The organism is Actinoplanes sp. NPDC051346 (genome assembly GCF_040682215.1).
GTDB lineage: Bacteria > Actinomycetota > Actinomycetes > Mycobacteriales > Micromonosporaceae > Actinoplanes.
In genome coordinates, this window is the sequence record NZ_JBFBAJ010000015.1 from 1 (window position 1) to 56069 (window position 56069).

58 protein-coding genes and 1 riboswitch (1 of these 59 running past the window's edge) are annotated in these 56069 nt (G+C 71.0%); of the genes, 15 read left to right on the top strand and 43 right to left on the bottom strand.

All coding sequences use genetic code 11. The annotated features are described in order from the left end of the window. The 5 genes from AB0M36_RS30710 to AB0M36_RS30730 all read left to right on the top strand — a co-directional run. Positions 1–594: substrate-binding domain-containing protein (locus tag AB0M36_RS30710; protein WP_364164546.1), on the top strand; the 594-nt coding region annotated here is incomplete at its 5' end. 86 nt (positions 595–680) lie between these two features. Further along, positions 681–1490 carry an ATP-binding cassette domain-containing protein gene (locus tag AB0M36_RS30715; protein WP_364164549.1) on the top strand — a complete coding sequence of 270 codons (810 nt, stop codon included), beginning with the start codon at positions 681–683 and terminating at the stop codon, positions 1488–1490. Beyond that, a complete protein-coding gene (locus tag AB0M36_RS30720) occupies positions 1487–2740 on the top strand; it encodes an ABC transporter permease (RefSeq protein WP_364164551.1) in 1254 nt (417 codons plus the stop codon). The genes AB0M36_RS30715 and AB0M36_RS30720 overlap by 4 nt, the downstream gene beginning before the upstream one ends. After that, positions 2737–3924 (top strand): ROK family transcriptional regulator, encoded by a 1188-nt coding sequence (locus AB0M36_RS30725; protein ID WP_364164554.1) that lies wholly within the window; start codon positions 2737–2739, stop codon positions 3922–3924. Before AB0M36_RS30720 ends, AB0M36_RS30725 begins: the two co-directional genes overlap by 4 nt. A 15-nt stretch (positions 3925–3939) precedes the next feature. Beyond that, entirely contained in the window at positions 3940–4200 is a 261-nt protein-coding gene (locus tag AB0M36_RS30730) for a DUF1707 domain-containing protein (protein WP_364164934.1), read from the top strand. Here the strand turns inward: AB0M36_RS30730 and AB0M36_RS30735 are convergent. The 12 genes from AB0M36_RS30735 to AB0M36_RS30790 form a co-directional block, all read right to left on the bottom strand. Then, positions 4160–5944, bottom strand: a complete 1785-nt coding sequence (locus AB0M36_RS30735) for an ABC transporter ATP-binding protein (protein ID WP_364164557.1) — start codon at positions 5942–5944, stop codon at positions 4160–4162. The two genes, AB0M36_RS30730 and AB0M36_RS30735, sit on opposite strands and share 41 nt — an antisense overlap. After that, positions 5941–7632 (bottom strand): ABC transporter ATP-binding protein, encoded by a 1692-nt coding sequence (locus AB0M36_RS30740; RefSeq protein ID WP_364164560.1) that lies wholly within the window; start codon positions 7630–7632, stop codon positions 5941–5943. Before AB0M36_RS30740 ends, AB0M36_RS30735 begins: the two co-directional genes overlap by 4 nt. 43 nt (positions 7633–7675) lie before the next feature. After that, positions 7676–7930 carry a hypothetical protein gene (locus AB0M36_RS30745; RefSeq protein WP_364164563.1) on the bottom strand — a complete coding sequence of 85 codons (255 nt, stop codon included), beginning with the start codon at positions 7928–7930 and terminating at the stop codon, positions 7676–7678. A gap of 9 nt (positions 7931–7939) precedes the next feature. After that, entirely contained in the window at positions 7940–8992 is a 1053-nt protein-coding gene (tsaD, locus tag AB0M36_RS30750; RefSeq protein ID WP_364164566.1) for a tRNA (adenosine(37)-N6)-threonylcarbamoyltransferase complex transferase subunit TsaD, read from the bottom strand. After that, complete coding sequence (gene rimI / locus AB0M36_RS30755) at positions 8985–9413, bottom strand: ribosomal protein S18-alanine N-acetyltransferase (RefSeq protein WP_364164568.1); 429 nt, start codon at positions 9411–9413, stop codon at positions 8985–8987. The genes tsaD and rimI overlap by 8 nt, the downstream gene beginning before the upstream one ends. After that, a complete protein-coding gene (tsaB, locus tag AB0M36_RS30760; protein ID WP_364164571.1) occupies positions 9413–10111 on the bottom strand; it encodes a tRNA (adenosine(37)-N6)-threonylcarbamoyltransferase complex dimerization subunit type 1 TsaB in 699 nt (232 codons plus the stop codon). The genes rimI and tsaB overlap by 1 nt, the downstream gene beginning before the upstream one ends. A gap of 574 nt (positions 10112–10685) precedes the next feature. Further along, positions 10686–11366 carry a uracil-DNA glycosylase gene (gene ung, locus AB0M36_RS30765; RefSeq protein ID WP_364164574.1) on the bottom strand — a complete coding sequence of 227 codons (681 nt, stop codon included), beginning with the start codon at positions 11364–11366 and terminating at the stop codon, positions 10686–10688. Continuing rightward, positions 11363–11878, bottom strand: a complete 516-nt coding sequence (tsaE, locus tag AB0M36_RS30770) for a tRNA (adenosine(37)-N6)-threonylcarbamoyltransferase complex ATPase subunit type 1 TsaE (RefSeq protein ID WP_364164577.1) — start codon at positions 11876–11878, stop codon at positions 11363–11365. The genes ung and tsaE overlap by 4 nt, the downstream gene beginning before the upstream one ends. Further along, entirely contained in the window at positions 11875–12996 is a 1122-nt protein-coding gene (locus AB0M36_RS30775; protein WP_364164580.1) for an alpha/beta hydrolase, read from the bottom strand. The genes tsaE and AB0M36_RS30775 overlap by 4 nt, the downstream gene beginning before the upstream one ends. 83 nt (positions 12997–13079) lie before the next feature. Next, the gene (gene alr, locus AB0M36_RS30780; RefSeq protein ID WP_364164583.1) at positions 13080–14225 is read right to left on the bottom strand and encodes an alanine racemase; all 1146 of its coding nucleotides are present in this window, start codon (positions 14223–14225) and stop codon (positions 13080–13082) included. A gap of 37 nt (positions 14226–14262) precedes the next feature. Next, a complete protein-coding gene (locus AB0M36_RS30785) occupies positions 14263–15711 on the bottom strand; it encodes an NAD(P)H-hydrate dehydratase (RefSeq protein WP_364164586.1) in 1449 nt (482 codons plus the stop codon). Positions 15712–15729: 18 nt separating this feature from the next. Continuing rightward, positions 15730–16098 carry a holo-ACP synthase gene (locus AB0M36_RS30790; RefSeq protein ID WP_364164589.1) on the bottom strand — a complete coding sequence of 123 codons (369 nt, stop codon included), beginning with the start codon at positions 16096–16098 and terminating at the stop codon, positions 15730–15732. A gap of 148 nt (positions 16099–16246) precedes the next feature. On the opposite strand from AB0M36_RS30790, the gene AB0M36_RS30795 reads away from it, so the two are divergent. Next, positions 16247–16525: a hypothetical protein gene (locus AB0M36_RS30795; RefSeq protein ID WP_364164592.1), complete on the top strand. Its 279-nt coding sequence runs from the start codon at positions 16247–16249 to the stop codon at positions 16523–16525. Next, positions 16522–17877: an alpha/beta hydrolase gene (locus tag AB0M36_RS30800; protein ID WP_364164595.1), complete on the top strand. Its 1356-nt coding sequence runs from the start codon at positions 16522–16524 to the stop codon at positions 17875–17877. The genes AB0M36_RS30795 and AB0M36_RS30800 overlap by 4 nt, the downstream gene beginning before the upstream one ends. Here the strand turns inward: AB0M36_RS30800 and glmS are convergent. Further along, complete coding sequence (gene glmS / locus AB0M36_RS30805; RefSeq protein WP_364164598.1) at positions 17864–19747, bottom strand: glutamine--fructose-6-phosphate transaminase (isomerizing); 1884 nt, start codon at positions 19745–19747, stop codon at positions 17864–17866. The genes AB0M36_RS30800 and glmS overlap by 14 nt on opposite strands. A 202-nt stretch (positions 19748–19949) precedes the next feature. On the opposite strand from glmS, the gene AB0M36_RS30810 reads away from it, so the two are divergent. Together AB0M36_RS30810 and AB0M36_RS30815 are read left to right on the top strand one after the other, a co-directional pair. Next, the gene (locus AB0M36_RS30810; RefSeq protein WP_364164601.1) at positions 19950–20936 is read left to right on the top strand and encodes an MmpS family transport accessory protein; all 987 of its coding nucleotides are present in this window, start codon (positions 19950–19952) and stop codon (positions 20934–20936) included. A 23-nt stretch (positions 20937–20959) separates the two neighbouring features. Continuing rightward, on the top strand, positions 20960–22144 hold the full coding sequence (locus AB0M36_RS30815) for a pyridoxal phosphate-dependent aminotransferase (RefSeq protein ID WP_364164604.1): 1185 nt from the start codon (positions 20960–20962) through the stop codon (positions 22142–22144). A 137-nt stretch (positions 22145–22281) separates the two neighbouring features. Here AB0M36_RS30815 and glmM read toward each other — a convergent pair whose 3' ends face one another. The 3 genes from glmM to rplM form a co-directional block, all read right to left on the bottom strand. Beyond that, positions 22282–23634, bottom strand: a complete 1353-nt coding sequence (gene glmM / locus AB0M36_RS30820) for a phosphoglucosamine mutase (RefSeq protein ID WP_364164607.1) — start codon at positions 23632–23634, stop codon at positions 22282–22284. Positions 23635–23784: 150 nt separating this feature from the next. After that, positions 23785–24291, bottom strand: a complete 507-nt coding sequence (gene rpsI, locus AB0M36_RS30825; RefSeq protein ID WP_364164610.1) for a 30S ribosomal protein S9 — start codon at positions 24289–24291, stop codon at positions 23785–23787. A gap of 20 nt (positions 24292–24311) precedes the next feature. Then, on the bottom strand, positions 24312–24755 hold the full coding sequence (rplM, locus tag AB0M36_RS30830) for a 50S ribosomal protein L13 (RefSeq protein ID WP_364164613.1): 444 nt from the start codon (positions 24753–24755) through the stop codon (positions 24312–24314). A gap of 492 nt (positions 24756–25247) precedes the next feature. Between rplM and AB0M36_RS30835 the strand changes: the two genes are divergently transcribed. Beyond that, positions 25248–26360: a uroporphyrinogen-III synthase gene (locus AB0M36_RS30835; protein WP_364164616.1), complete on the top strand. Its 1113-nt coding sequence runs from the start codon at positions 25248–25250 to the stop codon at positions 26358–26360. Between the two features lie 48 nt (positions 26361–26408). On the opposite strand, the gene AB0M36_RS30840 is transcribed toward AB0M36_RS30835, so the two are convergent. The 4 genes from AB0M36_RS30840 to AB0M36_RS30855 all read right to left on the bottom strand — a co-directional run bounded on the left by AB0M36_RS30840 (position 26409) and on the right by AB0M36_RS30855 (position 31034). Further along, positions 26409–27029: an ATP/GTP-binding protein gene (locus tag AB0M36_RS30840; RefSeq protein WP_364164618.1), complete on the bottom strand. Its 621-nt coding sequence runs from the start codon at positions 27027–27029 to the stop codon at positions 26409–26411. Continuing rightward, entirely contained in the window at positions 27010–27372 is a 363-nt protein-coding gene (locus tag AB0M36_RS30845; protein WP_364164620.1) for a DUF742 domain-containing protein, read from the bottom strand. The genes AB0M36_RS30840 and AB0M36_RS30845 overlap by 20 nt, the downstream gene beginning before the upstream one ends. Before the next feature lie 90 nt (positions 27373–27462). Then, on the bottom strand, positions 27463–27876 hold the full coding sequence (locus AB0M36_RS30850) for a roadblock/LC7 domain-containing protein (protein WP_364164623.1): 414 nt from the start codon (positions 27874–27876) through the stop codon (positions 27463–27465). After that, positions 27873–31034, bottom strand: a complete 3162-nt coding sequence (locus AB0M36_RS30855; protein ID WP_364164937.1) for a nitrate- and nitrite sensing domain-containing protein — start codon at positions 31032–31034, stop codon at positions 27873–27875. The genes AB0M36_RS30850 and AB0M36_RS30855 overlap by 4 nt, the downstream gene beginning before the upstream one ends. Before the next feature lie 533 nt (positions 31035–31567). On the opposite strand from AB0M36_RS30855, the gene AB0M36_RS30860 reads away from it, so the two are divergent. After that, entirely contained in the window at positions 31568–32728 is a 1161-nt protein-coding gene (locus tag AB0M36_RS30860) for an ABC transporter substrate-binding protein (protein ID WP_364164626.1), read from the top strand. Positions 32729–32870: 142 nt separating this feature from the next. Here AB0M36_RS30860 and AB0M36_RS30865 read toward each other — a convergent pair whose 3' ends face one another. Next, positions 32871–33695, bottom strand: a complete 825-nt coding sequence (locus AB0M36_RS30865; RefSeq protein WP_364164629.1) for an ABC transporter permease — start codon at positions 33693–33695, stop codon at positions 32871–32873. Positions 33696–33757: 62 nt separating this feature from the next. Next, positions 33758–34801, bottom strand: coding sequence for an ABC transporter substrate-binding protein (locus AB0M36_RS30870; RefSeq protein WP_364164632.1), 1044 nt, complete (start codon positions 34799–34801; stop codon positions 33758–33760). 233 nt (positions 34802–35034) lie between these two features. On the opposite strand from AB0M36_RS30870, the gene AB0M36_RS30875 reads away from it, so the two are divergent. From AB0M36_RS30875 to AB0M36_RS30885, 3 genes are all read left to right on the top strand, one after another. Then, positions 35035–35784 (top strand): ABC transporter ATP-binding protein, encoded by a 750-nt coding sequence (locus tag AB0M36_RS30875; protein WP_364164940.1) that lies wholly within the window; start codon positions 35035–35037, stop codon positions 35782–35784. Positions 35785–35791: 7 nt separating this feature from the next. Continuing rightward, the gene (locus tag AB0M36_RS30880) at positions 35792–36745 is read left to right on the top strand and encodes an LLM class F420-dependent oxidoreductase (protein ID WP_364164635.1); all 954 of its coding nucleotides are present in this window, start codon (positions 35792–35794) and stop codon (positions 36743–36745) included. 129 nt (positions 36746–36874) lie between these two features. Beyond that, positions 36875–38713, top strand: a complete 1839-nt coding sequence (locus AB0M36_RS30885; RefSeq protein ID WP_364164638.1) for a hypothetical protein — start codon at positions 36875–36877, stop codon at positions 38711–38713. A gap of 161 nt (positions 38714–38874) precedes the next feature. On the opposite strand, the gene thiC is transcribed toward AB0M36_RS30885, so the two are convergent. The 9 genes from thiC to AB0M36_RS30930 form a co-directional block, all read right to left on the bottom strand. Then, positions 38875–40470, bottom strand: a complete 1596-nt coding sequence (gene thiC, locus AB0M36_RS30890; RefSeq protein ID WP_364164641.1) for a phosphomethylpyrimidine synthase ThiC — start codon at positions 40468–40470, stop codon at positions 38875–38877. Between the two features lie 92 nt (positions 40471–40562). Continuing rightward, a complete protein-coding gene (thiD, locus tag AB0M36_RS30895) occupies positions 40563–41321 on the bottom strand; it encodes a bifunctional hydroxymethylpyrimidine kinase/phosphomethylpyrimidine kinase (protein ID WP_364164644.1) in 759 nt (252 codons plus the stop codon). Beyond that, a complete protein-coding gene (locus AB0M36_RS30900; protein ID WP_364164647.1) occupies positions 41318–41884 on the bottom strand; it encodes a thiamine phosphate synthase in 567 nt (188 codons plus the stop codon). The genes thiD and AB0M36_RS30900 overlap by 4 nt, the downstream gene beginning before the upstream one ends. Then, positions 41878–42627 (bottom strand): thiazole synthase, encoded by a 750-nt coding sequence (locus AB0M36_RS30905; protein ID WP_364164650.1) that lies wholly within the window; start codon positions 42625–42627, stop codon positions 41878–41880. The genes AB0M36_RS30900 and AB0M36_RS30905 overlap by 7 nt, the downstream gene beginning before the upstream one ends. Position 42628: 1 nt before the next feature. Next, on the bottom strand, positions 42629–42829 hold the full coding sequence (gene thiS / locus AB0M36_RS30910; RefSeq protein ID WP_364164652.1) for a sulfur carrier protein ThiS: 201 nt from the start codon (positions 42827–42829) through the stop codon (positions 42629–42631). Further along, entirely contained in the window at positions 42826–43869 is a 1044-nt protein-coding gene (thiO, locus tag AB0M36_RS30915) for a glycine oxidase ThiO (RefSeq protein ID WP_364164655.1), read from the bottom strand. Before thiO ends, thiS begins: the two co-directional genes overlap by 4 nt. Further along, on the bottom strand, positions 43866–44510 hold the full coding sequence (gene thiE / locus AB0M36_RS30920) for a thiamine phosphate synthase (protein WP_364164658.1): 645 nt from the start codon (positions 44508–44510) through the stop codon (positions 43866–43868). Before thiE ends, thiO begins: the two co-directional genes overlap by 4 nt. Continuing rightward, a riboswitch (TPP riboswitch) is annotated at positions 44504–44615 on the bottom strand. Its footprint overlaps the gene before it by 7 nt. A gap of 44 nt (positions 44616–44659) precedes the next feature. Next, the gene (locus AB0M36_RS30925) at positions 44660–46315 is read right to left on the bottom strand and encodes an ATP-binding cassette domain-containing protein (protein ID WP_364164661.1); all 1656 of its coding nucleotides are present in this window, start codon (positions 46313–46315) and stop codon (positions 44660–44662) included. 31 nt (positions 46316–46346) lie between these two features. Then, positions 46347–46967 carry a methyltransferase gene (locus AB0M36_RS30930; protein WP_364164664.1) on the bottom strand — a complete coding sequence of 207 codons (621 nt, stop codon included), beginning with the start codon at positions 46965–46967 and terminating at the stop codon, positions 46347–46349. A 305-nt stretch (positions 46968–47272) separates the two neighbouring features. Here AB0M36_RS30930 and AB0M36_RS30935 point away from each other — a divergent pair, with 305 nt between their 5' ends. Next, positions 47273–48220 (top strand): hypothetical protein, encoded by a 948-nt coding sequence (locus AB0M36_RS30935; protein ID WP_364164667.1) that lies wholly within the window; start codon positions 47273–47275, stop codon positions 48218–48220. Positions 48221–48381: 161 nt separating this feature from the next. On the opposite strand, the gene truA is transcribed toward AB0M36_RS30935, so the two are convergent. From truA to secY, 12 genes are all read right to left on the bottom strand, one after another. Next, positions 48382–49197: a tRNA pseudouridine(38-40) synthase TruA gene (gene truA / locus AB0M36_RS30940; protein ID WP_364164670.1), complete on the bottom strand. Its 816-nt coding sequence runs from the start codon at positions 49195–49197 to the stop codon at positions 48382–48384. A gap of 101 nt (positions 49198–49298) precedes the next feature. Beyond that, positions 49299–49832 carry a 50S ribosomal protein L17 gene (rplQ, locus tag AB0M36_RS30945; RefSeq protein WP_364164673.1) on the bottom strand — a complete coding sequence of 178 codons (534 nt, stop codon included), beginning with the start codon at positions 49830–49832 and terminating at the stop codon, positions 49299–49301. Positions 49833–49864: 32 nt separating this feature from the next. Further along, entirely contained in the window at positions 49865–50887 is a 1023-nt protein-coding gene (locus tag AB0M36_RS30950; protein ID WP_364164676.1) for a DNA-directed RNA polymerase subunit alpha, read from the bottom strand. Positions 50888–50980: 93 nt separating this feature from the next. After that, positions 50981–51607 (bottom strand): 30S ribosomal protein S4, encoded by a 627-nt coding sequence (gene rpsD / locus AB0M36_RS30955; protein ID WP_364164679.1) that lies wholly within the window; start codon positions 51605–51607, stop codon positions 50981–50983. A gap of 15 nt (positions 51608–51622) precedes the next feature. Next, positions 51623–52030 carry a 30S ribosomal protein S11 gene (rpsK, locus tag AB0M36_RS30960; RefSeq protein ID WP_014440747.1) on the bottom strand — a complete coding sequence of 136 codons (408 nt, stop codon included), beginning with the start codon at positions 52028–52030 and terminating at the stop codon, positions 51623–51625. Positions 52031–52047: 17 nt separating this feature from the next. Continuing rightward, on the bottom strand, positions 52048–52428 hold the full coding sequence (gene rpsM / locus AB0M36_RS30965) for a 30S ribosomal protein S13 (RefSeq protein ID WP_071803339.1): 381 nt from the start codon (positions 52426–52428) through the stop codon (positions 52048–52050). A 174-nt stretch (positions 52429–52602) separates the two neighbouring features. Then, positions 52603–52719 (bottom strand): 50S ribosomal protein L36, encoded by a 117-nt coding sequence (gene rpmJ / locus AB0M36_RS30970; RefSeq protein ID WP_015619018.1) that lies wholly within the window; start codon positions 52717–52719, stop codon positions 52603–52605. Between the two features lie 47 nt (positions 52720–52766). Beyond that, a complete protein-coding gene (gene infA, locus AB0M36_RS30975) occupies positions 52767–52988 on the bottom strand; it encodes a translation initiation factor IF-1 (protein WP_007073013.1) in 222 nt (73 codons plus the stop codon). Between the two features lie 252 nt (positions 52989–53240). Then, on the bottom strand, positions 53241–53720 hold the full coding sequence (locus tag AB0M36_RS30980) for a DUF1707 domain-containing protein (protein WP_364164683.1): 480 nt from the start codon (positions 53718–53720) through the stop codon (positions 53241–53243). A gap of 76 nt (positions 53721–53796) precedes the next feature. Then, positions 53797–54651: a type I methionyl aminopeptidase gene (gene map / locus AB0M36_RS30985; RefSeq protein WP_364164686.1), complete on the bottom strand. Its 855-nt coding sequence runs from the start codon at positions 54649–54651 to the stop codon at positions 53797–53799. A gap of 83 nt (positions 54652–54734) precedes the next feature. Next, positions 54735–55388 carry an adenylate kinase gene (locus AB0M36_RS30990; RefSeq protein WP_071803336.1) on the bottom strand — a complete coding sequence of 218 codons (654 nt, stop codon included), beginning with the start codon at positions 55386–55388 and terminating at the stop codon, positions 54735–54737. Between the two features lie 74 nt (positions 55389–55462). Next, positions 55463–56069, bottom strand: partial view of a preprotein translocase subunit SecY gene (secY, locus tag AB0M36_RS30995; protein ID WP_364164689.1) — the end only. It continues 740 nt past the right edge of the window; only the last 607 of its 1347 coding nucleotides appear in the window; its start codon lies off the right edge, out of view; it ends in the stop codon at positions 55463–55465.

Consider the following 56069-nt stretch of genomic DNA (forward strand, 5'->3'; position numbering starts at 1 on the left):
GTGGTCGCCGAGCTCAACGGTTCGCCCACCGACAACAACTCCACGCTGTTCAAGCAGGGTTACGACTCGGTGTTGCAGCCGAAGTTCGACTCCGGAGACTTCGTGAAGGGCCCGGACCAGTCGGTGCCGGACTGGGACAACGCGCAGGCCGGCACGATGTTCGAGCAGATGCTGACACAGAGCAAGGACATCAAGGGGGTGCTGGCCGCCAACGACGGTCTGGGCAACGCAGTCATCTCCGTACTGAAGAAGAACAAGCTGAACGGCAAGGTGCCGGTCACCGGGCAGGACGCCACGGTGCAGGGTCTGCAGAACATCCTCGCCGGCGACCAGTGCATGACCGTCTACAAGGCGATCAAGCAGGTGGCCGACGCCGCCGCCGACCTCGCCATCTCGCTCGCCAAGGGCGAGAAGAAGACTGTCAGCCAGAGCATCAAGGATCCGGAGTCCGGCAAGGACGTCCCGGCCGTCCTGATCAGTCCGAGGGCGATCTTCAAGGAGAGCGTCAAGGACGTCGTGGCCGACGGGTTCGTGACCAAGGCTCAGCTCTGCACCGGCGACTTCGCGAAACTGTGCACCGAGAACGGCGTGTGAGCTGACCCGGGACGACGCCGCAGCACGCCACCGCCCACGCCCGGCCGGGGCGTGGGCGGCGCCGCACCGAAGAAGGAGAACCATCCGTGGCCGCGACACCCCTGCTGGAGGTACGCGGGATCGACAAGAGCTTCGGTCCCGTGCAGGTGCTCCACGACGTCGGAATGAACGTCTACCCCGGCGAGGTCACCGCGCTCGTCGGTGACAACGGCGCCGGCAAGTCGACCCTGGTCAAGTGTGTCAGCGGCATCTACACCATGGACGCGGGCACGGTGACCTTCGACGGAGACCAGGTGGCCATCCACAGTCCCCGCGACGCCGCGGCGCTCGGCATCGAGGTCGTCTACCAGGACCTCGCGCTCTGCGACAATCTGGACATCGTGCAGAACATGTTCCTCGGCCGCGAACGGGTACGCGGCCTGGTGCTCGACGAGCCCACGATGGAGCAGATGGCCAGTGACACGCTCGCCAGCCTCTCCGTGCGTACGGTGAAATCTTTGCGCCAGCTCGTGGCCAGTCTCTCCGGTGGGCAGCGGCAGACCGTGGCGATCGCCAAGGCCGTGCTGTGGAACAGCCGCATCGTCATCCTGGACGAGCCGACCGCGGCCCTGGGCGTCGCGCAGACCGCCCAGGTGCTGGAGCTCGTCCGCCGGATGGCCGACAACGGGCTCGGCGTGGTGCTCATCTCGCACAACATGAACGACGTGTTCGCCGTCTCGGATCGCATCACCGCGCTCTACCTCGGCCGGACCGCCGCCCAGGTGAAGACCACGGACGTCACCCACTCCCAGATCGTCGAGCTGATCACCTCGGGCCGCAGCGGCACCCTCGGCCTGCCGCCCGAGCGGCCGCTCAAGGGCTTCGCCGACTTCACCCCTCCGGGAGCGCACGCATGACCACCGTGATCTCATCGAGCGGGCCGGGGCGGGTGGCCGCGCCCACGGTCGCCAGCCACCTGCACGACTACTGGGGCCGCATCCGCGGCGGCGACATCGGCAGCCTGCCGGCGGTCCTCGGGCTCATCGTGCTCTGCCTGATCTTCGGTGTGGCCCGGCCGACGTTCTTCAGCGCGGTCAACTTCGCGAACCTGTTCTCGCAGGGTGCTGCGGTCATCTTCATCGCGATGGGCCTGGTCTTCGTCCTGCTGCTGGGCGAGATCGACCTGTCGGCCGGCTTCGCGAGCGGCGTCTGCGGCGCGATCATGGCCATCCTGCTCACCAACCAGGGTTGGCAGTGGTACTCGGCGATCCCGGTCGCCCTGGCCACCGGCCTGGCCATCGGGTTCACCCTCGGATTCCTGGTGTCGAAGCTGGGCATCCCGTCGTTCGTGGTCACGCTGGCGGGCTTCCTGGCGTTCCAGGGCATCCTGCTGGTGCTGCTCAGCGGCGGCAAGAACATCTCCGTCCGCGACACCTTCGTGCTGTCGCTGGCCAACGACAACATGCCGGTCTGGTTGAGCTGGGTGCTCGCCGGCGCCGCGATTCTCGGGTACGCCACGGCGCAGTTCCTGCACTACTGGGGCCGGGCCGTACGCGACCTGATCACCGAGCCGTTGGGGATCGTGGTGGCCCGCGTTGTGGGGTTGGCCGTCCTGCTGGTCGCCGCGGTCGCCGTCCTCACCCAGGAACGCAGCATCAACCCGTTGAACATCTCGGTGAAGGGCGTGCCGATCGTCGCTCCGATCATCGCGGTGGCGCTGATCGTGTGGACGTTCGTGCTGGGGCGCACGACGTACGGCCGGCACGTCTACGCCGTCGGCGGCAACAAGGAGGCGGCCCGCCGGGCGGGCATCCCGGTCGACCGGATCCGGATCTCCGTCTTCGTGATCGGCTCGTTCATGGCGTCGATCGGCGGCATCGTCGCGGCCAGCCGGGCCAACTCGGTCGACCCGAACTCCGGCGGCAGCAACGTGCTGCTGTACGCGGTCGGCGCGGCCGTCATCGGCGGCACCAGCCTCTTCGGCGGCAAGGGCCGGGTGCTCGACGCCGTGATCGGCGGCGCGGTGATCGCGGTCATCGACAACGGCATGGGCCTGATGGGTTTCAGCGCCGGTCAGAAGTACATCTTCACCGGCCTCATCCTGCTGCTCGCGGCGAGCGTCGACGCCCTGTCACGCCGCAGAGCCGCCGCTACCGGTAACCGATGAAGGCCGCGCCGAGCCAGGAGGAGGTACGCCGACACAACCTCGGCACCCTACTGCGTTATGTTCACATTCACGGCGCTACGTCCCGCGCCGAGCTCACCACCAAGCTGGGCCTGAACCGCAGCACCATCGGCGCCCTGACCGCGGACCTGATCACCGCGGGCCTCGTCTCCGAGAAGGGCCAGCGCGATACCGGCCGCGCGGGACGCCCCTCGCTGGTCGTCCGGCCCGAGTCGTCGATGGTGTACGCGTACGCCCTCAACATCGAGGTGGACCTGCTGCGCGCCGCCCGGGTCGGCCTCGGCGGGACGATCCTGGACCGGCGTGAGGCCCCCCGCCCCCGTGGCATGCAGGTGGTCGACGCGGTCAAGCCGCTCGCGGGGTTCATCAAGGAGATGAGCAAGGACGTGCCGCCCGGCGCCCGCTACCTCGGCGCCGGCCTGGCGGTCGCGGGCATGGTGCGCCGCGCGGACGGCATGGTGCGGCTCGCGCCCACGATCGGCTGGGTCGACCAGCCCGTCGGCGAGGCGCTGGTCGAGGAGATCGGCGACGTCGGCCCGTTGATCGTCGCCAACATCGCCGACGTCTCGGCCCTGGTCGAGCACAGCCGCGGCGCGGCCGCCGGCCGCGACAACGTCATCTACCTGTACGGCGACGTCGGCGTCGGCGCGGGCATCATCGCCGGCGGCCGGCGCATCACCGGCCACGGCGGGTACGGCGGCGAGGTCGGCCACATGGTCGTCAACCCGGGAGGCAGCCCCTGCGGCTGCGGCTCGCGCGGCTGCTGGGAGACGGAGATCGGCGAGTACGCGCTGCTCAGGCTGGCCGGGCGGGAGGACCGCACCGGCCGGGAGGCGGTGCTCGGCGTGGTCGAGGCGGCGATGCGCGGCGACTGGGCGGCCCAGCAGGCGGTCCGCCACGTGGGCGAATGGGTCGGGCTCGGGGTCGGCAACCTGGTCAACATCTTCAACCCGGAGGCGGTGATCTTCGGCGGCACGCTGCGCGACGTCTATCTGGTGGCGGCGGCCCAGATCCGGTCCCGGCTCAACGAGGTCGCCCTGCCCGCCTGCCGCGAGCACATCCGCCTGCGTACGCCGGAGCTGGGCACCGACGCGGCCCTGATCGGCGCCGCCGAGCTGGCCTTCGAGAAACTTCTGGCGGATCCGCTGCTGGATCCGGGCGGCTAAAGTACGCCCGTGAGCATGCGCGCCTCCGACGAGGACCGGCAGCGGATCATGGCCGCGTTGGAGCGGCACACCGGAGCCGGACGGCTGACCCTGGACGAGTTCACCCAGCGGGTGGGCGTCGCCGCCGACGCCCGGACCCTCGACGAACTCGCCGCCGTGGTGAGCGACCTGCCCGCCGAGGCGACCCAGGAACGACAGCGGCGCGAGTTCCTGCTGCTGCTCGCGATCGCGCTCGTCACGCTTGTTCTGCTGGGTGTGTTCCTGGGCCTGCGCTAGATCCGACCGGCGGCGTGCCGTGCCACGAGTCCCACAGCGCCGCGTAGGAACCGCGCGCCGCGACCAGTTCGTCGTGCGAGCCCAGCTCGGTGATCCGCCCGTCCTCCACCACCGCCACCCGGTCCGCGTCGTGGGCCGAGAAGAGCCGGTGCGCGATCGCGACGACCGTACGCCCCTTCAGCACCGCCGCCAGCGACCGCTCCAGGTCCCGGGCGGCCCGCGGGTCCAGCAGCGCGGTGGCCTCGTCGAGCACGAGCGTGTGCGGATCGGCCAGCACCAGTCGCGCCAGCGCGACCTGTTGCGCTCTCGCGGCCGACAGGCTCACCCCGCCCGCGCCCACCACCGTGTCCAGGCCGTCCGGGAGCTCCTCAGCCCAGCTCAGGGCGTGCACCGCGGCCAGCGCCTGCCGGACGTCGGCCGCCGAGGAACCGGGCCGGACCATGGCGATGTTGTCGCGCAGCGTACCCATGAAGACGTGGTGTTCCTGGCTGACGAGGGCGACCTCCGTACGCAACCGGTCCAGGGGCAGACCGGCCAGCGCCACGCCACCGACGGTGAGCGACCCACCGCCCGGCGTGTGCACCCCGGCGAGCAAACGGCCCAATGTGGACTTTCCGGCCCCGGACGGGCCGACGATCGCCAGCCGCTCCCCCGGCGCGATCCTCAGCGAGATGCCGTGCAGCACCTCACGGCCCTCGACGTAGGAGAACCGGACGTCCTCCGCGACGATCTCGGCGCCGCGCGGTGTCAGCGAGGTCGGCGCCGGGGTGCGGAACGACACCCCGAGCAGCCGGGCCAGCGAGGCCGCGCCGACCTGCAACTCGTCCAGCCAACCGAGGAAGCGGTCGATCGGGTCGACCAGCATCTGCGCGTAGAGCACCGCGGCCGTGACCTGACCGAGGCTGACCCAACCGCGCAGGTGGAACCAGCCGCCGAGCAGCAGCGTGCCGACCACCGGCAGGACGTAGCCGACCTCGATCGACGGCATCCACACCGTCCGCAGGAACAGCGTGTAACGCTCGGCTCGCCACGACCGGCGCAGGTCGCCATCCGTACGCAAGATGCGCTGCCGCTGACGCCGCAGCGCGTCGACCGTCCGGGCCCCCTCGACGGTCTCCGCGAGACCGTCGGTGACCTGCGAGTACGCGGCGTTCTGGCGCAGGTAGCCGCCCGCCGCCCGGCGCAGGTACCAGCGGGTGGACCAGGTCAGGATCGGCACGGCGATCAGCAACGGCAGCGCGAGCAGGGGGCTGACCAGGATCAGCGCACCGACCGCGAGCGACGCGGTGATCATGGCGATCAGGGTCTCCGGCACCGCGAAGCGCAGGCAGCGAGACAGCGCGTCGACGTCACGGGAAGTCCTGGTCAGCAGGTCACCCGTGCCCGCACGCTCCACGGTGGACAGCGGAATTCGCAGAACCCGGTCGACGAAGTCCTCCCGCAGCTCGGCGAGGATCTGCTCACCGAGCCGCGCCGAGGACAGGTAGGCGAACCGCACGAACACGGCCTGCAACACCACGAAAACGGCGATGACGGCGGCGATCCGGTCCACCGTCCGCACCCCGGCATGGTGCTGGATCGACTCGACCAGCTCGCCGAGCAGGCGCGGGCCGACCAGGCCCGTTACGGCGGCGAGCGCGTGCAAGACCACGGTCGTCGTGAGCGCGCGCGGATGCCGGCGGAACAGCTCGCGGGCGTACCGGCGCACCTGGCGGGAGTCCGCCACCGGGAGCGCGTTGCTCACTCGCGCAGCACCGTCCTCGCGTAAGCGAGGCTGCCGTCCAGCAGCTCGCGATGGGTTCCCTCGGCGATCACCGATCCGTCCTCGACATAGAGGACGTGATCGGCGCGGTCGAGCACCAACGGGCTGGTCGAGCAGACGACCGTCGTGCGCCCGCCGCGGGCGGCCGCGAGCCGCGCCGCGACGCGGGCCTCGGTGTGCGCGTCCACGGCGCTGGTCGGCTCGACCAGCACGAGGATCTCCGGGTCGGCGACCAGCGCCCGGGCCAGCCGCAACCGCTGCTGCTGTCCGCCGGAGAAGCTGCGCCCCCGCTCCGCGACCTCGCTGTCCAGGCCGTCGGGCAGCGCCTCGACGACGTCGGTCGCGGACGCCGCGGCCAGGGCGGCCGGCGCGCGCCCGGTGCCGTGCGGATCGAGATCGTCGCGCAACGGCCCGGAAAAAAGCCGAGCGTCGTTGTCCGCCACCACGATCCGCTCACGCACGCTCACCAGATCAAGATCCTTCAACGGTACGCCGGCAAGCATCGTCCCCGCGCCAGCCGCGGTGTAGTGGCCGAGCCGATCCGCGATCGCGACCGCGTCGGCCGGCACCGTGGCCGCGATCGCCGTGACCATCCCGGCCCGGACGACCACTCCGGACACGGGATCGACCAGGTCACCCCGCTCCGGAGCGGGTCTCGGCAGGGACGGCCCGCGCAGGTCGGAGCGGACCCGCAGCATCGACACGACGCGGCGGCCGGACACGTGACCGCGGGTCAGTTTGTCGATCGTCTCGGTGAGCTGGCGCAGCGGCGAGACCAGGAAGGCCGCGTACCCGTAAAAGGAGACCAGCTGGCCCACGGTGATCCGTCCGGAGATCGCGAAGCGCGCCCCCAACCAGGTGACCAGCACCAGGAAGACGCCGGGCAGCAGCACCTGGGCCGCGTCGAGCAGGCACTCCACGTGGGCGACCCGCACCCCGGCCGAGCGCAGCCGCTGCGACTCGACGCGATAGCGCCCCGACATCACCGGCTCACCGCCGACGCCGCGCAGCACCCGCAGACCACCGACCAGATCGGTGGCGCGGGCGGTGAGCCGGCCCTGCTGTTCCCGGTACGCCTGCTGCCGCCGGTGCAGAGGCCGGATCAGCAGGCTGACGACGGCCATCAGAACGGGGATGCCGAGCACCACCACCAGGCCCAACGGCACGGAGGTGAGGAGCAGGATCGTGGTAACCGTCACGACGGCGACGACCGAGCCGACGCCCCGGGCGGTGATATCGATGGCGTTGCCGATGTGGGTGATGTCCGCCGTACCGATGGCGACGACCTCGCCCGCCTCGAGCCGTCGCGGCAACGCGGCCCCGAGCCGGCCCGCCTGCCGGACCGTGACCTGCACCGTACGGTAGGCGGCGGAAAGCCAGTTGAAGACGGCCCGGCGGTGGCGCAGCAGGCCGGCACCGGCCTGCACGAGGCCGACGGCCAGCAGAACCATGCTCCAGATCAGCAGCTGACGGCCGTCGCGACCGGTCAGCCCGGCGTCGATCGCCCGGCCGATGACTGCGGGAACGAACGCCTGACAGACCATCCAGACGACCGCGAAGAGGATCGCGGCGCTGACGGATACCCATGTGCGCCGGGCAAGCCACCCCAGATAGCGGGAGGCGGACCGGTGATCGGGAGAGCCGGGATCGGCGGGGGGCAGATCTCGCATCGCCCTTCGACGTTACGTAACCCCGCCGTCACGATCCAGCGCGTTATCTGTCGACCGGCGAGAAATCCCACACGTGCGGAGAGCGCGCCACGAGGTTTGCCGGCGGCGCCGGAAGGGCAGCGGGACTGTTCCGCCACTTCGAGATGACCACAATGCGCAGATCCGTGGAGGTGAAGACCTCACTCGACACATGGGAGGGCAGCACCTCCAGCTTCGGCAGCGCCTCGTCACACACCCAGCTCAGCAGCTCGTCGAAGCCACTTCGCGAGGCGCGCACCTCCCACATTCGTGCGATCATGCTCGCTTCCTACCCCGCCACAGCGATCGAGGTCAATGACATCGCCGAATCTGCCGGAAGATCGAGCCGACTGGGTGCCACCCCGGCCGCCACGAGATGCGAACCGAGCGCCGCGACCATCGCGCCGTTGTCCGTGCACAACTGCGGACGAGGCACGCGTACCCGGACACCCAGCTTCGCGGCGCGCTCCTCGGCCAGCAGCCGCAACCGCGAGTTCGCCGCGACACCCCCACCGATGATCAACGTCTCCACGCCGTTCTCCCGGCAGGCGTCGAGCGCCTTCGCGGTAAGGACGTCGCAGACCGCCTCCTGGAAACTCGCGGCCACGTCGGCAACCGGCACCGGCTCGCCACTGCGCTCCCGCGCCTCCACCCAGCGCGCCACGGCCGTCTTCAGCCCCGAGAACGAGAAGTCGAACCGGTGCTCGGCAAGATCCTTCGGCGCGGTCAGACCCCGCGGAAAGGCGATCGCCTTCGGACTGCCGTCCCGAGCCGTACGGTCGATCACCGGCCCGCCCGGAAAACCCATCCCCAGCAGCCGGGCAACCTTGTCGAAGGCCTCCCCCGCGGCATCGTCGATGGTCGCACCGAGCGGCGTTACCCCGGCGGTGAGATCGTCGACGAGCAACAGCGACGAATGCCCGCCAGAGACGAGCATCGCCACAGCGGGCTCCGGCAACGGCCCATGCTCAAGGGTGTCGACGGCGACGTGCGCGGCAAGATGATTGACGCCGTAGATCGGCTTCTCCGCGGCGAGCGCATACCCCTTGGCGGCGGCGACCCCGACCAGCAGCGCACCCGCCAGGCCCGGCCCGGCCGTCACGGCGATCGCGTCGATGTCGGCGAGCGTGACACCCGCCTCGTCCAACGCCCGCCGCATCGTCGGCACGATGGCCTCCAGATGCGCCCGGCTGGCAACCTCGGGCACGACCCCACCGAACCGCGCATGTTGATCCACACTGGAGGCCAGCGCGTCGGCGAGCAGGGTGTGACCACGAACGATGCCGACACCGGTCTCGTCGCAGGAGGTCTCGATTCCGAGGACCAGGGGCTCGTCAGGCATCGCGCATCATCACCAGTGCGTCCGTATTGCTCGGTTGGTAGTAACCCCGCCGGATCCCGACGGGCTCGAATTCGTAGGAGGCGTAAAGCCGCTGCGCGGCCTGATTGTCGACGGCAACCTCGAGCAGCACCTTGCGCGCCCCCGCCCGCTCCAGCAACGTCTCGAGCAGCGCCCGGCCAAGCCCCCGCTTCTGAGCGGTCCGCTTGACGGCGATGTTCTGCACCCAGCTCTCCTGCTCATCGACGACAGCCAGCCCGGCATAGCCGACAAGCTCGTCATCCTCCCGGGCCACGACGTAGAAATGCCGCTGGGCCAGCTCATTCCAGAACATGGCCGCGGACCACTTCTCCGACCCGAAAAGATCCTCCTCCAGAGGCAGCACCTCGGCGATGTGCCACCACCGAAACCGCTCGATCGCCATCAGATCGCGCTACCCACGCCGTCGCCACTCCCAGACCGCCCACCCGGCAGCACCGGCTTACGAGCGGAAGGCTCCACCGCATCCGGCCGACGCAGATAGAGCGGCGTAAGCGGCTCACCGGGCGCCCCCGCCCGGATCTTGTCCAACGCCAGAGCGATCAGAGCCTCCCCCGGCGGGTGCAACAGCCGGTCATCGATCGGCACCCCGAACACCTCGCTGTACTTCAGCGCGCCCTCACCCACGGCCCGATCGGCGTCGACCCGCACCTCGGCCGGCTTCGCCACCTCAGGATCGATCACCCGCTTGCCGTCGACGTAGGTGGCGAAGTAGACCTCCCGCCGCCGCGCATCGGTCGCGACCAGGACCCGCCCGGGCCCGGCCGCCCGACCAAGAGCATCGAGCGAACAGATCCCGTACGTGGGAACGCCCAGCGCCTGCCCCATGCTCGCGGCGGTGGCAAGCCCCACCCGCAGCCCGGTGAACGGTCCAGGGCCGAGCCCGGCGACGATCGCGCCCAGCTGGGCCGGCCGCGCCCCGGCGTCGGCGAGGACGGCGCGGATCTGCGGGGCCAGCAGCTCACCATGCGCCCGCGGATCGACGATCCGCCGCTCGCCGAGACCGGTCAGGCCGGCGTCGGTGACCTCCGCCAGGGCGGCGGTGACCGCGGGTGTGGAGGTGTCCAGAGCGAGAACGAGCACTAGGAAACAGTAGCGGCCGTGGGTTGCCGGGCCGGCCGCAGGCAGCCGTGGGTTACACCGGGCCGCCGCAGGCAGCCGTGGGTTACACCGGGCCGCCGCAGGCAGCCGTGGGTTGCCCGGCCCGCCGCAAGCGGCCGTGGGTTGCCCGGCCCGCCGCAGGCAGCCGTGGGTTACACCGGGCCGCCGCAGGCAGCCGTGGGTTACACCGGGCCGCCGCAAGCGGCCGTGGGTTGCCCGGCCCGCCGCAAGCGGCCGTGGGTTGCCCGGCCCGCCGCAAGCGGCCCCGGGCTGCCGGCCAGCCGCAAGCGGCCCGAAATGGCCGCCCGAGTCGCGCGCCAACTCAAGACCGCCCTGCCGGGCCGCGACCCCCGGCTTGCCCGGGCCGCAGCCGGCACGATCCCGGGCCGCAGCCGGCACGATCCCGGGCCGCAGCCGGCACGATCCCGGGCCGCAGCCGGCACGATGCCACGCCGCGGTGTGGCGGCGCGGTGTGGCGGCGCGATGCGGCGGCGCGGTGTGGCGGCGCGGTGTGGCGGCGCGATGCGGCGGCGCGATGCGGCGGCGCGGATGCGGCTCAGGCGCGCGGGTCCCAGTTGATCGGTGGGCGGCCGGCGTCGGCGAGCGCCTTGTTGGCCGCGCTGAACATGCGGGCGCCGAAGAAGTCCCGGCCGCCGTTCAGGGGGCTGGGATGACCGGACTCGATCACCGTGTGCACCGGGTTGGTCACGAGGGCTGCCTTCTTGCGGGCGTACGAGCCCCAGAGCAGGAACACCACGCGCTCCTGCCGAGCGTCCAGGGCGCGGATCGTGGCGTCGGTGAACACCTCCCATCCCTTGTTCTTGTGCGACGCCGCGGCTCCCGCCCGTACGGTGAGGACCGCGTTGAGCAGTAGCACGCCCTGCCGCGCCCAACCGGTGAGGTCTCCGCTGGTCGCGGGCGGCACCCCGACGTCGTCGGCCAGCTCCTTGTAGACGTTGCGCAGGGACGGCGGCACCCGGACGCCGTCGCGGACGCTGAAGCTCAGGCCGTGTGCCTGGCTGGGCCCGTGGTACGGGTCCTGGCCGAGCAGCAGCACCCGGGTCCCCTCCGGCGGGCACAGCCGGTAGGCCGCGAAGAGATCCTCGATCGGCGGGTAGATGGTGTGCTCGGCATACTGCTCGCCCACGAAGCTGCCCAGCGCCTCGGTGGCGGCGGGGTCGAGGAACGGCGTCAGCTCCGTACGCCAGGCGGACGGGAGCAGATCGGGCAGGTTCACATGATCTCCGGTGGGGGGTCGCAAGGGTAGGGAAGCTTGTCGAGGCGAACCGCCCAGTCCCCGCCGTGTGGCACCAGGTCGATCACCCGGGTGTCGTCGTCGAGGCGGTTGAGGTGGACCGCGAGGTACTCGTCGTTGAGCTGCTCGACCAGGCCCGCGCCCCACTCCACGACGGTGACCGCGTGCTCGGCGGAGGCGTCCAGGTCGAGATCGTCGATCTCCGCCCGCGGGTCGGCCGCGTCACCCAGCCTGTAGGCGTCCGCGTGCACCAGCGGAACCTCGCCCCCACCGCCCCGGTCGGGCCGGTGCACCCGGGCGATCACGAACGTCGGCGAGGTGATGTCGCCGAGCACCTTCAGCCCGGCGCCGATGCCCTGCACCAACGCGGTCTTGCCGGCGCCGAGCGGACCGGTCAACAGGACCAGATCGCCGGCACGCAGCAGGCCCGCCAGCCGGCCGCCGAACGCGCGGGTGTGCTCCACAGTGGGCAGACGGATTCCGGTTGTGCTCAAGACACCCGCTCCAGGAAGGGAAACAGCGCCGCGTTGACCTCGTCCGCCTTTTCCAGCATGACCACGTGGCCGCTGTTGTCGATCTTCAAGAGCTCGGCACCCGGCAGTCTTCGGAGGATGTCCTCCGAGTGTGCCACCGGAGTCAGATAGTCCTTCGTGCCGACCAGCACCAGCACCGGCACCGACTCGAGCGCCGACAGGGCCGGGAATCGGTTGTGCGTGTAGAGCGTCCGCAGGTACTTGGTGATGGTTTCGATCGAGGTCTTGGAATTCATCTGTTCCACGAACGTGACGAGCGAGGGACTCGGCCGGGCGTCGCCGAAGCCATAGCGGCGGGTCAGCAGCCAGGCGAGATCGGACGAGGCGAGCCGGGCCCGCTCGATCGCCGGGCCGCCCAGCCGCGCCGCCCCGCCCCAGAGCGGGATGAACGGCGCGGTGGCCCGTGCCGCCAGCGTCGGCAGGCCCAGCTTGGCCTTGTCGATCAGACCGGCCGATGTGGACATCAGGACGACGCCGGTGACCCGCTTGCCGAACCATTCCGGATACTGCTCGGCGAACGCCATGATCGTCATGCCGCCCATCGAGTGCCCGACCAGGATGATGTGCCCGTCCGGCACGGTCGCGTCGAGCACCGCCGCCAGCGACTTGCCCAGCGCCGCGATGTCGTAGTCACCGGACTGCAGGCGACTGGACCGGCCGTGACCAGGCTGGTCGTAGAAGATGAGCCGGTGCTCCCCCAGCTCGGTGAGCGCCTGCCGCTGGAAATAGAAGGTGCCCATGTCCAGGGCGAAGCCGTGCACGAAGACGATCGTGGGCTTGGCCGCGGCCCCGGTCAGCCGGGGCTCGACGATCTCCACATGCAGGTCGGTGCCGTCGGCGGCGGTCACGGTGAGCTGCGTGTCGTGCGGCTGGTCACCGAATTCCTCGTCGGCGTGCGGGTCACCCGGCGCGTTGACCGACCTGCGGACGAGCGCCCGCTCGACCGCGAACGCGGTGGCGAGCCCGGCCGCGGCGACACCGATGACGGCACCGGCGATGCCGACCTGCTTCGCCCGGCGTCGCGGACCGGATCGACCGGACCGCGACGAGGAACGGGCGGGCGGTTTGGCGGGGCTCATCCGGCCTCCTCAGGACTCATTCGGCGTCCGCGTGAGCGGACTACTCGGCGCGACGAAAACCAGCGACCTGATGTGCGAGGGACTCATTCGGCTTCCGTGGGTTGGGGTATACCCGCCGAACCGTCGTAGATCCGCGGCACGCGCGATCCGCCGAAGCGCGTCACGATCTCGTAGTTGATCGTGCCGATCGCGTCGGCCCAGTCGGTGGCGGTCGGCTCCCCGTTGTCGCCCGCACCGAACAGGACAGCCACGTCACCCTCCGCGACCTGATCGTCGCCACAATCCAGCACGAACTGGTCCATACACACCCGGCCAGCGATGCGCCGCACGGCACCGCCGAGGTGGACCGGCCCCACATTGGAGGCGTGTCGAGGAACACCGTCGCCATAGCCGAGTGGCACCAGAGCCAGCGTCGTCTCGGAATCGGTGTGATACGCGTGACCGTACGAGACTCCTTGACCGGCCGGGACCCGCTTGGTGAGCGCGACCCGGGCCCGGACCGTCATCGCCGGGCGCAGGTCGGCCCGCGGCGGACCCGGCAGCGGAGACAGCCCGTAGATCGCCACGCCCGGCCGGACGAGGTCGTAGTGGGCGTCGGGCCGGGTCAGAGTCGCCGCCGAATTGGCGATGTGGCGGTAACGCGGCTCGATGCCGAAACGCTCCGCCGTCGCCAGCCCCTCGGCGAAGACCGCGAGCTGACGGTCGATCGTCTCGTGACCGGGCGCGTCGGCGCACGCGAAGTGGCTCCAGATCCCGACGACCTCCACGTCCCCGTCGGCCTGGGCCTTCGCCGCCGCCTCCACCAGGGCCGGCCACCCAGACGGCGGCGCGCCGTTGCGGGACAGGCCAGTATCGATCTTCAGATGCACGCGGGCCGGACGCCGGACCCGGCGCGCGGCCACCACGACCTCGTCGAGCTGCGCCAGGCTGCTCGCGTTGAGGTCGACGTCCGCCTCGACACCCTCGTGCAGCGGCAGGCCCGGCGCATAAAGCCAGGCCAGCATGGGGGTGGTGAGTCCGGCCCGGCGCAGCGTCAGGGCCTCGTCGAGGGTGGCAACACCGAGCCAGGAGGCACCGCCGGCAAGGGCCGCGCGGGCTGCCGGCAGCAGACCGTGCCCGTAACCGTCGGCCTTGACGACGGCCATGACCTCAGCGGTCGTGCCGGCGCACAGCGTCGCCACATTGTCCCGAATCGCGTCGAGGTCGATCCGAATCTCGGCCTGCCACATGTTCATCAGCCTACTGACCGGGTCCGACAGAACCGTGTCACAGCAGGTCCGCCAGGACGGGACGCAACGCGGCGGCCACGTCGGAGGCCGTCACCGGACCGCCGGTCCCGGCCCTGCGCCCGGCCAGGCCGTGCACGTACGCCGCGGCCACGGCCGCCCTCTCGGCGGGCAACCCCGCGGCGAGCAGTGACCCCAACAATCCGGCCAGCACGTCACCCGATCCGGCGGTTGCCAGGTCGGGGGTGCCGGTGGAATTGGCCCAGACCTCCCCGGAGGGCGTCGCCACGATGGTGCGGTCCCCCTTCAGCAGGACGACCGCGTTCATCCAGGCGGCGAGCCGGCAGGCGGCACCCACCCGGTCGGTGCCCGGCGCCTCCCCGGCCAGTCGGGCGAATTCGCGGTCATGGGGCGTGATCACCAGCGGTGCGTCCCGCCGCAGGTCGGCCGCGTGCTTCCCGTCGACCAGCAACGTCAGCGCGTCGGCGTCGAGCAGGACGGGCAAGGAGCCGGCGAGAACGCTGCGTAGCTCCGTACGCGCGTCGTCGCCGGTCCCGAGCCCGGAGCCGCACACCCAAGCCTGCACCCGACCGGCGTCGGCGACGCGCTCGGCGACGATCACCGAAGGGTGCTCGCGGAGGACCTCCCCGCCCGCGCTGCCCGCGTAACGCACCAGGCCGGTCGGACCGGCCAGCGCGCCGGCGACCGACAGCACCGCCGCGCCCGGGTACGTCGCCGAGCCGGTAGCCACGCCGACCACCCCGCGGCTGTACTTGTCCGAGGCGGCGCTCGGCCGGGGCCACCACGAGACGACGTCGGACGCGTCGGGGACGCGTACTGCTGCGGTGGCGTGCAGCGTCGCACCCAGGCCGATATCCACCAGGTCGACGTGGCCCGCGAGGGCCGCGGCGGGACCCACGACGTGCGCGGGCTTGAGACATCCGAAAGTCACCGTGACATCGGCATGCACCGCGGGACCCGGCACGTCGCCGGTGTCCACCACGACCCCGCTCGGCACGTCCACCGCCACGATGGGAGGCCGCGCGCCGTCCCTCGCGCGCAGGGTGCCGAGACGAGCGACCAGGGCCGCCGCGGGAGGTCGCAGACCGCCGCTCGCCCCGATGCCGACGATGCCGTCGACGACGAGGTCGGCCCGATCCGGCAGATCGCTGACCGTACGGCCGCCGGCTCGGCGCAGCGCGGCGAGGCCGGCGTGGTGGACGCGGTCGGGGCGGAGAAGAACGGCTCGCACCGCGGCGCCGCGCGTGGCTAGTCGGGCGCCCGCGAAAAGGGTGTCGCCGCCGTTGTCGCCGCTACCGACGAGGAGCACGACCGTCGCGCCGTAGACGCCGCCGCTCTCGTGCAGCAGCAGCGCGCACCGGCGCGCCAGACCCGCCGCGGCACGCTGCATGAGGGAACCGTCGGGCAGGGTCGCCATCAGGGCTTTCTCCGCCGAGCGTACGTCCGTGACCCGCCATGCCTGCCGCATCCGCGCTCCCGTGTCGTCTCAGGCCTCGGCGACCACCATGGCCGAGGCGATGCCGCCGTCGTGAGACAGCGACAGGTGCCACCGGTTGACGCCTCGCTCGACCGCCACCGCCGCGACCGTACCGGAGACCGTCAGCCACGGCCTGCCGTCCGGATCCGAGACGATCTCACAGTCGTGCCAGCGCAACCCCGCGGGGGCGCCGAGGGCCTTGGCCACCGCTTCCTTGGCCGCGAACCGCGCGGCCAGCGACTCCGGCGACCGCGGGTTGCCGGACGGCGTCGCCCGCTCCGCATCGGTGAAGAGGCGGTCCGCGAGCAGCGGCGTCCGTTCCAGCGCTCGGGCGAACCGTTCGACCAGCACCACGTCGATCCCGACAGACACGATCACACGGCCAACCCTATCCAAGCCGGTTGTCCACAAACGCGGTCTCGGGCGGACGGTTGTCCACAGGCCGCCCACGGCCGGCCGGCCGATTCCCTAGCGTCGTCGTCCCGAGCCCATCGGAGGGCCGGGACGTTGCCGATGGAGGTTGCCGATGACGCCGGATTTCGAGGTCGACACCGAGGGCGTGCGCGCCTGGGCCGCGGCGCTGACGACAGCGGGCGGCCAGCTGCGCTCCGATCCGCTGCCGCCGGTGCCGGGTCCGCACTGGTCGGCCACCGACGCGGGTGCGGTCGCCGCGGAGGCCGCGCGACGAACCCTGGCGGCGATAGCGGACGACCTCATCATCATGGGGCGCTCGGCCGAAGGTGTCGTCCGCGACTACGAGGCGGCCGACGATCGGGTCGCCGCACGCCTTCGGGGCGTCCGGTGACAGTGCTGCGGGCGACCGATCCGGGCCACTGGGCCGCGGCCGCGTGCGCGTGGCGGTCCTTGGCCTCGGCGGCCGGGCGCTGGGCCGCCGAGGTGCGGCACTGCGCGACGACGGTGCGGACGGTCTGGCGCGGTGCGGCGGCCGAGGCGGTCAGCGCCAGGCTGGCCCGGCTGCAACGCCTGCTGGATCTCTTCCGGCTCGGCTGCTGGGCCGCCGATCAGGCACTGAGCGAGTTCGCCGCCGCGCTGATCCGGGCCAGATCGGGCGACGACATGCGGGCCGCCGCGGCGGCGGACGCGACAGCGAGCGCGTTGCTGCGCGGATTGTTCCTGATCCCGGCCTCGCCGCCGGGCGCCGATCCACCGGCCTGCACGGCGACGCCCGCCGAGGTGGGCCGCTGGTGGGCTGGCCTCGGGCCGGAGCACCGCGAGTGGCTGCTGGCCACCGAGCCGGGATGGATCGGGTCGCTCGACGGGGTTCCGGCCGCCGCCCGCGACCGCGCCAACCGGCTGCTGCTCGACAGGATGCACGTCGACGGCACGCTCCCGGAGCGGCTGGCGGACGGCGACGGTCCCCGGGCCTACCTCTTGCGGATCGATCCCGCCGGTGAGGGACGCGCGATGGTCGCCCTGGGCGACCCTGACCGGGCGCGGAACGTGCTCACCCAGGTGCCCGGAATGACGGCCGACCTGGCGTCGTTCGGCGGCGAGCTGGCCCGCGCGGAACGGATCGCGGTCCGTGCGGGCGAGCTGGCACCCGGCGAGGCCACCAGCGCGATCATGTGGCTGGGCTATGACGCCCCCGACTTCCTCGGCGAGGCGGCGAGCCGGTCGCACTCCGATGCCGGAGCCCCCACCCTGCGACGTTTCCAAGACGGGCTGCGCGCCACCCACGAGGGTCCGCCCGCCCGGCACACCGTGTTGGGACACAGCTACGGGTCGCTGGTGGTCGGTGCCGCCGCGGACCGGCCCGGGCTCGCCGCCGACAGCGTGGTCCTCGTCGGCTCACCGGGAGTCGGCGTGGATTCCGCGGCGGACCTGCACATACCCACCGGCGAGGTCTGGGCCACGACGTCCCGCACGGATGTCATCCAATGGGCGGCGGTCTCGCCGCGCGGCCTGGCGGAGGATCTGCTCTCCGCCCAGGTCCGGCCGGCGGGGGCTCTGCTCGCGTTCGGCCGGCCGGAGGACGACCTGTATTTCGGCCGGAACCCCGCCGACCCGTCCTTCGGCGCCCGGACGTTTCCGAGCCCCGCCGACGCCGGGCACCTCGGCTATTTCACCGATGGCAGCCCGGCGCTCGACGCGCTCGCGAACATCGCCCTGGGACGGACCGATGTCATTCCACGGTGACGGACTTGGCCAGGTTGCGCGGCTGGTCGACGTCGTGACCGCGGGCGGCGGCGATCTCGCAGGCGAGGATCTGCAGCGGCACAGTGGTCATCAGCGGCGCGAGCAGGGTGGGCGTCGGCGGCACCAGGATCAGGTGATCGGCGAACGCCCGGACGTCCTCGTCGCCCTCCTCCGCGATCACGATGGTCCGGGCGCCACGGGCGCGGACCTCCTGGATGTTGGAGACCACCTTGTCGCGCATCACGCCCCGACCGGCAGGCGACGGCACCACGCAGACCACCGGGGTGCCCTCGTCGATCAGCGAGATCGGGCCGTGCTTGAGCTCGCCTGCCGCGAAGCCCTCGGCGTGCATGTAGGCGAGTTCCTTGAGCTTGAGCGCGCCCTCCAGAGCCACCGGGAAGCCGACGTGCCGGCCGATGAAGAGGACCGTCGAGGCGGTCCGCAGATCGCGGCCGAGGGCCCGGACGTCCTCCATCCGGTCCAGCAGCGTGCGCAGGCTGTCCGGGGTGGCCTGGAGCTTCTCGACCACGGCGGCGACCTCGTCGGCGTACATCACGCCGCGGATCTGGGCCAGGTGCAGGCCAATCAGGTAACAGGCGACCAGTTGGGTGAGGAACGCCTTGGTGGAGGCGACCGCGATCTCCGGCCCGCCGTGGGTGTAGAGGACCGCGTCGGACTCGCGCGGGATGGTGGAGCCGTTGGAGTTGCAGATGGCGAGCACCCGGGCCTTCTGCTCCTTGGCGTGCCGCAGCGCCATCAGGGTATCCATCGTCTCGCCGGACTGGCTGATCACGATGACCAGGGTGGAGCGGTCCAGGATCGGGTCGCGGTAACGGAACTCACTGGCCAGCTCCACCTCGCAGGGGATCCGCACCCAGTGCTCGATGGCGTACTTGGCGACCATCCCGGCGTGGTACGACGTGCCGCAGGCCACGATGAACACCTTGTCCACGTCGCGCAGGTCCTGGTCGGTGAGCCGGACCTCGTCGAGGATGATCTCGCCGCGCTCGCTCAGCCGGCCGAGCAGGGTGTCCGCGATGGCCTGCGGCTGCTCGGCGATCTCCTTGAGCATGAAGTACTCGTAGCCGCCCTTCTCGGCGGCGGACAGGTCCCAGTCGACGTGGAATTCCTGCCCGGTCGCCGGGACGCCGTCGAAGTCGGTGATCTCGATGCCCGCCGGGGTGATCAGCACGACCTGGTCCTGACCGAGCTCGACCGCTTCCCGAGTGTGCTCGATGAACGCCGAGACGTCGCTGGCCAGGAAGTTCTCCCCGTCGCCGCGGCCGACCACGAGCGGCGAGTTGCGCCGGGCGGCGACCACCGCGTCGGGCACCTCGACGTCGACCGCGAGCAGCGTGAAGGCTCCCTCCAGCCGTCGCACGACGCGCCGCATGCCCTCGGCGAGCAGCGCCGGGCCACCCTCCGCACCGGCCTCGCGCAGCGCACGCATCTCCGAGGCGAGCAGGTGCGCCGCGCACTCGGTGTCGGTGTCGCTGCGGAACTCGACGCCACCGGCCTCGAGTTCGGCGCGCAGCCGGGCGAAGTTCTCGATGATGCCGTTGTGGATGACGGCGACCCGGCCGTCGGCGGAAAGGTGCGGGTGTGCGTTACGGTCGGTCGGGCCGCCGTGTGTGGCCCACCGGGTGTGCCCGATGCCGGTCCGGCCGGCGGCGATGCCGTCGCCCGCGCGCTCGGCGAGCGCCTTCTCCAGGTTCGCCAGCTTGCCGGCACGCTTCTCGGTCTGAACCTCGCCATTGTCGATGACGGCGATGCCCGCGGAGTCGTACCCGCGGTATTCCAGCCGCCGAAGACCATCGAGAACGATACTCAGGGCCGGACGATTCCCTACGTAACCCACGATCCCACACATGCGGGGCAGCCTAGCGGACCTTCGCTCATGGGCGCTGCTCGAGCGGCATACTTTCGCGCATCGTACGTGATTGAAACAGCCGTTCGGTCAGGCGTGGTCCGCCTCGTGTCCAGGTCAGGGCCGACCCCGACACGACCGGGTGATCCTTTTCTGGCGCCGGAGGCGTACCGTCGTCGGCCAGACACCTGCTCTGGAGTGACGATTGAGCTACCCACCGCCGCCCTCGGATCCCACGCGCCCGCTCCCGCCGGAGGAGCCGCCGTCGGGTCAGCCCTGGTCATCTCCGACCGGCGACCCGCTCGCGGCGCAGCCCCTGGAACCGCCGACCGCGGGATCGCCCGACGAGGCCCCCACCGCGCTGCAATACCCGCCCGCGGGGCCGCACAGCGCGCCACCGGCCATGTCGCCCCCATCGCCCGCTGTGCCGCAATACCAGCCCGGCTACGCCTCGCTGCCCGAGACGCCGGCCAGCGCGCCACCGGACGGCTATCCGCCGACCTCGCTGTTTCCGGCGGTCAGCCAGCCGCAGTACTCCCCGCCGGAGTACTCCCAGCCGGAATACCCGCCGCCCGGGGGATACGGCTCCCCGCCCGGATACGGGCCGCCTCCCGGCTACGGCGCTCCTCCCCCGCCCCCGCCCAAGCGCAGCAACACACCGCTGGTCGTGGTCCTCGTCGCGGTCACGCTGTTGCTCTGTGCCGGCGGGATCACCTCGGGGGTCCTGCTGGTCATCCGGGCCACCGACAAGGCCAAGGACACGATCAACTCGCTCCCGACCGAGCTGCCGAAGGTGCCGAAGGTGCCGAAGGTGCCGACCGAGGTTCCGGCGCTGCCGACCGACCTGCCGGATCTGCCCACCGACCTGCCGGAGCTCCCGACCGACCTGCCGAAGCTGCCGGGCAACAACAAGAAGATCGAGGTGGAGTACGAGGTGACCGGCGACGGCCCGGTCGACATCTTCTACCTGGTCGAGCTGGGCAAGGAGCCCAAGCGGGTGCACAACGCCTCCCTGCCCTGGCGCAAGAAGGTGACCCTGCGCGGTACGTCGCTGGTCTCGGTGGTCGCCGTCCGCGGCAACACCTCCGACGGCTCGGTCACCTGCAGCGCGACGGTCGACGGCGAGGAGGTCGCCGAGAAGACGAGCAGCGGCACCTTCGTCACCGCCGCCTGCAACAAAGTGATCTTCTAGCGGTGGGTCGTAGGCTGACGGGCGTGACGACGACCTCGGCGGACCCGCTCGTTGGCCGCATGCGCCCCTTCGGCACGACCATCTTCTCCGAGATGTCCGCGCTCGCCCTGCGGACCGGCTCCGTCAACCTGGGGCAGGGATTCCCCGACACCGACGGCCCGCCGCAGATGCTGGCGGCGGCCGCGGAGGCTCTACGATCCGGCGCCAACCAGTACCCGCCGCTCGCGGGCATCCCGGCGCTGAGGCAGGCCGTGGCCGCCCACGAGGAACGGTTCTGGGGACTCGCCCGCGACCCGGACACCGAGGTCGCGGTCACCGCCGGGGCCACCGAGGCGATCGCCGCGACCATCCTGGCGCTGTGTGAGGCCGGCGACGAGGTGGTGTGCTTCGAGCCGTACTACGACTCGTACGCCGCGTCGATCACGCTGGCCGGTGCGGTCCGGCGGCCGGTGACGCTGCGCCCCGGCGCCGACGGCCGCTACGAGTTCGACGAGGGCGAACTGCGCGCCGCCTTCGGACCCCGGACCCGCCTCGTGCTGCTCAACACGCCACACAACCCGACGGGCAAGGTCTTTACGCCGCAAGAGTTGGCGCTGGTCGCGCAGCTTTGCCAGGAACACGACGTGTACGCCGTGACGGACGAGGTCTACGAGCACCTCGTCTTCACCGACGCCGGCTCGCCGCACGTGCCGCTGGCCTCGTTGCCCGGCATGCGCGAGCGCACGCTGCGGATCTCGTCGGCGGGCAAGACCTTCTCCTGCACCGGCTGGAAGGTCGGTTGGGCTACCGGCCCCGCGGCACTGGTCTCCGCCGTGCTCCGGGTCAAGCAGTTCCTGACGTTCGTCAACGCCGGTCCGCTGCAGCCGGCCGTGGCGGTGGCACTCGCACTCCCGGATGCCTACTTCACCGCGTTCCGCGACGGGCTCCAGGCCCGCCGGGACCGGCTGATCGCGGGGCTGACAGACGCCGGCTTCGGCGTGCTACCACCCGCGGGGACCTACTTCGTGACCGCCGATATCACACCGCTCGGCGGAAGCGACGGGGTCGACTTCTGCCGTGCCCTTCCGGAGCGTTGCGGCGTCGTGGCGGTGCCCACCCAGGTCTTCTACGACCACCAGGATCAGGGCCGCCACTTGATCCGCTTCGCCTTCTGCAAGCGCGAGGAAGTGATCGACGAGGCCGCTCGGCGCCTGCGCACCCTCGCCTGAGAGCCCGGAGCGACCGGAGCGACCGGAGCGACCGGAGCGACCCGGAGAGCCCGGAGCGACCCGGAGCGACCCGGAGCGACCCGGAGAGCCCGGAGAGCCCGGAGCGACAGAGTCGGCCGGGCCCTCGGGCCGGATCTTTAGGCCGGGCTCGCGGCCCGGACCTCGTCGGCGACCCGCTCGGCGACCGTACGGGCCTGCTCCTGCGTCTCCGCCTCGACCATCACCCGGACGAGCGGCTCCGTGCCCGACGGGCGCAGCAGCACCCGCCCGGTCTCGCCCAACTCGTTCTCCGCCAGCGCCACCGCCGCCTGCACGGCCGGCGCCTGGGCGCCCGCCTCGCGATCCTTGACCGGCACGTTGATCAGCACCTGCGGGAGCTTGTGCATCACCGCCGCCAGGTCCGCCAGGGACTTGCCCGTGGACGCCATCGTCGCCATCAGGTGCAGGCCGGTCAGAACGCCGTCGCCGGTCGTCGCGTACGCCGGCATGACGATGTGGCCGCTCTGCTCGCCGCCGAGGGCGAGGTTGCCCGCGGTCAGCTCCTCGAGCACGTAGCGGTCGCCGACCTTCGTCTCGAGCAGGCGGATCCCGGCCTGCTTCATCGCCAGCCGCAGGCCGAGGTTGCTCATCACCGTGGCGACGAGCGTGTTCTCGGTGAGCGTGCCCGCCTCGCGCATCGCCAGCGCCAGGATCGCCATGATCTCGTCGCCGTCGACGACCTCGCCGGTCGCCGTCACGGCCAGGCAGCGGTCGGCGTCGCCGTCGTGGGCCAGGCCGAGGTCGGCGCCCTCGCGGATCACCGTCTCGCGCAGCGACTCCAGGTGGGTGGAGCCGCAGTTGTCGTTGATGTTGAGGCCGTCGGGGTCGGCGTGGATGGCGATGACCTCGGCACCCGCCTGCTCGTACGCGGTGGGGCCGACGTCGCTGGCCGCGCCGTTCGCGCAGTCGACGACCACCTTGACGCCCGCCAGACTGTGCGGCGTCGCGGCGACGAGGTGCTTCACGTAGTGCTCCGCCCCGTCCAGCAGGTCGTGCACGCGTCCCACGCCGGCGCCGGTGGGGCGACCCACGAGCCCGTGCCCGTCCTCGATCGCCGCCTCGATCCGCCCCTCGAGCTCGTCCGGCAGCTTCTGGCCGCCGGGGGCGAACAGCTTGATCCCGTTGTCCGGCATCGGGTTGTGCGAGGCGGAGAGCATCACCCCAAGGTCCGCCTGAGCCTGTCCGACCAGATAGGCGACCGCCGGGGTGGGCAGCACACCGACCCGGACGACGTTGGCGCCCGCGCTGGTCAGGCCCGCCACCACCGCCGCCTCGAGCATCTCGCCGCTGGCCCGCGGGTCCCGACCGACGATCGCGAGCGGCTGGTGGCTCCGGTCACTCTCGATGAGCACCCGGGCGGCCGCGACCGCGACCGAGAGCGCCAACTCCGGAGTGAGGAGGTCACCGTTTGCCAGGCCGCGTACGCCGTCCGTGCCGAAGAGTCGCCCCATGGCGATCGTTCCTTTCGCCGGTCTGTCTCTATCAGTAAAGGCCGACCGGTGCGTTGTTCGGGCAGGGAAATGCGAAACGGCCGGGCGCGCCCCACGCGTGGGGGCGGACCCGGCCGTTCGGTCAGACGTCGTGCAAGGCGAGCGCTGCGATCAGCGCTTCGAGTACTGCGGGGCCTTACGGGCCTTCTTGAGACCGTACTTCTTGCTCTCCTTGACCCGCGCGTCACGGGTGAGGAAGCCGGCCTTCTTGAGCGCCGGGCGGTCGTCGGGCTCGTTGGTGATGAGCGCGCGAGCGATGCCGAGGCGCAGCGCACCGGCCTGGCCGGTGATGCCGCCGCCGCGGAGGTTGGCGATCACGTCGAACTGCTCGGCCTTCTCGGCGGTGTTCAGCGGCTCGCGGATGAGCTGCTGGTGCACCTTGCTCGGGAAGTAGTTCTCGAGCTCGCGGCCGTTACAGGTGATCTTGCCGGAGCCGGGAACGAGGCGCACCCGGACGATGGCCTCCTTGCGGCGGCCGACGGTCTGGATCGGACGGTCGCCCGGACGCGGGGCGCGCACGGTGACCGGCGCGGCCTCGACGACCACCACGGTCTCCGCGGGGGCTTCAGCGGGTGCCTCGACGGTCTCGACGACCTCGGGCTCGACGATGTCGGACATGCTGTTTCCTTCGCCCGCGCTCACTGCGCGATCTGCTTGATTTCGAACGGCACCGGCTGCTGCGCGGCGTGCGGGTGCTCGGCGCCGGGGTAGACCTTCAGCTTCTTGATGATCTGCCGGGCGAGCTTGTTGTGCGGGAGCATGCCCTTGACGGCCAGCTCGACCGCGTGCTCGGGCCGCTTGGTCAGCAGCTCTTCGTAGTTGACCTGCTTCAGACCACCGGGGTAGCCCGAGTGGCGGTAGGCGACCTTGGTCTGCCGCTTGTTGCCGGTCAGCGCGACCTTGCCCGCGTTGATGATCACCACGAAGTCGCCGGTGTCGACGTGCGGGGCGAACGTCGGCTTGTGCTTGCCGCGCAGAAGGGTGGCGGCGTGGGTGGCCAGGCGACCCAGAACGACGTCAGAAGCGTCGATAATGTGCCACTGACGCTCGATCTCACCCGGCTTCGGGCTGTACGTACGCACAGAATTACCTTGTCTCGTCGTCGGTCTGGGGGCGCGCGCCTTGTTCGTCATCGACGCACTGCGTCAAGCACGAACATCAAGCGTACCCCGAAGGGGACGCTCGGAGCCGTCGCACAACAGCAGGCAACAATACCCGCCTGCGCGGCGCGCGGTCAAAACGGGCTAGGAGGCCCGTCAAGCCGACGGACCGCATAACTTATCGGCCCCAGGATAGGCCGTCACCCCCGGCACGCCGACGGCGGGTGACGTGATTCCACCCACCGAGGCCCCAGGAGGGTACGAAAGCCTCTTAGCGGGCCCGAAACATATGGGACCCGAGACCGAAATGACCCACCGGCACGCTTCGGTCATGGCGAATGGCGCGCACAGCCCGAGAACCCGGACCGCCGCCGCCGGGTCCCCACCCCGCAGGGTCCGAGCGGGCGGCGGGTGCGCCCGGGGAGGGCCGGCCGCCGGATGACGCCGGGACGCGCCGGAGGGACGCGGCGGTCGGTGATCACGGCCTCGGCGCTGACGGAACCGACGGCGTCATTGTCCGGTTACACGGTCGGCGTCACGTCTGACCGCCGCCGTGACGAACTGGCCGCCCTGTTCGCGCGTCGCGGCGCCCGGGTCGTGCTGGCACCGGCGTTGCGCATCGTGCCGACAGCCGACGACGCCGAACTGCGCGCGGCCACCCGCGCCTGCCTCGACTCGTCACCCGACATCGTGCTGGTCGGCACCGACGTCGGCCTGCGTGGCTGGCTCGCGGCGGCCGAGGCTTGGGGAATGGCCGAGCCGCTGCGCGCCATGCTGCTGCGCTCCTGTCTTGTGGCACGCGGGCCGCAGGCGAGGGCCGCGACTCACTGCGCGGGGCCGCTCGCCCGCTGGTCTCCGCAGGACGAGAGCACCGAGGAGGTCATCGACCACCTCACCTCCCGGGGCGTCGCGGGCTTGACCGTGGCAATGCACCTCCATGGCGAGAGCCAGGCGGAGTCCGCGGAGGCCCTGCGCGCCGCCGGGGCGCGGGTAGTCGAGGTGCCGGCGTACCGGTGGGCGCCGCCGATCGACCCGGCACCGCTGCAGCGACTGGTGGACCTCGTCGCCGGCCGGCTTGTGGACGCGGTGACCTTCACCTCGGCACCCGCCGTGACCGCCGTGCTGAGTGCGGCCGGTCAGAGCACCGAGCGGCTGCTGGAGGCGTTACGCGAGGACGTGCTCGCCGCCTGCGTCGGGCCGGTGACCGCCGCGCCGCTGCGCGAGCACGACGTTCCGGTGATCGCGCCGGCGCGTGCTCGGCTGGGGGCCCTGGTCCGTACGGTCGTAGCGGAACTGCCGGACCGGGCGCTGACCATCGAGGTCGCCGGGCACCGCCTGACCCTGCGTGGGCACGCCGCGATCGTCGACGGTGAGCTGAGGTCGCTGGCGCCGGCCCCGATGGCGGTGCTGCGCGCGCTCGCCGCGGCACCGGGCCGAGTGTTGTCCCGCGCGGCGCTGCTTCGCACCCTTCCGCGCGGCGCCGACGAGCACGCCGTGGAGATGGCCGTGGCACGGCTGCGCGCCGGGCTGGGCCTGCCCGGCGTGATCCAGACCGTGGTCAGACGCGGCTACCGGCTGCCGGGCTGAGCAAGCGGTGATCCGTCCGCCAGGCACGGACCACCGCCGACAACCCGCCTATCCCACCGGAGTAGGAAAGCCTCGCTCCTGCTCGGCCACCAGCGTGCGCATCGCGTGCTCCACGACGCCCACCAGCACGTGCCGCACCGAGTCACGATGCCGCGCGTCACACATGATCAACGGCACGCGCGGCGAGATGGCCAGCGCCTCACGCACCTCGTCCGGCTCGTACTGGGGCGCGCCGTCGAAACGGTTCAGCGCGACCAGGTACGGCAGATGCCGATTCTCGAAATAGTCGAGCGGCGCGAAGGCGTCGGAGATGCGACGGGTGTCCACCAGCACGGCCGCGCCCACGGCACCCCGGATCAGCTCGTCCCACATGAACCAGAAACGGGTCTGTCCCGGCGTACCGAACAGGTACAGGATCAGGTCCTCGGCCATGGTGATGCGGCCGAAGTCCATCGCTACCGTGGTCGTCTCCTTGCCCGGCACCTTGGACGCGTCGTCGATGCCCTGCCCCGCCGAGGTCATCACAGCCTCGGTGGTCAGGGGCTCGATCTCGGAGACCGCGCCGACCAGCGTCGTCTTGCCCACGCCGAAGCCACCAGCGATGACGATCTTCGCGGAGGTGATCTCCTTGGGTTGCGCCCCCGCCCGCTCAGAGCTTGCGAAGTCCACTCAACACCCTTTCCAGCAGATCCATCCGCTCCGTGAAACCTTTCTTGGGAGCGGCGCTGTGCAGCGACAACATCCCGTCGGCGACCATGTCGGCGACGAGTACCCGGGCGACTCCCAGCGGGAGCCTGCTGTAGGCCGCGATCTCGGCCAAAGACTGTGCCCGGGGCTCACACAGCACGGCTATGCGGTACTTGTCGTGCCCGGCGAACCGGGCTTCGGAAACTGCGGCCTGGCTGGCCACCAGAACCGCCTCGATGGGTATCTCGCGGCGCGGCTCCGTCCGGCCCCGGGTGACCGCGTACGGTCGGACCAGATTGCCGCGGGGATCGTGCGGCTGTCCCATCGAGCGGTCACCTCCTTCCGGCTGTTGTCGGACGCGCCCTGACGGTCGTGGGGATCGGCCCGCGGATCTTGGCGGCCCGCGGGACGGTCCCTATACCTGCCCGGCGACGGCCTCCCGTGGCGCCGGCACCAGCGCGGCGCCGACCCGCTCGACGAGCAGCGCCATCTCATAACCGACCTGACCGACGTCACAGCTGCGGGCGGCCAGTACGGCCATCGACGATCCGTCGCTGATGGACATGAGGAAGAGGTAACCGCTGTCCATTTCGATGATCGTCTGCTGCACCTGACCGGCGTCGAACATGCGGGACGCACCGTCGGTGAGGCTGACCACCCCGGAGGTGATCGCCGCGAGCTGGTCGGCACGGTCCGTCGGCAGATCCCGCGACGAGGCCAGGAGCAGGCCGTCGGCGGAGACCGCGACCACGTGGGCGATGCCCGCCACGCTGTCGGCGAAGTTGCTGAGCAGCCAGCCCATGTCCTGCATGGTGGGGGGCCTGGTCACTGTCCGTTCTCCTTAGGAGCAGGGGCGCCCGCGACAGCTTCCTCGCTGCCCGCCGTACGCCCTCGTTGCACACCCCGGTGGTACGCGGAGAGGAGGCCGCGTACCTCGTCCGGGCTGCGCCGTGTCTGGTTGCGCGGGTTGCTCTCGACCCCACCCGGCACCAACTGCGCCTGGGGTACCCGCTTGGGTAGACCGGATCGGGTGGTGTCGGTGACGGTGGGTTCCGCCGCCGCCATCGCCCGTTCCCAGCCGTCGTCGGCGGCCGTACGCCAGGCGTCCTCCGCCGACCTGCGAGGGCGAGGCACGGACTGGCCGCCACCGTCCGTGTCGGTCTCCGCCGTCCGCGTGCCACCGCGCCGGGCGGCCTCGGCTCCCCTGGCCGCCGGAGCCGATGCCTGAGGCACCACGACGGCGGGAGACACCGGAACCGTGGGGGACATGGGAACCGGGGACAGCGGAGCCACGGACGTCGGGGCCGACGGAGCCGATGTGACGGTCGAGGAGTTCGGCGGCGGGGCGAAGCCGGCAGTCGGCATGCCCCACTCCTCGGTTATCGATCCTTCATGGCCCTTGAACCAGCTCTGTTGCATCTGCAGGAAGATAGGGGCGGCTTCGGGCCGCTCTTCCCGCGGTGTCGGCAGTGGAGGCGGCGGCGGAGGCGGCATCGCGGCGAGGGCGGCTCCCCAGCCGTTCGCCTCGGGGCCCGCGGGGCGCCGCGCCGCGCTGCCATCGGGAGTCACGAACCCCAGCGTGGGGGGCGGCGGCTGCGACGCCTCCGGTCGCATGGTCGGGTACGCCATCGTCGGGGATCCGGCGTCCCAGGCCGAGGTCCGCGCCGGTTCGGCGTCGACCGGCTGGGCGACCCGGGTGGGCAACGGCGGCCGGTCGTCGGCACCGCGCTTGGGCAGCGCCGGCCGGTTCGGCGTCGGGAAGCCGTCGCCCGTGGCGGGGCGCTGCGACGGCAGTAGCGGCAGGTGCGGATGGGCGGGGATCGCCGGCTGCTGCGGCCGCGCCGAGATCGTCGGAAGGTCGGCCTCGTCGGTTCGTGGATGGCCGTCCCCAAGGTCCGGCCGCCCCGAGTTCGGCACGATCGCCGGCAGGGTGGCCGTCACCGCGGCGCTGTGGCCCAGCGGCATCGGATCGTTCCAACCGGTCGGCGCGGTGTCGAGCTGACGGTTGCCGGGGGTGTGCGGGTCCGCCGGCCGGCTCCCGGGCAGCACCACGATGTTGTTCGGCAGCACGACCTGCGCCACCGTGCCGCCCTCCAGGTTGGCGCGCAGCTCGACGCGGATGCCGTACCGGCTGGCGAGGCGGCTGACGACGGCGAGACCCATGAGCCGGAAGGCAGCCACGTCGACGTCGGGCGTCTGGGCCAGGCGCCGGTTGAGGCCGTCCATCTGCTCCTCGGACATGCCGAGGCCCCGGTCCTCGACCTGGATGACCACGTAGTCGCGGATGCGCCGCCCGTCCGCGACCACCACCGAGTTCGGCGGCGAGAAGCGGGTGGCGTTGTCCAGGAGCTCCGCGACGAGCCGCACCACGTCGTTGACCGCGACGGCGGCGATGGAGATGTCGGTGTCCACCGTCCCGAACTCGATGCGGTTGTAGAGCTCGACCTCGGACTGCGCGGCACGCAGCGCGTCGACCACGAGCGCGTCCTCGCGCCGCGGCGCGCTGGAGTCGGCTCCCGCGAGGACGAGCAGATTCTCGTCGTTGCGGCGCATCCGGGTCGCGAGGTGGTCGAGTTCGAAGAGCTGAGCGAGCCGCTTCGGATCCTCTTCCCCGCGCTCGATCTGGTCGAGCTCGCCGATCATGCGGTCGACCAGGTTCTGCGAGCGGCGGGCCAGGTTGAGGAACATCGCCGAGACGCTCGTACGCAGTGCGGCCTGCTCGGCGGCGATCCGGACGGCCTCCCGGTGGACCACGTTGAAGGCCTGCGCCACCTGGCCGACCTCGTCGCGGTTCCTGAGCCGGATCGGGTCGCGCACCTGGCGGAGGATGTCCTCGGCGCCGCCCTCGCCCAGGTTGCGGGCGTCGCGCAGCCGGGCGACGGCTTCGGGCAGGTCGCGGTGGGCCACCGCGAGGGCTCCCTCGCGCAGCCTGCGCAGCGAGAGGTTGAGCGAACGGGCCAGCACGACCGCAAGCGCGATCGCGATGATCAGGGTGAGCAGCACCAGTGCCGCTTCGATGGCGGCCTGCCGGGTGACCGCGGCGCTCTCGCCGGTCGCCTGCCGCAGCGCCTGGTCCTCGAGCCGCTGCTCGGCCCAGCGCATGAGGTCGACGACGGATCCCATGGACTGGGTGATGTCGCCCGGGGTGACCGCCGCGCCCCGGACCAGCTGGGTCGCGATCTGGTCGGCGAGGTTGACCGCGTCGCCCGCGACCGTGTTGTCGACCAGGGCCTGCTGCTCGGGGGTGGCGACCAGGGCGAAGCCCTCGAGGGCCTCCTGCTGGCCGGTCTGCGTGGAGGTGAAGACGGACAACTGCTCGTCGCTCGTGTCGCCGGCGACTCGGGCGGCGTACGCAACCGCCTCCTGCTCGGCGGTCCCCGCCTTGGCCCGGGTGAACGCCGAGACGGCCCGCAGGCTGTCGGCGACCGCGCCCTCCCCGGCGTACTGACTGAGCAGCTCGCCGTAGCCGACAAGATCGGTGATGACGACCCCGTAGCGCAACACGGCCTCGGCGACGGCGATCTCGTCGCGATCCGTGATCTTCTTCCGGGTGGCGTCCATAGTGCGCAGATGATCATCGATCCGGGTCAATCGAGCTTGCAGGGCCGCCGGCGGCTCGCCCTGCGCCCGTCGCGCCACGGTGTATTCCGAGATCCGCCGATCACTCTCCGCAATGACAGCGTTGTAACTCTCCGGCTTGGCGACCCGGTCCGCCAGATATTCGGCGGCCGTCATCCGTTCCTGGTGAAGCTGATGGGTCAACTCGGAGACGTCCGTGGACAGCCGGGTCAGACCCTCCACCTGGCCCGCGTCGAGGGCGCGACCGCCGACGTCGACGAGCCGCACGGCGGCGAGCGCGAGCACCGCGAGCAGGGGCACGAAGAGAATAAGGGCGAGCTTGGAACGGATGCGCGTGTCACGCAGCCGCGGGAACCACCCACGACGCTCGCGACCGGCGCCGCCCCAATCGCCGTCCTGGCTGCTCAGGGCGGGATCGATGGGGGTGCGCGCGAGGTCGGTCGAGGCCTGGGCCGAAGATCCGGTGCTCACGACATCTCCTCGTTGATCATCCCCGCATCTCTTCGCCCGCCCGGTCGCTGCCGCCCGGGCCAAACCGACGACTGCGGCAAGGCTCGAGCCACACGCGGCACGGCCGCGATTTCATCAGAGTCGGCAACCGTTTGGGAAGCCCGAGACTCCCCGGAAACAGGGTTCACGGACGCCTGGCAATCACCGTTACGGGTCGACAAGCGACAGTGCGTAGGCGTTGACGTGCGCGAATGTAACCGAAACAACGGTACGTGTCGACACAGTGACGCTCATCCATCAAGATTCCAACCACTATGTGGGATCCCCGTCCCGCACACCACGTCGGGTGCGGCTTGACCAGCAACCTTCACGTTGGCAAGGTTTGGCGCGATTGGACGGACGGGCTGTCCGTGTTTTCGCGGTCCACTCCGGACAACATCGCGTTTCTCAGGACACATCTTGTCCGGCTCCGCCCTCGAGGAGGCACCCCAGTGAGGCTCCCCCGTCGCCTGACGGCGTCCGCCGCCGCATCGGCGCTCGTCATATCCGCGCTCACGGGCTGCGACTCCGGCAGCGAACCCGGCGAGAAGCCCACCATCGTCATCGGCGCCGACCTGGCATCGGGCTCGGCGATGGACGCCGCGTACGCCCGCGCGCTGCAACTCCGGGTCGAGCAGGTCAACGCATCCGGCCTACTCGGCAAGCACAACCTCGTGCTCCGCATCCAGGACAACAAATCCGATCCGACCGCGTCGCTGCGCAACATCAGCACGCTCGCCGACGACGCGTCGGTCGCCGCGATCATCACCGGCGGCTGCAACGAATGCGTGGTCGGCGCCGCCAAGGCGATCAACGACAAGCGGGTACCCACCATCGCCCTGGCCGCGGCCGACGAGGTCAGCTCCCCGGTCGAGAGCCGCAGGTACATCTTCAAGCTCGGCCCCAACGCGAACGACAGCGCGGCCGCACTCGTCGCCGAACTGGTCCGCACCCACACCAAGTCGGTCGCCCTGCTCTACTCCGACGATCTCTACGGCGAAGGCGGCCGCGTCCGCATGACGGCACAGCTGTCGCGCGCCGGCATCCGGGTCACCAACCACCTGCCGGTCAAGCCGACCGCCACGGACGTCACCCAGACCGTCGGCACGCTGACCGACTCCGAACCGGACGCCCTCGTCGTCTGGACCGGCCCGGACCAGGCGACACTCGCCGCGATGAGCGCCAAGGTCGCCGGCTACCAGGGCCGCCTCTACTTCGACGCGGCGGCCGCGGGCGATCTCTTCCTGCCCCAGGAAGCCGCGGCGGCCACGAGCAACACCACCATGGTGTTCACGCAGATCCTCGCGATCGACGACGTGATCGCGACGACACCGGCCAAAGCCGCCCGCAAGCAGTGGTTCCGCGACTACACCTCCCGCTACGGCAGCTACTCGGGAGTCGCCTCGTTCGGCGCCGACGCGGTGAGCTTGATCGCCGCCGCGGTCGCGAAGGCCGGCGGCGATCGCCAGCAGATCCGCGACATCCTGGAGACGTCACAGACCGACGGCCTGTCCGGGCCGATCCGACTCACCCCGGACAACCACTCGGGCCTCATGCCGCAGGCACTGACACTGCTGGTCGCCCGCAGCGGCCGCTGGCGCCTGCTGAGCTGAGGAATCCGAGACCCAGGAACACCGGCGCCCACTTTCCGGGTACGGACTCAGCACCGCGCACCTCAGCCGCGACTCAACGCCGCGGCGGCCACAAATTCGGCTCGCCGCGGCGTCCACGGGCCCAGGCTCACCGGGCACAGGCTCAGCGCGCTGAAGTTGTCGCCCGTACCCATGGCAGCGCGAGCCACTCGATGAGCACCAGCAGGTAATACAGCACGATGCTCACCAGGGCGAGCAGCGTGATCGCGGCGAACGCCGTGGGGGTGTCGCCCTGGCCGCTGGTCTGCACGATGATCATGCCCAGGCCGGTCTCGCCGTACTGCATCTCGCCGACCACCACGCCGATCACCGCGAGCGGCATGGCGACCTTGAGGCCGACGAAGATCTGGGGCAGGGCGGCGGGCAGCCGGACCCGCCAGAAGATCTGTGCCCATGAGGCGTCCATGGAGCGGGCCAACTCGGCCAGGTCCACCGGAGTGGTGGTCAGCCCGGTCGCCGTGGAAAGCACGATCGGAAAGAAACACACCATGAACGCCATGGCCAGGACCGGGGTCTGGCCGTACCCGAACCAGATCAGCATCAGCGGCGCGAGCGCGACCTTGGGGACCGCGTTGAACGCCACCAGCAGCGGGGAGAACATCCGCTCGACCGGACGCCAGGCGGCGATGGCCACGCCGATCAGCACACCGATGACCAGCGAGATGCCGAAGCCGAGCACGGTCGACACGGCGGTGTGCCAGGCCTCGACGAGCAGCAGCTCGCGGTAGCGGTCGAAACCGTCGGCCACGTCGGACGGACTCGGCAGCACCACCGTGTTGATCTCGAGGAACGCGGTGGCGGTCCACCACGCGACGACCGCGGCGGCCAGGCCGAGAAGCGGCCACAGCAGGGCACCGAGCGTACGGCGGGGAACGGGCGCCGCGGCCGGCGCCGTCGCGGACGCGGGCGTGCTCGCCAGGTCAGTCATGTCTCATCGCTTCCTCCGCCGGTCGCGGGGCGCCGAGCGGGGCACCCCGCGACCGGACCGGATCAGGCGTTCGGCACCAGGTCGAACGTGATGACCTGCTCGGGCGTGAGCCCGGCGGGGATCTGCCCGGAGCCCTGCAGGATCGCGATGCTGCGCGCCACGCGCTGGCTGTCCAGAGCGCCCACCGGCACGCCGGAGGCCTCCGAGCGCACGAACGGACCCATCAGCGTCAGCTCCGCGGAGGCCGACTCGGGGTTCGTGGTCGGCACGTACTTCTTCAGAATCGTGCCGGCCTCGCCGGGATTGGCGATCGAGTCCTGGAGGCCCTTGAGCAGCGCCGCGGTGAACTTCTTGACCTTGTCAGGATTGTCCTTGGCGTACTGGGAGGACGTGATCAGCACGTTGCCGTAGAGATCCTGGAGGTAGTCGCTGTAGGGCAGCAACACCGCGGGCTTCTTCGCGATGCCCTCGATGGTGGGCTTGCCGACCACGAACTGTCCGATGCCGTCCACCTTGTGCTGTGCCAGCGTGCCGAACAGCGTCTGCGCCGTACCGTTCTCGAACTTGACCTTGGTCGCGTCCACGTTGGCCAGCTTGGCGTACGTGGGGAAAAGGTTGCGCACGACCGAGCCGGGGGTGTCCGCGATGGTCTTGCCCTCGAGATCCTTGGGCGTGGTGATGCCGTAGCCGTCCAGCGACATGATCGCCGCCATGGTGCGCTGCTGGATCGCCGCCACGGCGGTGAATCCGGTGATCTTCGGCGCGCCACCGGATCCGCCCGCGGCGAGCAGGCCTCCGGTGAGGTCGATCGGCACGAACTGCGCCTGCCCACCGACGATCGACTTGACGTTGTCGCCGCTGCCGTTGCCCGGCTTGATCTCCACGTCGAAGCCGGCGTCGCGGAAGTAACCCTTTTCCTTTGCCACATACGCGAATGCGTCGCGGCCGAAGGTGCCGAACGACGTCAGGTAGGTGACCTTCTCCAGCGCCTGCGTGCCGCCGGCCGCGCCCTTGTCGTCCGCGTCGTCGCTGCAACCGGCAGCGGCGGCGAGGGTCGTGGCCAGCGCGGCGGCCACGAACGTGCGGGTGAATGTCCTTCTGTGCACCGTGTTCCTTCCCAACCGAGGGGGTGTTGAGGCGGTCGGCGTCGCCGGCGGAGGGGCCGTGGCGCCGGATGGTGGTGTGACGACCTCGCGGCGTTAGCGTATGGGAACAGACATCGATCATCGATGACAGATGTGCATCGAAGACCCTTTGTGGACAGGCTCGCCACAGCGGCGGAACATGATATGGCTACAGTGGCAGCGCATTGATCACCCTCCATCGGGAGCGCGCGCAGATGATCCGTCTCTCCGGTGTCTCCCGATCCTTTACGGGACGTTCCGGCACCGTGCACGCCTTGAGCGCCATCGACCTCGAGGTCGCGGAGGCCGAGTTCGTCGCCGTGCTGGGCCGCTCCGGTTGCGGCAAGTCCACTCTGCTACGTCTCATCGCCGGCCTGCTCCCGACCACATCGGGAGAGGTACACGTATCAGGCGACCGAGTGACGAAACCCCGCCGCGATATGGCGATGATGTTTCAGCGGCCGGCCCTGCTGCCGTGGCGCTCGGTGCTCGACAACGTCCTGCTGCCGGTGCAGATCTTCGGCTGGAGGAAGGCCGCCCACCGCGAGCGGGCCCACGAGTTGCTCGCTATGACCGGACTGTCCGGGTTCGAGCGGAGATTTCCCCACGAACTCTCGGGCGGCATGCAGCAACGGGTCGCGCTCTGCCGCTCGCTGATCGCGAACCCTCGCGTGATGCTCATGGACGAGCCGTTCTCCGCGCTCGACGCGCTCACCCGGGAGGAGCTGTCGGGTGAGTTGCAACGTGTGCACATGGAGCTGAACACGACCATCGTCCTGGTCACCCACTCGATCGACGAGGCGGTCCTGCTCGCCGACCGGGTCGTGGTGCTCAGCCCCCGGCCGGGCCGCATCCGCGAGATCCTCGACATCAAGATCCCCCGGCCGCGCACCCTGGGCCGCGGCGCCCACCTCACCGAAGTCGCCCGGTGCAGCGCCGAGCTGCACGAACTGCTGATGGCCTAGGAATTCGATGCGCGTCTGCCTGTTCGTCGAGCCGCACCGCGGCGCCACCTATGACGACCAACTCGCCCTTGCCCGGCACGCCGAGGAGGCCGGTTTCGACGGGTTCTTCCGGGCCGATCACTACCAGTCGATGGGCGCCGACCCGGGCCTGCCGGGGCCGACCGACGCCTGGATCACCCTGGCGGGACTGGCCCGCGAGACCTCCCGGCTGCGGCTGGGCACGCTGGTCAACGCCGCCACGTTCCGGCTGCCCGGACCACTGGCGATCATGGTCGCCCAGGTGGACGCGATGAGCGGCGGCCGGGTCGAGCTCGGCATGGGCGCGGGCTGGCTCGAGCGTGAGCACACCTCCTACGGCATCCCGTTCCCGCCGCTGGCCGAACGCTTCGACCGGATGGCCGAGCAGCTCGCCATCATCACCGGCCTGTGGGCCACCCCGGACGGCGCCACCTACTCCTACGACGGCAAGCACTACCGGCTGCTCGACGCCCCGGCGCTGCCCAAGCCGGTGCAGCGGCCCGGACCGCCGGTGATCGTCGGCGGCCGGGGCCCGCGGCGCACGCCGGAACTCGCCGCCCGCTTCGCGGACGAATTCAACATGCCGTTCAAGACGGTCGCGGAAACGGCGGCGGCCTTCGATCGGGTACGCCGGGCCTGCGACACGTACGCCCGACCGGCCGACCGTCCCCTGACATTGTCGGCGGGTGTCGTGGTCGCGCTGGGGCGCACGGACGCCGAAGCGCACCGCCGCGCGGCGCCGCTCCACGTGCCGAGCGCCCTGCCGCCGGAGGACCCAGTGGTCGGCTCGCCGGACGCGCTGGTGCAGCGCCTCGGCGAGCTGGCGGAGATCGGCGCGACCCGGGTGCACGTACGGATCATCGAAATGGCCGACCTTGACCACGTCGACCTGATCGCCGAGAGTGTCCTCCCCCAGCTCGACACCGCTAACCCGAAAGTGTGACCCTGGGTAACGGAAACAGTCACCGAAGTGGCGCTCGATGCCGATGCCGGCCGAACGCGCATGAGGTCAGCCTTAAGAACCGGTCTCGCGACTAGCGGGTCCCCCTGGATGTTCCGTAACCTGCCCGCCATGGCGTTTCGGACGTGGGCCAAGCTTTTGTCGGCCACCCTCGGCGTGGGCGTGCTCGCGGGCGCGAGCCAGCTGGGGCTGGCATACGGCTTGGGCATCGTGCGCCTGACCCGGGTCCTCGAGATCACCGCGCGTGATCAGTGGACCGCCCAACTCGCCTGGGTCGCCTGGTTCCCGATGACGGCCGCGGTGGTCGCCGCCCTGGCCGGCACGGCGTACGTGCGCCGATGGGCACCGGGCTTCCGCGGCGGCACCGGCACCGAAATGGCGTTCGCCGCCGCCGCGGCACTCGGCTCGGCCGTGGTCGTGCCACTCACCATGCAGCCCGCTCGAACGGCACAGGTCGCCGGGGTGAACCCGGTGCTTGTCATCGCGATCTGCGCGGGGCTGGGCGCACTGGTGGGCATCTTCGCCGCGTGGGCCGCACTCGCCCAGGCGGTGGCCCGCTGGAGCCTGATCACGATGGGCGCCGCGATCTGGCTCGTCGCCCTCGTCTCCGTCATGCCGTCGCTCGCCCCCGGCGACCCGCTGCCCGCCGTACGGTTGGGTGTCCTCGACGCGGCCTTCCTGGCACCGGCAGTGACCCAGCGAACGGCCCTGGCCACGATGCCCGCGCTGGCCCTGCTCGCCGGCGCCGCCCTCGGCTGGGCCGCCCGCCGGCGCGAACTGCCGACGCTGACCATCGCCCTGGCCGGCCTGCCCGGTCCGGCGCTGCTGACCGTCTCCTACCTGATCGCGGGTCCCGGCGCGGGCGCCGACCGCTACCAGGTGGTGCCCTACTGGGCGGCGATGACCGCCACCGGCGCCGGCGTCCTGGGCTCCGTGCTGGCCGCGGTGGTGCGGCGCGCACCCAGCCCGGAGGACGACGACTCCCAGGCTGAGGCAGACTCGCAGGCCACGGCTACCGCGAACCGGCCGCCTCTGCCACAACGCGCCGGCAAGCAGGAACCGGCCATCGCGGCGGCCGGCGCCCGGCCGCCGGAACCATCCTCGAGCCCATCGGCGGCCACGCCGTCCGCCCCCGCGGACACCTCTGCCGGTCGGTCGACAGGGCCCGCTCAGGACACGGCTCCCCCTCCGACGGCATCCCCCACGCTGCGTCAGCATGGAGAGACCCCGGCTTTCGACGCCTCCGGCGGACGGCGTTCGAGTGCCGCGGACGCCTTCACCGGCCGCACCGGCGAGTTCCCCTCCCGCGGCGCGACTCCCCCGGAGCCGACCTCTTTCGATGGCTTCGGCCGCCACGCCGCGCCGGAGCCGACCCCGTATGTGCCGGAGCCCGCGACCCGCCCGCTGCCACCCGAAGCCGTGCAGCAAGCTACGGCGGAGCAGCCGCGCCCGGCCGCCGACCGGCCCAGCAGGAGCCGGCGCTCATCCGCCCGAGGCCGCGCGGACGTCCCGCCCCGCTCGGATTCGACACCGACGCTGCCTCAGCAGACCCCACGGACGCCGCGGACGCGACAGACCGCACGCACGGCGCAGCCCGCGCGGACACCGGAGACCGCAGGCACGCCGCAGACCGGGCGCACGCCGCAGACCACGCGCACGCCGCAGACCGCGCGGACACCGCTGGTTCCGGAGCCGACCGCGATCAGCCAGCCGCTGCCGCAACCGACCGCGGCGAGCGCACCACTGCCGACGCCACAACCTGTGAGCCCGTCACAGCCGAGGACGCCGCCGCAGCCGGTGGCCCCGGCACAGCGCCCGGCCGGTGATCCGCCGATGGCCGACTCCCCGGAGGACCCGGCCACGGGCGGCGGCCGCGGCCGAAAGAAGTTCGGGCTGCGCCGCCGCAAGGACGAGGACTTCGTCGACTGGGTCAGCGGCCTCGGCAAGTAACCCCAGCCAGCGGACCACCCGGACCGCCTCGGACACGGGCACCAAAACAGCCCGGCCGGACACCGCCAGCCGAGACACGGCCGAGACACGGCCAGCCCGGACGCGGTAACAGACACGGCCAGCCCGGACGCGGTAACAGACGCGGCCGGGCCGGACCCGGTCTAGTCGGAGGCGGAAGCCGTCGTCACCGGGAGGTAGACACGTCCTCCCGAGTTCAGGAACTCGTCGCTCTTGTCCTTCATCCCCTTCGCGGCATACTCCTTCAGCTCCTGAGTGATCTTCATGGAGCAGAACTTCGGACCGCACATCGAGCAGAAATGCGCCGTCTTCGCGGGCGCCGCGGGCAGCGTCGCGTCGTGGTATGCCCGGGCGGTGTCCGGGTCGAGCGCCAGGTTGAACTGGTCCTCCCAGCGGAACTCGAAGCGGGCCTTGGACAGCGCGTCGTCCCAGGCCTGCGCGCCGACGTGGCCCTTGGCGAGGTCGGCGGCGTGCGCGGCGATCTTGTAGGCGATCACGCCCGCCTTCACGTCGTCACGGTCCGGGAGGCCGAGGTGCTCCTTCGGCGTCACGTAGCAGAGCATCGCCGTGCCGAACATGCCGATCATCGCGGCGCCGATGGCGGAGGTGATGTGGTCGTACGCGGGCGCGATGTCCGTGGTCAGCGGCCCGAGTGTGTAGAACGGTGCCCCGGAGCAGAGCTCCTGCTGCAGGTCGACGTTCTCCTTGATCTTGTGCATCGGCACGTGGCCGGGCCCCTCGATCATCACCTGGACGCCGTGCTCCCAGGCCACGTGGGTGAGTTCCCCGAGCGTGCGCAGCTCCGCGAACTGGGCTTCGTCGTTGGCGTCCGCGATGGATCCCGGCCGCAGCCCGTCGCCCAGCGAGAAGGTCACGTCGTAGCGGGCGAGGATCTCGCACAGCTCGGCGAAATTCTCGTAGAGGAAATTCTCCCGGTGGTGGGCCAGGCACCAGGCCGCCATGATCGAGCCGCCGCGCGACACGATGCCCGTGACCCGGTTGACCGCGAGCGGCACGTACGGCAGCAACACTCCCGCGTGGACGGTCATGTAGTCGACGCCCTGCTCGGCCTGCTCGATCACGGTCTGCCGGAAGATCTCCCAGGAGAGCTTGACCGGGTCGCCGTCGACCTTCTCCAGCGCCTGGTAGATGGGCACCGTGCCGATCGGCACCGGGGAGTTGCGGATGATCGACTCACGGGTCTCGTGGATCCGCTTGCCGGTCGACAGGTCCATCACCGTGTCGGCGCCCCACTTGGTCGCCCAGGTCAGCTTGTCGACCTCCTCGGCGATCGAGGAGGTGACCGCGGACGTGCCGATGTTGGCGTTGACCTTCACCAGGAACCGGGAACCGATGATCATCGGCTCGCTCTCCGGGTGGTTGACGTTCACGGGAAGCACGGCCCGACCGGCCGCGATCTCCTCGCGCACAACCGACGCGTCGACGCCCTCGCGGATCGCGACGAACTCCATCTCGTCCGTGACGATGCCCGCGCGGGCGTAGGCGAGCTGAGTGGGTCGCTCACCCGCCAGGGGCGTCCCGCCGCCCGCGACCGGCGCGACGTCCCCCCGGGCGGCGATCCACGGGCCGCGCAGCGGGGGCAGGCCGACCTCCGGATCACTGCCCGGACCGGACGTGTCGTAGAGCCGGACGGGCGGATTGTCCCCGGTCAGCTCGACCTCGGCGAACGGCACCCGCAGGTCCGGCCGGGATCCCTCGACATACACCTTGCGCCTCATGTTTCCTCCCCAATCGTGATGAACCGGGCGCGACAGGGCCGCAAGGGGCCGCGCCGGTGGTCTCTTCTCACCACCCGAGCGAACAAGCCCGCTCAGGCGAAGTGATGCAGCGGCCCCGGCCCCGCCCCAAGCTTCCAATCGCGACCGCCGACCAGCGCCCGAGCCACATAGGACTTGGCGAAGACCACGGCCTCCGGGATGTCGTCGCCGAGCGCCAGCCGCGCGGCGATAGCGGATGAGAACGTGCAGCCGGAACCGTGGTTGTTGACGGTCGGCACGGGCTCGCCGCGCAGCGTCTCGGTCCGACCCCCGGCGTGCAGGATGTCGACGGCCAGCTCACTGCCGGTGACCACGACCGCCTCGGGCCCGCGCCCGGCGAGCGCTTCCGCCGCCGCGGCCATCTCCTCGGCCGTCTCGACCCGGCCACCGAGGAGGGCGCCGGCTTCGTGCCGGTTCGGCGTCAGAACGCGAGGGTACGGGAGCAGCGGCGCAACAGAAGCAACACCGGACAGCAGACTGCCACTGGTAGCGACGAGCACCGGATCCACCACCAGGTTCGGCAGCTCGGCGGCCCGGGCGGCGATCACGGCGGCGATGGCCGGATCCCCCACCATCCCGACCTTGACCGCCGCCACGTCGAAGTCGGCGAGCACGGCGTCCAACTGGGCCGCCACGATCTCCGGAGGCACCGAATGGATGGCGGTGACCCCGAGCGTGTTCTGCGCGGTGATCGCCGTCAGCACGCTGACGCCATAGGCGCCCAGGGCGGCGAACGTCTTGAGATCCGCCTGAATCCCGGCACCGCCGCCGGAGTCCGACCCGGCGATGGTGAGCACCACCGCCGGCGTCATGGGTTCACCGCCTCGGCCAGCATTCGGGTCGTCCTCTCCGGGTCGTCCGCCCGCATGATCGCTCCCATCACCGCCACGCCCGCCGCTCCCGCCCGCATACATTCAGCCGCGCGTTCGGCCGAATCAACGCCGCCCAGCGCGAGCCACGGCCGCGTCTCTCCCGCCAGCTTCGCCGCGTGCTCGGCACCCAGCGCCGGTCCATACCCGGGCTTTGTCCGAGTCGGGAAGATCGGCGACACCATGACGTAGTCCACATCGGAGAGATCCTCGGTGCCATGCCATGAGCGTCCCACCATGGCCACCCCAGGAGGCCGGTTATCCACAGCGGACAGATGCACGGCGTTGCCGCCCAGCGGATCCGTGCCGGCCACGATCACCCGCTCGCGGCCCGCTACCGTCCTCAGTTCCTCGGCGAGGGCGGCGCGTTCGCCGTACGGAAGATCCTTGTCACGCAGGACGACCCACGAAGCGCCGCCGCGGACCGCCGCCCGGACCACCTCAACCAGCGGCCCGGCGGCGAGCCGACGGTCCGTGAGCACGACGACGCCGGACGGGGTCACCACGCCGGCATCCCCTCGTCAGAGGTGGAGGCCAGGGCGTGGTAGCGCCGAGGGATGCGACCGGCGCCGGCCGCGAGCCGGCCCGCCTCCACCGCGTGCCGCATCGCCGCCGCCATGCGCGCGGGATCGGCTGCCCGGGTGACCGCCGAGGCGATCAGCACCGCGTCGCAGCCGAGTTCCATCGCGAGCGTCGCGTCGGAGGCGGTGCCGATGCCCGCGTCGAGGATCACGGGGATGTCGACGCTGTCGCGGATGAGCCTGATGTGGTGGGGATTGCCGATGCCCAATCCCGAACCGATCGGCGCGCCGGCGGGCATGACGGCCGCGCAGCCGGCGTCGGCCAGGCGGCGGGCCAGGATGGGGTCGTCGCTGGTGTACGGCAGCACCTGGAAACCGTCGCCGACCAGCGTTTCCGCCGCGCGCAGCAGCTCGACGCCGTCGGGCAGCAGGGTGCGCTCGTCGCCGATCACCTCGAGCTTGATCAGGTCTGTCTCGAAGGCGTCCCGGGCCAGGTGCGCCGCCTTGACGGCGTCGGAGGCGGTGTAGCAGCCGGCCGTGTTCGGCAGCACGCGCATGCCCAGCCGGTCGAGCAGGGGCAGCAGGCCGGGCCCGGCCGCGTCGACCCGCCGCAGCGCGACGGTGACCATGTCGGTGCCGGAGGCCACGATCGCCGCCTCCAGCGCCGCCAGGCTCTCCGCGCCGCCGGTGCCGAGGATGAGCCGGGACTTGTCGAAAAGCTCGGCCATCTCAGCCTCCCTGCGCCGCGGTGAGGACCTCGACCCGGTCGCCGTCGCTGAGCCGGGCGTCCGACCATGCGGAACGGGGTACGACCTCACCGTTGACCGCGACCGCGACGCCCCGACGCGCCTCGGTGACCGTGGCGACGAGCAGCTCGACCGTGCTGTCCATGTCGATGGTGCGACCAGCGCCATTGACCGTGATCTTCATGCGAACCTCCCGGGCGCGAACGCTTCGAGCAAGGGATCGGGACGGCCGGTGACCACCAGGTCGGCGATGAGATCGGCGGTGACCGGCGCCAGCAGCACCCCGTTGCGGTGGTGGCCGGCGGCGACGATGACGTCGCCGCGTGTGCGGCCCAGCAGCGGCGCGTTGTCCGGTGTGGCGGGACGATGCCGCACAACCGTTTCCGTGAGCTCGCACTCGGCCAGTTCCGGCACCAGTTCGGTGGCGGGCCGCAGCAGGTCCAGCACCGAACCCGCGGTCACCGTGGTGTCGGCGCGTTCCTCCTGGGTGGCGCCGACGACGATCTCGCCGTCGGCGCGGGGAACCAGGTAGACGTGCCTGCCGTCGACGTGTCCCACCACCACGTGCCGGAGCAGCCCCGGCTCGCCGCGCAGGCGCAGCACCAGGCCTTTCACCGGCCGTACGGGGAGTCCGGTGAGCGCCGCGGTGCCGAGTCCCGCCGCGACCACGACCGGGCCCGGCGGGATCTCCGCCGTCCGCCGCCGCACCACCGCCGGACCGAGCGCGGTCCGCAGCGCGGCGACCACCCGCCGCGGATCGACCTGCTGGTCGTCCGGGATGTGCGCACCGCCGCGCAGCCGCGGCGACAGGGCCGGTTCGCGGTCGCGGACCTCGCTCGGCGGCAGCCGGTGCACCTTGAGGCCGTGCTCTTCGCGATAGGCCCACAGGCGCCGCGCCTCGGCCAGGTCGTCGCCGGTCAGGGCGACCGCCAGCGTTCCGTGTGCGCCGAGTCCGACGTCGATTCCGGTCTCCCGCTGGAGCTCGGCGGCGAAGGCGGGCCAGCGGGCCGACGACTCGATCATGAGAGCGGTCAGCGCCTCCTGACCGAAGGAGGTCTCGCCCGCCGGGGCCAGCATGCCGGCGGCGGCATACCAGGCGGCGTCGTCGGCGTCGCCGTCCCACACCGTGACCCGCAAGCCCCGCCGCTGGCAGCGCCACGCGACGGCCAGGCCGATGATCCCACCACCGACCACAGTCAAGTCCGGTGGAGGCAGTGATGTCACGACAGTGCCTTCAGCAGGCGCGCGGTGGCCTCTCCCGGGTCCGCGGCTCCGGCGACGGCGCCGACGACCGCGACGGCGGAGGCACCGGCCTCGATCAGCGCCGGGGCGGTGTCGACGGTCACCCCGCCGATCGCCACCACCGGTGTGCCCGGCACGGACCGCGCCACCGTGCCGATCGTCGCGGCGCCGAGCGGCGCGGGCAGCCCGGTCTTGGTGGCGGTGGCGAAGGCCGGGCCGACACCGAGGTACGTCGCTCCAGCCCTGACCGCCGACCGGGCCGCCGTCTCGTCCCGGCAGGTCGCTCCGAGGACGGTTCCCGGCCCGAGCACCTTGCGCGCGAGGGCCACCGGCAGGTCGTCGGCGCCGACGTGCGCACCGTCGGCGTCGGCCGCCAGCGCGACGTGCAGCCGGTCGTTGACCAGGCAGAGGACGCCGGCCGGGCGGCACTGGTCGAGAATCTCGGTGGTCAGCGCGAAGGCGAGCCGGTCGGTGGTGTCGTCCTCGACCCGGACCTGGATCGCCAGCCGGTCGGCCAGGCCGAGCCGCACCGCGGCGGCCACCGCGGCGGTGACGACGCCGAGCGGATCACGACCGGGCCGGGCGTCGGTGATGACATGTAGACGCGGGAAAACAGGGTCCACAACGCGCTCCTCCCTGCGCCGGCATGACCCGGATCAGGTTCGACGGTCGGGGGCCGCGACAGCCCCCCTCTCAGCCCGGTGCTCCGGACTCCCGTGGGGTTGGTTCCGCCGCCGACACTATCGCCGCGGCACCGCCCGAGTAAAGCTCGTCAGCGCACGTCCCAGACCGGCTCGGGCGTCTCCACGACCTCGCCATCACCCTGGAAGAGCACGAATCGGTCGAAGCCCCGGGTGAACCAGCGGTCGTGGGTGACCGCGATCACCGTCCCCTCGAACGCCCGCAGTCCCTCCTCGAGCGCCTCCGCCGACGCGAGGTCCAGGTTGTCCGTCGGCTCGTCGAGCAGCAGGACGGTGGCGCCCGAGAGTTCGAGCAGCAGGACCAGGAAGCGGGCCTGCTGCCCGCCCGAGAGCGTGCCGAACCGCTGGTCGCCCTGGGCCGAGAGTTCGTATCGGTTGAGCGCCTTCATCGCGCCCGCACGGTCCATTCCGGACCGGTGGTCGTCGCCCCGCCAGAGGATCTCGACGAGGGTGCGGTCGAGCAGTTCCGGACGGTCGTGCGTCTGCGAGAAGTGACCCGGTCGGACCCGGGCGCCGAGCCGTGCCGTGCCGCCGTGCGCGACGTGCGCGAGGGGTGCACCGTCGACCGGTTTGTTGTCGGGCTCGGGGGCCGTGCCGCCCGCCGCGAGCAGCCGCAGGAAGTGGGACTTGCCGGTGCCGTTGGCGCCCAGCACCGCCACCCGGTCGCCGTACCAGATCTCTAGGTCGAAGGGGAAGGTGAGATTCTCCAACTCCAGGTCCGTGCAGACCACGGCCCTTTTTCCCGTACGCCCGCCGCGCAGGTTCATCCGCAGCGACTGTTCCTTGGGCGGCAGCGGCGGCGGCCCCGCCTCCTCGAACTTGCGCAGCCGGGTCTGGGCGGCCTGGTAACGCGACGCCAGCCCGTCGTTGAACGCCGCCTTGTTCTTCAGGGTGAACACCAGCTCGCGCAGCTTCTCGTGTTCCTCGTCCCAGCGCCGCCGCAGCTCCAGCATGCGGTCGTGCCGGTTGGCGCGGGCGTCGTGCCACGAGGCGAAGCCGCCGGGATGGGTCCAGGCGCTGCCGCCCTCGACCGCCACCACCCTGGTCGCGGTCTGCGCCAGCAGCTCCCGGTCGTGCGAGACGTAGAGCACCGACTTCGACGACTCCCGCAGCCTGGCCTCGAGCCACCGCTTGCCGGGCACGTCGAGGAAGTTGTCCGGCTCGTCGAGCAGCAGCACCTCGTCGCCGCCGCGCAGCAGCAGGTCGAGGGCGAAGCGTTTCTGCTGCCCGCCGGAGAGCGTGCGCACCGGGCGGGCCCGCACCTCGTCCCAGGGCTTGCCGAGAATCGCGACGGCGACCGTATCGAAGAGCACCGCGGCGTCGTAGCCGCCCGCCTCGCCCCAACCGGTCAACATGTTGGCGAACCGGAGCTGCGCCTTCTCGGAGTCCGGCGACGCCTCCAGCGCGGCCTCGGCGGCGGCCAGCGCGGCGCCCGCCTCCCGCAGCGGGGGCGCGACCAGGGAAAGAGCCAGATCCTCGAGGGTACGGTCGTCGCCGATCATCCCGATGAACTGGCGCATGACGCCGAGCCCACCGGCCCGCGCGACCGTGCCGATCGGGACGGCGAGGTCTCCGGCGACCATCCGCAGCAGTGTGGTCTTGCCGGCGCCGTTCGGCCCGACGAGCGCCACCTTCGCACCCTCGCCGACCCGGAAGGAGACGTCGGCGAAGAGCTCCCGCCCGTCCGGCAGCACGAACCCGACCCCGGAGACATCCACGTAACCCACGCCGCCATCCTTCCCGACGACGCGGCGCTGGTCAGTCGGTTTTTTCGGCGCTCCGAGAGACCTTGAGCACGCGGAAGCCGCGCTGGCTCGCCGTGCGCACCACGTCCCAGCCCCGGCCGGTCAGCCAGGTATGCAGCGAATCGCCGCCGAGGTTGCGGTTGATCACCAGCCAGGCCACCCCGTCCGGCGCGAGCCGGTCGAGCCAGCGGTCCATCATCGCGTGCAACTCGGCCTTGCCGACGTGGGTGGGCGGGTTGCTCCAGATCTGGTCGAACGTCACGGCCGGCACGTCCTCGGGGGCGCACACCCGCACCCTCTCCCCCAGGCTCAGCGCCGCGGCGTTCTCCGCGGTCAACTCCCGGGCCCGGGCGTTGACGTCGATCGCGTACACGGTCGCGGAGGGCGCCTCGCTGGCCAGGACGCAGGCGATCGGGCCGTACCCGCAGCCGAGGTCGAGAAGGGTGCCCCCGACGGCCGCCGTCGGCAGCTCGGCCTTGCGCAACAGCACGGCGGTGCCAGGGTCGAGCCGCCCCGCGGAGAAGACCCCGCGCGCGACCGCCAGGTCGTAGGACCGTCCGGCGACGGAGAACCCGATCCGCCCCCTCGTGTCGGGCACGGCCGGCTCGGCAGTGAAGTAATGGTCGGCGCTCACCCCGCCAGTGTCCCGCCGGGCAACGAGCTGCGGCGCACCGGGGTGCCGCACAATCTGTGCGTTCATCGATCACGGTGCGCTCTAGCGTGACAGCCATGATTCGCGTCCCCCGCCCCCGCTCCGCCCACCACGCGAATCCGGGAAGCGGACCAGCGACACGCGCCGCCCACCACGCGGACCCCGGGAGCGGACCAGCCACACGCTCGGCCCACCCCACCCACCACGCGGACCCCGGGAGCGGACCAGCCACACGCTCGGCGCCGGCTCAGCACCGCCGGTCACACACCGCCATCCCGGAACCGCGAATGCGGACGCCGCACCGACACGCGTCCCCCCGCCGCCCGGTTTCGCTGCCCGCCCCGCTGACGGACTGGCTCCTGGTCACCGCCCGCGGTGTCCTCGCCGCGAGCCCACCCGTCCGCTCACTCGGCATCCTCGCCGACCCGCGCCGGCGGCGTCCGCGCCGGGCCGAGACCACCCAGCGCCTCTGGACACCCGCGGACATCCGCGGCGCCGATGCCGGGTCGGGCCTCTACGGCTGGCAGCCCGCGCCGACCGCGCGGCGATTGCCCGCCCAGCCCCAACAGGCCCTGCAACTGCTGCTCAGTGGACTCGGCGCGCTGATCGTCACGTCGATCGTGGTCCTGACCGCCTTCTTCGTGATCGCCGAGGAGCGCCGGGGTCCCGCCGGTGGGTCCTCGGCCGCGGCCGACACGATCGGCTCGCGGGCCGTCGACGCCGCGCCTCTGACCCGGCTGGAGATCTTTCCCGGGCCGGAGATCCAGCCGGGGTTCGGCACCACGCCATACCGGGTGTCGCTGACCCACGTCGACACCGATTGCGCGTTGGGTACGACCGGCGAGCTCGGCGTCGTGCTCCGCGAGAACGGATGCAGCCAGGTCGTCCGGGCGGCCTTGGTGGCGCCCTACGGCGACTACCGGGTCACAGCCGGCGTCCTCAACCTGCCCGACGCCGCGGCGGCGGCCGTGGTCAGCGACGACACCGAGGCCCTGGTGGAGTCGGGCCGAGGCAGCTTCGTGGCGTTGGGCGCGGCGAGCGGTGGGGTGGCGGGCACCTCACCGGTGCAGGTCGGCTGGCATCCTGTCGGCCACTACCTGGTCTATTGCGTCATCGCCCGCCCGGACGGCGGCCTCGTCACGGACGACGACCCGCACGCGGCCCGCATCACCGAGGACCTCGTCCAGGGTTACCTGACCGACCAGATCACCAGCACCCGCCGCATCGACCCCTAACGGCCACCGATCACGCGCGGCGGCGAAAGCCCGGCACCCGGCCGGAATCGGCCCGAGAGACCACCGTTCACGCAGGGCGGCGAAAAGCCCGGCACCGGCCCGGGAGGGGTAACGGTCACGCGCGACGGCGGACGGCCCGGTTTCGGCCCGGGAGGGTGACGTCAGGCTCGGAGGCGGCGGGTGGTGTCGGCCCGTTGGGCGTACTCAGCCTCATCCGGATAGCCCACCGCCACCAGGGTCAGTCCGTGGGCGGCCGCGACGGTCACCTCGCTCGACCGTTCGCGGAGGGTGAGCAGCTTCGCCGGCCAGGCCGGGTCGCGCCGCCCGTCGCCCACGGTCAGCATGGCGCCGACCAGGCTGCGCACCATCGCCTGGCAGAACGCGTCCGCCTGCACGGTCGCGACCGCGACCCCGTCCGGCTCACGGCGCCAGTCGAGGTGGGTGATGGCGCGCACGGTGGTCGCGTGCTCCTTGCGCTTGCAGAAGGCGGCGAAGTCGTGCAGTCCCACCAGGCCCGCCGCCGCCTCGTTGAGTCGGTTCAGGTCGAGGGGGCGTACCCAGCCGAGGGTGTCGTGGCGCCGCAGGGGTTCGGGTCCCGCGACCGTGTCGGCGACCCGGTATTCGTAGCGGCGGAACGTCGCCGAGAAGCGGGCGTCGAAGGTGGACGGCACCGGGGTCACGGCCCGGACCCGGGCGTCCGGCGGCATCAGCGCGGCCAGGCGCCGCAGCAGTGAGTCCGCCAGCCGTTCCCAGGTTTCCACCGGCAGGTCGATGTGGCACACCTGGCCGGTGGCGTGCACGCCGGCGTCGGTGCGTCCGGCCACGGTCAGGCCCAAGGGGACGTCCGTGCCGGCGAGGGTGCCCAGCGCCTCGGTCAGCACCCCGGCGACCGTGCGGCGGGTGGGCTGGACGGCCCACCCCGAGAAGTCCCCGCCGTCGTAGGAGACGTCGAGGCGGAGTCGGGTCGTGACGGTCAAACCTGGTCCTTCGTTCCGCGCCATCGTGGAAGGTGGAAGCCGTACGGTAAAAGCGAAACGGCCCGGCACCCCACAAAGGGTGCCGGGCCGCACGTGCCTGATCAGGCCTTGGTGTCTTCGCCCTCGGCGCCCTTGTCGCCGGACGCGCTCACCGGCGGCTCGGCGTCCTGGTCGGCGACGGGAGCCTCGTCCTCGCGGGCGAGCGCCTCGACCTTGTCCTGCTGCGCGGCGGCCTTGCGGGCAGCCTTCTTGGCCGGCGCCGTGTTCGCGGCGACCTGCAGCTCCTCGACCAGCTCGATGACCGCCATGGGAGCGGCGTCACCCTTGCGCGGGCCGGTCTTGGTGATGCGGGTGTAGCCACCCGGCCGGTTGCCGTAGCGGGGCGCGATCTGCTCGAACAGGGCGTACACGACGTCCTTGTCCTTGACGACGGTCAGCACCCGGCGACGGGCGTGCAGGTCACCGCGCTTGGCCTTGGTGATCAGCTGCTCCGCCAGGGGGCGGAGGCGTCGCGCCTTGGTCTCGGTGGTCTTGATCTTGCCGTGCCGGAAGAGCTCCGTGGCCAGGTTGGCCAGCAGCAGCTTCTCGTGCGCCGGGCTGCCGCCGAGGCGGGGACCCTTGGTGGGCGTAGGCATTTCCGGTTGCTCCTAAATCAGGCCGAGCGAGATCAGAGCTGCTCGGTCTCGCGGTAGTCGTCGGTGTCGTAGTCCACGTCGCCGAACGAGTCGACCACGTGCGCCGGGTCGAAGGACGGCGCGCTGTCCTTCAGCCCCAGGCCCATTCCGGCGAGCTTCATCTTGACCTCGTCGATCGACTTCTGACCGAAATTCCTTATATCCAGAAGGTCGGCCTCCGTCCGCCCGATCAGCTCACCGACGGTGTTGATGCCCTCGCGCTTGAGGCAGTTGTACGACCGGACGGTGAGGTCCAGCTCCTCAATCGGCAGGGCGAGGTCGGCGGCCAGCTGAGCGTCCTGCGGGGACGGGCCGATGTCGATGCCCTCGGCGGTCTCGTCCAGCTCGCGGCAGAGGCCGAACAGCTCGACGAGGGTCGAGCCGGCCGACGCCAGCGCGGTGCGGGGCGAGATGGAAGCCTTCGACTCGACGTCGATGATCAGGCGGTCGAAGTCGGTGCGCTGCTCGACACGGGTCGCCTCGACGCGGTAGGTCACCTTCATGACCGGCGAGTAGATCGAGTCGACCGGGATCCGGCCGATCTCGGCGCCGGCGTTCTTGTTCTGCGCGGCCGTGACGTAGCCACGGCCCCGCTCGACGGTGAGCTCCATGTCGAGCCGGCCCTTGCTGTTGAGCGTGGCCAGCTTCAGGTCGGGGTTGTGCACGGACACGCCGGCCGGGGGCTGGATGTCACCGGCGGTGACGTCGCCCGGGCCCTGCTTGCGCAGGTACATGCTGACCGGCTCGTCGTGCTCGGAGCTGACGGTGAGCTCCTTGACGTTCATGACGAGCTCGACCACGTCCTCCTTGACACCGGGGATCGTGGTGAACTCGTGCAGGACGCCGTCGATCTTGATGCTGGTGACCGCCGCGCCCGGGATGGACGACAGCAGGGTCCGCCGCAGCGAGTTGCCGAGGGTGTAGCCGAAGCCCGGCTCCAGGGGCTCGATGGTGAACCGGGAGCGGGTCTCGCTGAGCGACTCCTCCGAGAGGGTCGGCCGCTGGCTGATGAGCACGCTGTTCTTCTTTCTGTCGGGGCACCCGCTATTTGATGCCCGTCCTGATGTGATGCACCGGGCGCCTCCGCGAGGAGGCGCCCGGTCAGAGCGCTACTTGGAGTAGAGCTCGACGATCAGCTGCTCCTGGACCTGCGTGTCGATGACAGCACGGGCCGGGAGGGTGTGGATCAGGATCTTCATGTCGCTCGGGATCGGCTCCAGCCATGCCGGAACCGGACGCGAACCGGCCTGGGCCTGCGCGACGACGAAGGGAGTCATCTCCTTCGACTTCTCGCGGACCTGGACGATGTCGTGGTCCTTCACCCGGTACGACGGGATGTCGACCTTCACGCCGTTGACCAGGAAGTGGCCGTGCTTGACCAACTGCCGGGCCATGTCCCGGGACGCGGCGTAGCCGGCCCGGTAGACGACGTTGTCCAGACGGGACTCGAGGATCTGCAGCAGCACCTCACCGGTCTTGCCGGGCTTGGTGACAGCCTCCTCGTAGTAACCGCGGAACTGCTTCTCGAGGACGCCGTAGGTGCGACGCGCCTTCTGCTTCTCGCGGTGCTGGAGCAGGTACTCGGTCTCCTTGGTCCGACCGCGGCCGTGCTGACCGGGCGGGAAGGGACGCGACTCGAACGGGCACTTCGGCCCGTCGCACTTGCTGCCCTTGAGGAACAGCTTCATCTTCTCGCGGCGGCAGCGCTTGCAGTCCGCCCCTGTGTAACGAGCCATGCTTCGATCTCTCCCTTAGACCCGGCGACGCTTCGGCGGACGGCATCCGTTGTGCGGCTGCGGCGTGACGTCGGAGATCTGCCCGACCTCGAGGCCGGCGGCCTGCAGCGAACGGATGGCGGTCTCCCGGCCGGAACCGGGGCCCTTGACGAACACGTCGACCTTGCGCATGCCGTGCTCCATGGCCCGACGCGCGGCGGCCTCGGCGGCCAGCTGCGCGGCGAACGGAGTCGACTTGCGGGAGCCCTTGAAGCCCACCTGGCCGGACGAGGCCCAGGAGATGACAGCACCGGTCGGGTCGGTGATCGACACGATGGTGTTGTTGAACGTGCTCTTGATGTGCGCCTGCCCGTGGGCGACGTTCTTGCGTTCCTTGCGCCGGACCTTCTTGACTGCGGCCCCTGCGCGTGCCTTCGGTGGCATAAGTCAGTGCGCTCCTATTACTTCCGACCGGGCTTCTTCTTACCGGCAACCGTGCGCTTCGGACCCTTGCGGGTGCGAGCGTTGGTCCGCGTGCGCTGACCCCGGACGGGGAGCCCACGACGGTGGCGGATGCCGGCGTAGCAGCCGATCTCAACCTTGCGGCGGATGTCCGCAGCGACCTCGCGGCGCAGGTCGCCCTCAACTTTAAAGTTGGCCTCGATGTAGTCGCGGAGCTGGACCAGCTCCTCGTCTGTGAGGTCCTTGGCGCGCTTGTTCAGGTCAATGCCGGTCGCGGTGAGCGCCTCAACGGCGCGGGTCCGACCGACCCCGAAGATGTAGGTGAGCGCGATCTCCATCCGCTTCTCGCGGGGAAGATCGACGCCGACGAGTCTTGCCATAAGTGGGCGTACTCCTCAGGTGTCTCACGGAGGTCTGTGCCCATCCCTACCCCGCCTGCCCGGGCGGGCCCCGGCCTCCGACCGGGGGTGAAACCGCGCGCCATCGACGTGCATGACACCGCGGTTGGGACGAGCTTCTTCAGTGGTGCGGATCTGGCAGTGCGGCGGGCTAAATCAGCCCTGGCGCTGCTTGTGACGCGCGTCGGTCTTGCAGATGACCATGACGCGCCCGTGCCGCCGGATGACCCGGCAGTTGTTGCAGATCCGCTTGACGCTCGGCTTGACCTTCACGGTTTGCCTTAACTCTCAGTCAGACGGGATGTGGATCCCCGTGACCCTTACTTGTAGCGGTAGACGATGCGCCCACGGGTCAGGTCGTACGGCGAAAGCTCGACGACGACCCGGTCCTCGGGAAGGATGCGGATGTAGTGCTGCCGCATCTTTCCGGAGATGTGCGCGAGCACCTTGTGACCATTGGCGAGCTCCACGCGGAACATGGCGTTCGGCAGGGGCTCGATCACTCGGCCTTCGATCTCGATGGCTCCGTCTTTCTTTGGCATGTCCTCCGCTACCTGACATCGGGTTCTGGGGCAGGCTCACAACATTCATCCGAGCCCAGGTAGGACTCGAACCAGCCGCGGCTCCGACTCCACCAGAAGCGCTTGGTAGACATGCCGGAGTGGACGCTGTGCGCCAGCAAGCCAGTGTACGCGCGCGGGAGCATCGACACCAAACCGAGGTCGCCGTAACCCGGGGTCGGGTGTGTCGACGTTCCTCAAAAACGGACAAACGCAGCGCTTCGGCCGGTTTGCTCAGCCCTTGCGGCCCGTGGAGCGGCCGATGATGCCGAAGATGAGCGGGATGAGCATCCAGCCCGGCCAGAAATACTGCCAGTGGCCGGAGGCCATCGACGACATCGCCCAGACCACGACGCAGACGAGCACCACGCCGCCGTAGGAGGAGACCCACGGCGCGCCATCGGCCTTGCTCTTCTTGCCGTGGCTCTTGCCATGGTGGATGTGTCGTTCACCATGCGGCCCGTGATGGACGTGTCCGGAGGTCGGCTCGGGCTCCGGGGGCTGCGGCACCAGCTGTGCGCGCTGGGCGGGGATGGTGCCCGGCAGGTCGGTGGTGAGGCCGAACAGATCGCCGTAGGTCTTGGCGGCGTAGACCGCCTGCAGCCGCTCGTCGTACTCGTGCAGATCCAGGCGGCCCTCGTTGAGCGCCGTTCGCAACCGTTCCGCGACGGCCTCACGATCGGCGTCGCCCGCCCGCATGCCTTCCCCAGCCATGCCATCCAGCATGCCAGGGCACGTCATCCCGCGCGGTCCCGCGTTCGGCCATTTGCTCCGCCAACGAGCAAGCGCACTACTCGGCGAGCGACTCCGCCGCCGGCTGGCGGTTGGTCACGAGCTCGCCGAGCCGGGCACGGCCGCCATCGCGCGCCGTCGTCACCCACACGCCGTCCTCGAGCAGCGCCATCGTGTGCTCCACGTGCGCCGCCATCGAGCCGTCCCGGGTGGTCACCGTCCAGCCGTCGGAGAGCTCCTGCGTACGCGGCGAGCCCATCGTGATCATCGGCTCGATGGCCAGCGCCATGCCCGGCACCAGGCGGGGGCCCTTGCCGGGCTTGCCGTGGTTGAGCACGTGCGGGTCCTGGTGCATCTCGGTGCCGATGCCGTGGCCGCCATAGCCGTCGACGATGCCGTAGCGGCCCGCCTTGCGGACGGTCTTCTCCACGTTGAACGAGATGTCGGTCAGTCGGCCGCGGCCGTTGGCGGCGCCGCGAGCGGCGGCGGCGATGCCGGCCCACATCGCGTCCTCGGCCACCTCCGCCATGCGCAGCAGGGCCGGGTCGGTCTCGCCCACGCCGACGGTGATCGCCGAGTCGCCGTGCCAGCCGTTCAGCACCGCCCCGCAGTCGAGCGACAGCAAGTCGCCCTCCTTCAACACCTGGGCGGTCGACGGGATGCCGTGCACGACCTGCTCGTTGACCGACGCGCAGATCGACGCGGGGAAGCCGTGGTAGCCCTTGAAGGACGGCACGGCGCCGCTGTCGCGGATGACCTGCTCCGCGATGGCATCGAGATCGGCGGTGGAGACGCCAGGGGCCACGGCGGCCCGCATCGCGTCGAGCGCGGCGGCGACGACCAGGCCGGCATCGCGCATGAGCTCGATCTGCTCCGGGGTCTTGAGCTGAATGTCCTGGGCACTACGGCGCATGAAGGTCAGCCTAGCGTGGCGACGAATACGCGAAAACGAGGGCGCCGCCGAAGCAGCGCCCTCGTGAATGTCGATCGTCCCTCTCAGCCGCCGTACGACCTCAGGGCGTCGATAGCCCGCACCGTGACGTCTTCCACCGGCCCGGTCGCGTCGATGCCGACCAGCTTGCCCTGAGCGCCGTAGAAGTCGACCAGCGGCGCCGTCTTGTCCGCGTACTCGACGAGGCGGTTGGCGATGGTCTCGGCCCGGTCATCGTCGCGCTGGAACAGCTCGGAGCCGCACCGGTCGCAGATGTTCTCCTTGCTCGTCGGGTCGAACTCGACGTGCCAGATCTTGCCGCAGCCGCGGCAGGTCCGGCGGCCGGAGAGCCGCCGGATGACCTCGTCGTCGTCGACCACGAGCTCCATCACCAGGTCGAGCGCGGTGCCCAGGTCGGCCAGCAGCTTGTCCAGGGCCGACGCCTGCGGGACCGTCCTCGGAAAACCGTCCAGCAGGAAGCCGTCGCCGGCGTCGGGCTCGGCGAGCCGGTCGCGGACCATGTTGATGGTCACCTCGTCCGGGACGAGGTTGCCGGCATCCATGTAACGCTTCGCCTCGAGCCCCAGCGGGGTCCCCTGCGACACGTTGGCCCGAAAGATGTCACCGGTCGAGATCTTCGGTACGGCGAGATGGGCGGCGATGAACTCAGCCTGGGTCCCCTTGCCGGCCCCCGGGGGGCCCACCAGTACCAGCCGCACCTACATCGCCTCGCTTCGGTGAGAACGAGCTTCGCAAACCATGGACGCGAGAGCCCCCCGGCTCCGCGCCCCCACTACCGGAGGAACCCTTCGTAGTTGCGCTGCATGAGCTGGCTCTCGATCTGCTTCACGGTCTCCAGACCCACACCCACCATGATCAGCACCGCGGTGCCGCCGAAGGGGAAGTTCACGTACTGGTCCTGGTTGAGCCAGATGAAGAAGAAGTTCGGCAGCACCGAGATCAGACCCAGGTACAACGCGCCCGGCAGGGTGATCCGGCTGAGGATGAAGTCCAGGTAGTCGGCGGTCGGCTTGCCGGGCCGGATGCCCGGTACGAACCCACCGTACTTCTTCATGTTCTCCGCGACCTCGGTCGGGTTGAACGTGATCGAGACGTAGAAGTACGTGAAGAAGATGATCATCAGGAAGTAGGTCCCGATGTAGATCCAGCTCGTCGGGTCGACCAGGTTGTCCTGGATCCACAGCTGGTAGCCCTTGAGGGTGTTCGGGTCGAAGAACCGCAGGTACAGGTTCGGCAGGTAGAGCAGCGAGGACGCGAAGATCACCGGCACGACGCCGGCCTGGTTGACCTTCAGCGGGATGTACGTCGAGGTGCCGCCGTACATGCGCCGGCCGATCATGCGCTTCGCGTACTGCACCGGGATGCGGCGCTGCGCCTGC

Excerpts from the sequence above, each read along its gene's own strand:
- AB0M36_RS30720 (WP_364164551.1), top strand. The coding sequence starts at position 1,487 with ATGACCACCGTGATCTCATCGAGCGGGCCGGGGCGGGTGGCCGCGCCC.
- AB0M36_RS30725 (WP_364164554.1), top strand. The coding sequence starts at position 2,737 with ATGAAGGCCGCGCCGAGCCAGGAGGAGGTACGCCGACACAACCTCGGC.
- AB0M36_RS30730 (WP_364164934.1), top strand. The coding sequence starts at position 3,940 with ATGCGCGCCTCCGACGAGGACCGGCAGCGGATCATGGCCGCGTTGGAG.
- AB0M36_RS30740 (WP_364164560.1), bottom strand. The coding sequence starts at position 7,632 with ATGCGAGATCTGCCCCCCGCCGATCCCGGCTCTCCCGATCACCGGTCC.
- AB0M36_RS30745 (WP_364164563.1), bottom strand. The coding sequence starts at position 7,930 with ATGATCGCACGAATGTGGGAGGTGCGCGCCTCGCGAAGTGGCTTCGAC.
- tsaD (WP_364164566.1), bottom strand. The coding sequence starts at position 8,992 with ATGCCTGACGAGCCCCTGGTCCTCGGAATCGAGACCTCCTGCGACGAG.
- rimI (WP_364164568.1), bottom strand. The coding sequence starts at position 9,413 with ATGGCGATCGAGCGGTTTCGGTGGTGGCACATCGCCGAGGTGCTGCCT.
- AB0M36_RS30775 (WP_364164580.1), bottom strand. The coding sequence starts at position 12,996 with ATGAGCCCCGCCAAACCGCCCGCCCGTTCCTCGTCGCGGTCCGGTCGA.
- alr (WP_364164583.1), bottom strand. The coding sequence starts at position 14,225 with ATGTGGCAGGCCGAGATTCGGATCGACCTCGACGCGATTCGGGACAAT.
- AB0M36_RS30785 (WP_364164586.1), bottom strand. The coding sequence starts at position 15,711 with ATGCGGCAGGCATGGCGGGTCACGGACGTACGCTCGGCGGAGAAAGCC.
- AB0M36_RS30795 (WP_364164592.1), top strand. The coding sequence starts at position 16,247 with ATGACGCCGGATTTCGAGGTCGACACCGAGGGCGTGCGCGCCTGGGCC.
- glmS (WP_364164598.1), bottom strand. The coding sequence starts at position 19,747 with ATGTGTGGGATCGTGGGTTACGTAGGGAATCGTCCGGCCCTGAGTATC.
- glmM (WP_364164607.1), bottom strand. The coding sequence starts at position 23,634 with ATGGGGCGACTCTTCGGCACGGACGGCGTACGCGGCCTGGCAAACGGT.
- rpsI (WP_364164610.1), bottom strand. The coding sequence starts at position 24,291 with ATGTCCGACATCGTCGAGCCCGAGGTCGTCGAGACCGTCGAGGCACCC.
- AB0M36_RS30845 (WP_364164620.1), bottom strand. The coding sequence starts at position 27,372 with ATGGGACAGCCGCACGATCCCCGCGGCAATCTGGTCCGACCGTACGCG.
- AB0M36_RS30865 (WP_364164629.1), bottom strand. The coding sequence starts at position 33,695 with ATGACTGACCTGGCGAGCACGCCCGCGTCCGCGACGGCGCCGGCCGCG.
- AB0M36_RS30875 (WP_364164940.1), top strand. The coding sequence starts at position 35,035 with ATGATCCGTCTCTCCGGTGTCTCCCGATCCTTTACGGGACGTTCCGGC.
- AB0M36_RS30880 (WP_364164635.1), top strand. The coding sequence starts at position 35,792 with ATGCGCGTCTGCCTGTTCGTCGAGCCGCACCGCGGCGCCACCTATGAC.
- AB0M36_RS30885 (WP_364164638.1), top strand. The coding sequence starts at position 36,875 with ATGGCGTTTCGGACGTGGGCCAAGCTTTTGTCGGCCACCCTCGGCGTG.
- thiC (WP_364164641.1), bottom strand. The coding sequence starts at position 40,470 with ATGAGGCGCAAGGTGTATGTCGAGGGATCCCGGCCGGACCTGCGGGTG.
- thiD (WP_364164644.1), bottom strand. The coding sequence starts at position 41,321 with ATGACGCCGGCGGTGGTGCTCACCATCGCCGGGTCGGACTCCGGCGGC.
- AB0M36_RS30905 (WP_364164650.1), bottom strand. The coding sequence starts at position 42,627 with ATGGCCGAGCTTTTCGACAAGTCCCGGCTCATCCTCGGCACCGGCGGC.
- thiS (WP_364164652.1), bottom strand. The coding sequence starts at position 42,829 with ATGAAGATCACGGTCAATGGCGCTGGTCGCACCATCGACATGGACAGC.
- AB0M36_RS30935 (WP_364164667.1), top strand. The coding sequence starts at position 47,273 with ATGCGGACGCCGCACCGACACGCGTCCCCCCGCCGCCCGGTTTCGCTG.
- rplQ (WP_364164673.1), bottom strand. The coding sequence starts at position 49,832 with ATGCCTACGCCCACCAAGGGTCCCCGCCTCGGCGGCAGCCCGGCGCAC.
- rpsD (WP_364164679.1), bottom strand. The coding sequence starts at position 51,607 with ATGGCTCGTTACACAGGGGCGGACTGCAAGCGCTGCCGCCGCGAGAAG.
- rpsK (WP_014440747.1), bottom strand. The coding sequence starts at position 52,030 with ATGCCACCGAAGGCACGCGCAGGGGCCGCAGTCAAGAAGGTCCGGCGC.
- rpsM (WP_071803339.1), bottom strand. The coding sequence starts at position 52,428 with ATGGCAAGACTCGTCGGCGTCGATCTTCCCCGCGAGAAGCGGATGGAG.
- infA (WP_007073013.1), bottom strand. The coding sequence starts at position 52,988 with ATGCCAAAGAAAGACGGAGCCATCGAGATCGAAGGCCGAGTGATCGAG.
- AB0M36_RS30980 (WP_364164683.1), bottom strand. The coding sequence starts at position 53,720 with ATGGCTGGGGAAGGCATGCGGGCGGGCGACGCCGATCGTGAGGCCGTC.
- map (WP_364164686.1), bottom strand. The coding sequence starts at position 54,651 with ATGCGCCGTAGTGCCCAGGACATTCAGCTCAAGACCCCGGAGCAGATC.